This is a genomic window from Streptomyces sp. LMG1-1-1.1, from assembly GCF_040815545.1.
Classification (GTDB): domain Bacteria; phylum Actinomycetota; class Actinomycetes; order Streptomycetales; family Streptomycetaceae; genus Streptomyces.
In genome coordinates this window covers 225573-280056 of sequence record NZ_JBFPNH010000001.1, presented here as the reverse complement: position 1 = coordinate 280056, position 54484 = coordinate 225573, and the positions used below count along the sequence as shown (strand labels likewise).

The following is a 54484-nucleotide window of genomic DNA, read 5'->3' as shown; positions in this document are numbered from 1 at the left end:
CGACCCTCACCGCGATCGAAGCTAGGTCCGCCCCCGGCGCGCCGCCACCGGGCTCCGCCGAACGGGGCACGGCGGCGCGGGCGGGCGCGGGGGCGCCGGAGGAGTGACCGGGGCCCGCGCTACGGGACGCGGACGACCTGGCCCGCGTACGACAGGTTGCCGCCGAAGCCGAAGAGCAGGACCGGGGCGCCGGAGGGCAGTTCGCCGCGCTCGACCAGCTTGGCCAGGGCGAGCGGGATGGAGGCGGCCGACGTGTTGCCGGAGTCGACGACGTCGCGGGCGACGATCGCGTTGACGGCGCCGATCTTCGCGGCGAGCGGTTCGATGATCCGCAGGTTGGCCTGGTGGAGGACGACGCCGGCGAGGTCCTCGGGGGCGATGCCGGAGCGCTCGCAGGTCTTGCGGGCGAGCGCGGGCAGCGACTGGGTGGCCCAGCGGTAGACGGACTGCCCCTCCTGCGCGAAGACGGGCGGGGTGCCCTCGATGCGGACGGCGTGGCCCATCTCGGGGACCGAGCCCCACAGCACCGGTCCGATGCCGGGCTCGTCGCCGGCGTCGGCGTCGTCGACGGCCTCGACGATCGCGGCACCCGCGCCGTCACCGGTGAGGACGCAGGTGGTGCGGTCGGTCCAGTCCGTCACGGCGGTCATCTTGTCGGCGCCGATCACCAGGACCCGGCGGGCCCCGCCGGCCCGTACGGCGTGGTCGGCGGTGGCGAGGGCGTGCGTGAAGCCGGCGCAGACCACGTTGAGGTCCATGGTCGCGGGCGACGTCATGCCGAGGCGGGCGGCGACGCGGGCGGCCGTGTTCGGCGAGCGGTCGATCGCGGTGGAGGTGGCGACGAGGACGAGGTCGATGTCGTCGGGGGTGAGGCCGGCCGTGGCGAGGGCCTTGCCGGCGGCGTGCGCGGCGAGCTCGTCGACCGGCTCGTCGGGCCCGGCGACGTGCCGCGTGCGGATGCCGACCCGACTGGTGATCCACGCGTCGTCGGTGTCGACGAGTTCGGCGAGGTCGTGGTTGGTGAGGACCTTGGCGGGCTGGTAGTGCCCGAGTGCGGCGATGCGAGTGCCCGTCATACCCGGGACCCCCTAGGTGGTTCGTTCGTCCGGCAGGATCCCCCAGTCTTGCCAGCGACTGATGGGTAACAGGTGACGTAAACCACCAAGATTCACCCGTACCGCTTGGCCGACCGTGACAAGGCCCCTGGCGGGGCGGGGCTCCGGCGCCGCCGCGGACCCGGATGTCGTCCCCGCACCCGTGGAGGAGAATGGCCCGGGCCGGGACCTCCCGGCCTTCCCCGCGCAGAGAAACGAGAACGGTCACGATGGGTCGGGTCACCGAGCGACGGCGTGTCCTGCGGATCCGTGGCGGTGCGGTCAACGCACGGCCCGACACCCTGGTGGCCGAGGAGCCGCTGGAGATCCGTCTGAACGGGCGCCCGATCGCGATCACCATGCGCACCCCGGGTGACGACTTCGCGCTCGCGGCCGGTTTCCTGGTGAGCGAGGGGGTCCTCGCGGCCGCCTCCGACGTGCGCAACATCGTGTACTGCGCGGGTGCCAAGGACGACGGCACCAACACGTACAACGTCGTGGACGTGCAGCTCGCACCCGGTGTCGTGGTCCCGGACATCAGCCTGGAGCGGAACGTCTACACGACCTCGTCCTGCGGCCTGTGCGGCAAGGCCAGCCTCGACGCCGTCCGCACCACGGCCCGCTTCCCGATCGCCGACACTCCCCCGCTCCGGCTCACGCCCGCCCTGCTCTCCACGCTGCCCGACCGGCTGCGGGCCGCGCAGCGGGTCTTCGACACCACCGGCGGGCTGCACGCGGCCGCCCTCTTCACCGAGGACGGCGAGCTGCTCGACGTACGGGAGGACGTGGGCCGGCACAACGCCGTGGACAAGCTCGTCGGGCGGGCCCTCACAGAGGGGCTGCTGCCGCTGGAGCGGGCCGTGCTGCTCGTGTCCGGGCGCGCCTCGTTCGAGCTCGCGCAGAAGGCCGTCATGGCCGGCATCCCGGTCCTCGCGGCCGTCTCCGCTCCGTCCTCGCTCGCCGTCGACCTGGCCGCGGAGACCGGCCTGACGCTGGTGGGCTTCCTGCGCGGACCGGACATGAACGTGTACGCGGGAGAGCACCGGATCGTCGTCTGACAGGGCCACTGGTCGGGCCGGATCGCCGTCCGGCTCGGCCCGGGTCCCGGCGGATCGGTGTCCGGCGGGACCCGGGCTCCGGCGGATCGGCGTCCGGCGGGACCCGGGCTCCGGCGGGACCCGGATCCGGCCGGGGTCAGTTCTTGGGCGGGTCGATCATCTGGAGGGCGAGGGTGGCCGGGGGCGGGGCGATGCCGGGGCCGCCGGCCGCGGTCCAGGCGAGTATGTCGTCGAGGCAGTCCTCGTCCAGGGTGAAGCCGACCCAGGCGGCCCGGCCGCCGCGCCGCCGGCCCTCGGTGGAGGGCTGGACGACGACGATGTTGGCCTGGGCGCAGGGGCCGAGGCAGTCGCTGGTACGGACGGCGAGCCGGCCGCCGGAGGCCGCGGCGGCCTCGCGGAGGCGGGCGAGCTGGCCCGCGTGGTCGGTGCCGGGGTTCTTGCCGCCGTCGCCGCAGCAGCAGCCGCGGCAGACGACGAGCGAGCAGGGGCGGGCCCCGTAACGTATCGGTACGGGGGTCACCGCGGTCCGTCCAGCGTGATGGCGGCGACCGGTGCGACCGTGCCGAGGCGGGGGAAGTCGAGGTCGACGGAGGCGCGGTGCTCGTCGGCGGTGAGGGCCGACATGGCGTCCTCCGCGAAGACGAGGTCGTAGCCGAGGTCGCCGGCGGCGCGGGCGGTCGACTCGACGCCGAGGTTGGTGGCGATGCCGCCGAAGACCAGGGTGGTCGCGCCGAACCCCGAGAGCAGCTCGTGCAGGCCGGTGTCCTGGAAACCGCCGACGGTCCGCTTCACGACGACGGGCTCGCCGTCCCTGACCAGGTCGGGGACGAGCTCGCTGCCGGGCGGCTGGTTCGCGACGTTCGGCCGCTCGACGCGGATGTGGACGACGGGCGCGCCGGCGTCCCGGAAGGTGTCGGCGAGCCGGGCGGACGCGGCGAGGACGTCGGTGCCGGGGCGGGGGGCGAGGGGCAGCGCGACGATGCGTTCCATCAGGTCGACGAGGACGAGCGCGGTGCGGCCGGGATCGAGTGCGGGCATGGGAGCACCGTAGCGGCCCGGATGATCATCCCGGCGCCGCCGGGGGTGTGATCCGGCCGCCGGAGGGTGCGCCCGGGGTCACGACCGCGTCACCGCGGTCTCCGCGGTCTCCGCGGTCTCCGCGGTCTCTACGGCCGGATCCTTCGGGCCGTCCGCCTCCGCGTCGCGTGAGCGGCGCTTGGCGATGACCGCGCAGACCATCAGCTGCGTCTGGTGGAAGAGCATGAGCGGGAGCACGGCGAGGGAGGCGTGGGGGCCGAAGAGGACGCTCGCCATGGGCAGTCCGGCGGCCAGGCTCTTCTTGGAGCCGGCGAACTGGACGGCGATCCGGTCGGCCCGGTCGAAGCCGAGGCGGCCGGCCCCGTACCAGGTCAGGGCCAGCATCGCGGCGAGGAGGACGGCTTCGACGGCGAGCAGCAGGCCGAGCCGGGCCGGGGTCACGAGGTGCCAGACGCCGGCGGTCATGCCCTGGCTGAAGGCGGTGTAGACGACGAGGAGGATCGAGCCCCGGTCGACGTACCCGAGGGCCTTCTTGCGGCGGACGAGGAATCCCCCGACCCAGCGGCGCAGGAACTGGCCGGCGAGGAACGGCACGAGCAGCTGGAGCACGATCCTCAGGAGACCGTCGGCGGAGAGGCCGCCCGTGCCGCCGCCGAGGAGCAGGGCCGCGAGGAGCGGGGTGAGGACGATGCCGGCGAGCGAGGAGAACGAGCCGGCGCAGATCGCGGCGGGCACGTTGCCGCGGGCGATCGAGGTGAACGCGATGGAGGACTGGATGGTGGACGGCACCAGGCAGAGGAAGAGGAGTCCGCTGTACAGCTCAGGGGTGAGGACGGTCGGCACGAGGCCCCGCGCGGCGAGTCCGAGCAGCGGGAAGAGCATGAAGGTGCAGCCGAGGACGGTGAGGTGGAGCCGCCAGTGCTTGAGGCCGTCGAGGGCCTCGCGGGTGGAGAGCCGGGCGCCGTAGAGGAAGAAGAGCAGGGCCACGGCGCCCGTCGACGCGCCTTCGGCGACGTCCGCGGCCGCCCCGGAGGCGGGCAGGAGCGCGGCGAGGCCGACCGTGCCGAGCAGCGCGAGGACGTACGCGTCGACGGGCGGCCGGGACGGCAGGCGAAGGGCACGGCGGGGGGTGTGGCGGGTCATGGGCTCCAGCTCTGCACTGCGGGGGCGCGCGGCCCGCGCGGGTACGGGGCGCGCCCGTACGGCAATCGGGGTGGCGCGCGGGTCCATCCTGCTCCAGCGCCCGGTGATCGGGAATCCCGTACAGCGCTCTGACTGTCATCACCTTTCGTGATGGCGGGACCCGCGATAGCGTCGTGCCGTGTACGAGCCCTCCCAGTTGCGCACGTTCCTCGCCGTTGCCCAGACGCTGAGCTTCACGCGCGCGGCCGACCGGCTCGGGCTGCGCCAGTCGACCGTCAGCCAGCACGTGCGGCGCCTCGAGGAGGCGACGGGCAGGCCGCTGTTCAGCCGGGACACGCACCGGGTGGAGCTGACGGAGGACGGCGAGGCGATGCTCGGGTTCGCGCGCACGATCCTCCAGGCCCACGAGCGGGCGGCGGCGTTCTTCGGCGGGACCCGGCTGCGGGGGCGGCTGCGGTTCGGCGCGTCGGAGGACTTCGTGACGACGCGGCTGCCGGAGATCCTCGAGTCGTTCCGGCGCGAGCATCCGGAGGTCGACCTGGAGCTGACGGTCGAGCTGTCCGGGACGCTCCAGGCCCGGCTGGCGGCCGGCCGGCTCGATCTGATCCTGGCCAAGCGGCGCGGGGCGGAGAGCGGCGGCCGGCTCGTCTGGGAGGACTCCCTGATCTGGATCGGGGCGCCGGGGCTGCGGCTCGATCCGGACCGGCCGGTGCCGCTCATCCTCTACCCGCCGCCGGGGATCACGCGCGCGCGGGCCCTGGAGGCGCTGGAGGCGCAGGGCAGGGCCTGGCGGATCGCGTGTACGAGTTCCAGCCTCAGCGCGAACGTCGCGGCGGCCCGCGCCGGCCTCGGCGTGATGGCGCACACCCGGGGCCTGGTGCCGCCGGGCCTCGTGCCGGTGCCGGCCCGCGCCGGGCTCCCGGAGCTCGGCGAGGTGGGCTTCGTCCTGCGGTCGGGGCGCCGGGGCGGGGCGGTGCAGGAGGCGGCCGACGCGCTGGCGGACGCGATCCTCGCGGGCGGTGACCGGTTGCACCGGCCCCGCTGAGGCGGGCGGCACGAGGCCGCACGGCGACCCCCGGAAGGTCTCCGCGTGAGCGGTCGGTACAGATTCGGTGGAGATTCGCCCCCGGGGGACGTACCGTCCGGTCGGTAACAGCGCCGGGGCGACCGTGACTTGACCACCTCACCAGCCCTGACCTGTGGGAACACGGAATGTCCCGGCTTGGTGAAGGCCCTCCCGCCGGGCAGGCGGGTGGGGTACCGTCACCCGCGCCGAACGGAGTGCGACAAGAGGCTTTCCAGCCATCGAGCCGTCGAGGAGCAGGTCAGTGCGCGAGTTCACCGTGCCGCCCGTCGAGGCGGCGCCTCAGGTCGGCGGTCTGGCGGACGCCGTGTTCGAACGTGCCGCGACCGAGCCCGGCCGGATCTCGCTCGGCCGCAAGGGACCGGACGGCGAGTGGCGGGACGTGACCGCCGCCGGCTTCCGGGACGAGGTGCTCGGCCTCGCGAAGGGCCTGATCGCGGAGGGGGTGCGGTTCGGCGACCGGGTCGCGATCATGGCCCGCACCCGCTACGAGTGGACGCTGTTCGACTTCGCGCTGTGGGCCGTGGGCGCCCAGCCCGTCCCCGTCTATCCGACCTCCTCCGCCGAGCAGGTCTTCTGGATGCTGTACGACTCCGAGGTCACGGCGTGCGTGGTGGAGCACGAGGACCACGCGATGACGATCGGCTCGGTCATCGACCGGCTGCCCCGGCTCCAGCGGCTCTGGCAGCTGGACTCGGGCGCGGTGGCCGAGCTGACGGCGGCCGGCACGGACATCGACGAGGAGGTTGTCCACCGGCACCGGCGGGCGGTGACCCCCGAGACGGTGGCGACGATCATCTACACGTCGGGGACGACCGGCCGCCCGAAGGGCTGTGTGATCACCCACGCGAACCTCATGTTCGAGACGGACATGCTGATGGGCCGCTGGGAGCCGGTGTTCCGTTCCCAGCCGGGGGAACAGGCGTCGACCCTGCTGTTCCTGCCGCTCGCGCACGTCTTCGGACGGATGGTGGAGGTCGCGGCGGTCCGGGGCGGGGTGAAGCTGGGACACCAGCCGGTGATGGCCGCCGCCGAGCTGCTCCCGGATCTTGCGGCGTTCCGGCCGAGTTTCGTGCTGGCCGTTCCGTACGTCTTCGAGAAGGTCTTCCACGCGGCCCGGCGCAAGGCGGAGAGCGAGGGGAAGGCCGGCCCGTTCGACAAGGCCGTGGAGGTGGCCGTCGGGTACGCGGAGGCCTTGGAGCAGAAGGTGTTCGGGACCGGCCCCGGGCCGTCCGCGGCGCTGCGGGTGCAGCACCAGTTCTTCGAGAAGACGGTGTACGGGAAGGTCCGGGCCGCCCTGGGCGGGCGGGTCCGGCACGCGATGTCCGGCGGTTCGGCGATGGACCGCCGGCAGGGCCTGTTCTTCGCGGGCGCCGGGATCACGGTCTTCGAGGGGTACGGGCTGACCGAGTCGTCGGCGGCCGCCACCGCGAACCCGCCCGACCGGACCAAGTACGGCACGGTCGGACAGCCGGTGCCCGGCACGACGGTGCACATCGCGGAGGACGGCGAGATCTGGCTGCACGGCGGCCAGGTCTTCTCGGGCTACCTCAACGACCCGGAGGCGACCGCCGCCGTCCTCAACGACGGCTGGCTGGCCACCGGGGACCTCGGCGCCCTCGACGACGACGGCTATCTGACCATCACGGGGCGGAAGAAGGAGATCCTCGTGACGTCGGGCGGCAAGAGCGTCGCGCCCGCCGGACTCGAGGAGCGGGTGCGCGCGCACCCGCTGATCGCCCAGTGCATCGTCGTCGGCAACGACCGGCCGTACGTCGCCGCCCTCGTCACCGTCGACCAGGAGGCGGTGGAGCACTGGCTCGCGATGCAGGGCCGGGCGCCGCTCGCGCCGGCGGAGCTGGTGCGCGATCCCTCGCTGGAGACGGAGATCCGGCGGGGGGTGGTGGCGGCGAACACGCTGGTCTCGCAGGCCGAGTCGATCCGCACGTTCCGGATCCTGGCGCATCCCTTCAGCGAGGAACACGGGCTGCTCACCCCGTCGCTGAAGCTGAAGCGGAAGGCGATCGAGCGGGCGTACGCGGCGGAGGTCGAGGCGCTCTACGGCTGACCGGCGGGCCGGAATGCGGAACGTTCCGTGATCGTTGACGCTGGGAGTACCTCCGTACAGCCAGCGACGACGACGTAAGGATTCATCCCACGTGAGCACGGACAGCAACGTTCCCTCGGTCACCCTCAACAACGGCGTCCTGATGCCGCAGCTGGGCTACGGCGTCTGGCAGGTGCCGGACGACGAGGCGGCGACGGCCGTGGCGACCGCCCTGGAGGCCGGCTACCGCTCGATCGACACCGCCGCGATCTACCAGAACGAGGTGGGCACGGGGCAGGCCGTCGCCGCCTCGGGGATCCCCCGCGAGGAACTGTTCGTCACCACCAAGCTGTGGAACAGCGAGCAGGGCTACGACACGACGCTGAAGGCCTTCGACGCCTCGCTCGACAAGCTGGGCCTCGACTACGTCGACCTGTACCTGATCCACTGGCCGGTGCCGACGAAGGACGCGTACGTGGACACGTACCGCGCGTTCGAGAAGATCCTCGCGGACGGGCGCGCCAAGGCGATCGGCGTCTCCAACTTCCTTCCGGAGCACCTGGAGCGGCTGATCGGCGAGACCTCGGTCGTGCCCGCCGTCAACCAGATCGAGCTCCACCCGCAGCTCCCGCAGCAGGCGTCCCGCGAGGAGCACGCCCGGCTCGGCATCGCCACCGAGGCCTGGTCGCCGCTCGGCCAGGGCCGCGGCCTCCTGGAGGTCCCGGCCATCGTCGCCATCGCCCAGAAGCACGGCCGGACGCCGGCCCAGGTGGTGCTGCGCTGGCACCTCCAGCTGGGGAACGTGGTGATCCCGAAGTCGGTCACCCCGTCGCGCATCCGGGAGAACATCGACGTCTTCGGCTTCGAGCTGGACGCCGAGGACCTGGCCGCCGTCGACGCCCTCGACGAGAACCGCCGTCTCGGCCCGAACCCGGCCGAGTTCAACGTCGGCGCCTGAAGGACACGGAAGAGCCTGCCGCACCGCGCCGCCTCGGCGGTGCGGCGGCGCCTCGGGAACGGACGGAGGGCCCGGTGACCGCGAGTGCCGGGCCGGGTGACCGGCGATGGCGGGACCGGTGATCGTGAGTGTCGGGCCGGGTGACCGCCGACGGCGGGGCCGGTGGCCCTGCCCCGGGCTCAGTAGCCGTCGACGCCCAATTCGGTGATCGAGGCGAAGAGGTGCTCCCACACCTCCGCGCCGGGCGCTCCCTCGGCCAGCGCCACGGCGTCCACCTCCGCCATGGCACGGAGGAACGCCTTCACGCCGTCCTCGCCTTCGTACGGATCCCAGCACGCGCCCATGTACCGGCGGACCCCCTCCAGGAACCGGACGAAGGAGTCCAGGTCGCGGACGAGCGGGAACACGGCGTCGCCGCCGGGGCCGTGGCTGCCGTCCGGCTGCCGCATGCCGACCGCGCCGGTCACCGGGTCCAGGAACACCTCGCCGGGGTCGCAGTAGCCGAGGTCGAACGAGCCGACGCGGAGCAGGCCCTCCGGGCCGGGTTCCAGGAAGGCGGCCGCCGCCGCGAACGACGTGACGCCCGCCGCCCAGTGGCGCGGCAGACCGGCCTCGGCGAGCAGGACGCGGGTGGGCGCGTGGACGAGAGCCGCGGGCAGATCGTCCGCCGCGACCCGGACGACCCCGGCGGCTCCGAACACCGCGTCGAGCCGGGCCGCGGTGAGAGGACCCGCGGTGTCCCTCGTGCCGGGGCGGAACCACGGTCCGCCGTCCGCCGGTGTCCGCTCCGAGGCGTCGGCGCCGCCCGTCGGCCAGTCGGCGAGGGCCGCGTCGTTCCGCTCGACGACGACCACCCCGCGCGCGTCCAAGAAGACCGAGCGGCCGCCCTCCAGCGGGATCGGCTCCTCCCAGCCGTCGGGGGCGCGCAGGGCCCAGGACTCCTCGTCGGCGTCGAACAGCCAGGGCCCGTCCGGCTCCACGTCGTCCCGGGGCTCGGCGCCGTCGGCGGGGGCGGGGAGGACCCGTCCGGACGCCGGGTCGAGCCAGGTGTCCGGGCACCACAGCGCCCAGATCCTGAGCAGCGGCCGCCCGTCGGCCTCGTACATCTCGGCGGAGCGGTCGCCGCTGAGGTTCGGCTCGGCCTCGTACGCGCCGACCGGACGCCACCACGCCCACACCGTCCGCCACGGAAGCCCGGGTTCGGCGGCGGCCACCTGCTCGGCGTACGCGCGGTGGCCGAGGACGGTCGCCGCGAAGTGCAGCCACGAGGCGAACTCGGCGGAGGTCACGGGAGCGGCACCGAAGACGGCCTCGGCCTGGGTGAACACCTCGCGGCCCACCCCGCCGTCGCCCCCCGGCAGGGCGTCGAGGAGGGTGCGGAGCTCGGCGCGGTCGTGGCGCAGGACCCGGGCGGGGTCGTCGAGCAGGGAACGGAGATCGGGATCGGTCACCGGCCCCATGGTGTCAGGCCCGGCCCGCTGTCGTACCCGCGACGTAGAGTCGTCGACGCCCGGCGGGGCCGCCCCGCGGCCCGCGCGCCGCGCGTCCAACAGCCTGGCGAAGTGAAGGAGTCGGTGTGGTGAGCGGTTCTCCGGGGCCCGTGGAGGAGGGCCTCTACCGGGTGCGGAACGTGGCGAGCGGCTTGCTGCTCGAGGTGTACCAGGGGTCGAAGCGCAGCGGCGCCAACGTGCAGCAGGGCACCGAGAACGGAACTCCCGGGCAGCACTGGCACATCAGGCCCGTGCCGAACGGCGGCGGGCTGTACCACCTGGTGAACGCGGCGAGCGGGAAGCGCCTCGACGTCGCGAACGCGTCCACGGAGAACGGCGCCAACATCCAGCAGTGGACGGCGAACAACTTCGGCGCGCAGGAATGGATCATCGAGCAGGACCTCCAGTCGCCGGGGACGGTGGCCCTGGTGAGCTTCGTCAGCGGGCTGCTCCTGGAGGTCGCGGCCGGATCGACGGATGACGGCGGCGACGTCCGGCAGTGGGAGGACACCGACTCCCCGTTCCAGTGGTGGCGGTTGGAGTCGGTGTCCTGACGCGTCGCGCCCGGTCCGTCAGCCCTTGCGGGCGGTGTGGACCGTGCGGGCCGTGAGGTGGAACAGGTCGCCGCGGTGGTGCAGCGACGCCCGGTCGGCGGGGTCAAGGAGCCGGTCGAGCGTCGCCTTGTCGTCCGCGTCGAGCCGGGCGGCGACGCCGTCCCGCAGACGCGTGTAGTGGGAGACCGCCAGCTCCCGTACGACCGGGGACACCGGCGCGGGGATGTCGGTGAGGAAGGTGCGGGTGCCGGCCGGGGTCAGTCCGGCGCCGGCGAGGAGGGCCCGCCAGTCGTCCGGCTCGTCCTTGGCGCCGGGGAGATCGGCGCGCATCTCGCCGAACCAGTCCGCCTGGGCGGCGTCGAGCCGGGCCTCCAGGCCCGGCCGGCCGATCCCGATGTGCCAGGGCAGGTGGCGGAGGGGCAGCCCGCCCTCGACGAGGACCATCAGGCCGCCGGGGTGGAGCAGTTCGGCGAACGCCGCGAGCGCGGCCCCCTGGTCGCCCATGTGGTGCATGGAGTTGCCCGCCCAGATGATGTCGGCGCTCCCCAAGGAGCCGATGGCCTCGGGGAGTTCGGCGTGCAGGGTCGAGACCCGGGCGCCGAGCCCGCGGGCTTCGGCGTAGGTCCGGGCGCGGGCGAGGAGTGCGGGGCTGCCGTCGACGGCCACCGCCTCGGCACCCGGGAACGCCTCCGCGAGCAGGCTCGTGACGACGCCCGGGCCGCTGCCGACGTCGAGGATCCGGCGGACGCCCGGCACCGGGGCGAGCGTGCCGAGCCAGGCGGCCGCGTCCGCGTACGCGGAGCCCGCGACCTCGGCCTGCCGCTCCAGGAGCGGGCCCAGCTCGGCCCAGTCCAGGTGGGTGCCGTCGTGGTGGTGACCGCCGTGGCCGTGCCGGTGACCGCCGGAGTGCCCGTCGCCGTGCGGGTCGACGGCGTCGGTGTGCGCCTCGGTGTGCTGGGTGCCGTGGCCCTCGCCGTGCGAGTGGCCGGGGTGGGATCCGTGATGCTGGCTCATGCGACCAGGGTGCGTCGGGGCCGCGCGGAGCGCGAGAAATGTTGCCGGTCCGGCAAACGGTGCCGGGGCGGCGTCCGTCACTCCCTGGCGGTCCGGTGCTCCTGCGGGCTGATCCCCCGTACCCGCTTGAAGGCGGCGCTCAGGGCGAACGCGCCGCTGTAGCCGACCCGCCGGGCGACGGCCTCGACCGTGGCGTCCGGCTCGCGCAGCAGGTCGGCGGCGAGGGCGATCCGCCAGCCGGTGAGGTACGCCATCGGGGGCTCGCCGACGAGCGTCGTGAAGCGGCGGGCGAGCGCGGCCCGGGACACGCCCGCCTTCGCGGCGAGCGAGGCGACGGTCCACGGGTGGGCGGGATCGTTCTGGAGGAGCCGGAGCGCCCGGCCGACGACCGGATCGCCCATGGCGCGGTACCAGGCGGGCGCCTCGGCGCCGGGCCGGGCGAACCAGGCGCGGACGGCGGCGATGAGCAGCAGGTCGAGGACCCGGTCGAGGACGACGGACTGGCCGGGCTCGTCGCGGGAGATCTCCTCGTCGAGGAAGGGCATGAGCGGGCAGTTCCACACGTCCGCGGGCAGGTGCACGAGTCCCGGCAGGGCGTCGAGGAGCCGGCGGCCGACCTCGCCGTCCATCAGGTACGTGCCGACGAGGACCGTCGTGCCGCCGTCCGGCGCGTTGCCCCACGTGCGGACGCCGAGCCGCATGCTCTGCGAGAGGGGCTCGCCGCTGAGGGTGGTGCAGGTGCCGTCGGGTCCGATGCGGGCGCGCGGCGGCGCGTCGGGGGTGTCGGCGACCGTGTACGGCTCCGGGCCGCAGGCGATGGCGATGTCCCCGGGGCGCAGGAGGACGGGAGCGCCGGTGTCGGGGACGATCCACGCCTCGCCGTCGGTGACGCACATGAGGCAGATCGGGGCCTCGTCCTCGATGCGCACGGACCACGGCGGTTCCATGATCATGCGCAGCAGGAAGGCGCCCTTGGCGCGTGGACCGTCGAGGAGTCCGGCGAGTGCGTCCATGGTGGGCAAGGGTAGAGCGTGCGCGCGGGTGAGACGGAGGCGTAGGCCCGTGAGACGGCGGAGCATGGGCGGCGGGGGCCGCCGGCGGGAGTCTTGAGCCATGACGACGAACACGCAGCAGACGCAGCCCGCATCGACCACCCGCGCCACGACGGTCCTGGTGACCAGTGCCACCGGCAAGACCGGTCGGCGCGTGGCCGAACGCCTCACGGCACTCGGCGCCACGGTCCGCGCCGGGTCCCGCAGCGGGGCGACCCCCTTCGACTGGGAGGCCCCGGAGACCTGGGCCGCCGCGCTCCGGGGCGCGGACGCCGCCTACGTGGCCTACTACCCGGACCTGGCCGCCCCCGGCGCGGTCGAGGCGATGGAGACCTTCGGCCGGCTGGCCGTGGAGAACGGCGTACGACGGCTCACGCTCCTCTCCGGGCGCGGGGAGCCGGAGGCGGTCCTGGCGGAGGAGTCCCTCCGCGCCGCGGCCTCCGGGGCCGAACTGACCGTCGTACGGGCCTCGTTCTTCGCGCAGAACTTCTCGGAGGGACTGCTCGCGGAGGGCGTCGCCGAAGGCGCGGTCGTCTTCCCCGCGGGGGACACCGCCGAGCCCTTCATCGACGCGGACGACCTCGCGGACGTCGTCGTCGAGACCCTGACGGCGGACGGTCACGCCGGGCGGGTGCACGAGGTGACCGGCCCCCGGCCGCTGTCCTTCGCCGAGGTCGCCGCGGAGATCTCCCGCGCCTCGGGCCGCCCGGTGGTCTACGCGCCGGTGTCCGAGGCCGACTACGCCGGACTGCTCGCCGGATTCGGCCTCCCGGCGCCCGAGGCGGAGTGGCTCGCCGCCCTGTTCGCGACGCTCCTCGACGGCCACAACGCCTCCGCGACGGACGGCGTGAAGCGCATCCTGGGCCGCGAGCCGCGCTCCTTCGCCGACTTCGCGACGGAGACGTGGGGCGGACCGGTCGCCTGAGGCGGGGGCCGGGGGTCGGGGGCGGGGGCAGGGGCAGGGCCGGGGGCGAAGCCGGGGGCGCGGTCGGTGACGACCGGACCACGGTGACGCGGTCGGTGACGGCCGGTGACGGGGTCGGTGACGGCCGGGGGCGTGGTGCTCCCCTCAGCCGTATCGCTCCGCCAGCGTCCGTACGGTCGCGGCGATGCGGTCGCGGAGGTCCTCGGGAGCGAGGACCTCGACGTCCGCGCCGAGTCCCAGGAAGGTGTCGTGGGCGTGCCGCGGCGATTCCACGGGGAGGGTGGCGCGGGTCCAGCCGTCCGGTTCGGGCGTGCCGGTGGCGGCGAGGGCCCGGGCGGCGGCTCCGGTGAGCCGGGCGGCGCCGCGCGCGGAGATCCGTACGACGGCCTCGCCCTGGTGGAGCCGCCGGTGGAAGTCGGTCCCGCTCGCCCGCCAGTGCGCGGCGAGCTCGAAGTCCGCCGGGATCACGGCCTCGTCGTCGGTGACGGTGAGCGCGAGGATCTGGTCCACGCGGTAGGTGCGCGGTCCGGGCCCGGCGATCAGGTACCAGCGGCCGGCCTTCAGCACGAGACCGTACGGCTCCAGGCGCCGGTCGACGTCGGTCGGCTCCTTCCAGCGCCGGTAGCGGACCTCGACGACGCGGCCGGTGCGGACGGCGTCGGCGACCTCCGGCAGGAACGGGGCCTCGTCGCCCTCGTCGTACCAGCCGGGGGCGTCGATGAGGAAGCGGGCCCGCAGCCGGTCGACGTGCTCGCGCAGGGCCGCCGGGAGCGCCGCGCGCAGCTTCAGCTGGGCGTCGGCGAAGTGCGGTCCGAGCCCGAGTCCTTCGGCGGCCCCGGGCATGCCGGCCAGGACCAGCGCCTCCGCCTCGGGGGCGAAGAGGCCGGTGAGGCGGGTGCGGTGTCCCGGCAGGAGCCGGTAGCCGCCGCGGTGCCCGGCGTCCCCGTACAGCGGGACCCCGGCGGCGTGCAGCGCCTCGACGTCCCGGTAGACGGTGCGGACGGACACCCCGAGCTCCTCGGCGAGCCGGCCGGCGGTCATCCGGCCGCCGGTCTGGAGCAGCAGGAGGATCGAGAGGAGACGACTGGACTTCACTGACACAAGGTGTCAGTGAAGGGCTCGTACGGTCCAGCCATGGCTTTCGCAGAGAAGAACCTCCTCGCCCTGCCGCCGGTCGAGATCGCCGGGCGGCACCTCAAGCGCTACCACGTCACCTCCGATCCCGCGGGCATCGAACCCGAGGTGGAGCGGGCCGCGTACGCCCTCCTGCCGGAGCTGCTCCCCGAGCCGGACGGCACTCCGGCCGCGGGCTTCGTGGTGCTCCACCGCGGCGGCGACACCGGCGCCTACCTCAACACGTACAGCTGGGTCTGGGACAACGTGCTCCACTTCCGCGGCGCGGCCGCCGGCCAGCCCGCCCTCGACTGCCCCGACACCGATCCGGCGCACTTCGTCCGGACCGAACGCCCCTGGATCGGCTGCGTGTGGGAGCTGGCGCCGCTCGGACACGAACGGAGCGCCTGGATACGGCACATGCTCGCGCCGGAGACTCCGGATCTGGCCGCCTACCTCGGCGACGCGCTCCCCTCCGGTACCACGGCCACGGGGGCGAGCGCGTGACGCACCACGGCTTCGACTTCCTCGACGGCGCGTGGACGGTCCGCAACCGGCGCCTCGCCGACTTCCTCGACCCGGCCGGCGGCTGGGAGGAGTTCGACGGGCACACGACGGGACGGCTCTTCTGGGACGGGCGCGCCCATGTCGACGAGATCGTGTTCCCGTCGAAGGGGTTCAGCGGGCTGACGCTGCGGCTGTACGAGCCGGAGACCGGCGAGTGGACCCTGAACTGGTCCGACAGCCGTACGGGAACGCTCTGCCCGCCGGTCAGGGGCCGGTTCGCCGAGGACGGGTCGGGCGTCTTCGAAGGGACCGACAGCTACCGGGGACGTCCGGTCCTGGTGCGGTTCCGCTGGTCCGGGATCGGTCCGGACACGGCCCGCTGGGAGCAGGCGTTCGCGCCGGACGATCACGGGGCCGGGGCGCGGTGGGTGACGAACTGGGTGATGGAGTTCAGCCGCGCCGACGGGTGAGGCTCGGCCGCGCCGGGGGGTGGGGGCTCGGCCGCGCCGACGCGTGAGGGCTCAGGCGCGCCGACGGGTGAGGGCTCAGGCGCACCGACGCGTGAGGGCTCAGGCGCACCGGCAGGTGAGGGGTCAGCCGCGCCTGACGAAGCTCGCCAGCCGGTAGCGGGGGTCGGCGCGGCGGCGGTCCTGGTCCGGGAGGGTGCCGAGGGCGGCGGCGAGGGTCTCGGTGGTCGCGGGGTCTCCGCTGAACCAGGAGGCGAAGTAGCCGGCGCGCAGTTTGCGCACGGTGTCGCGCGGGGTGGCGCCCTGGCCGTGGCCGGTGAAGAGGGCGCCGGGGGCGGGGTCGAGGCCGTGGGCGGCGGCGTGCGCGGTGACGAGGTCGGCGCGGTCGGAGGCCGGTGCGGCCGAGCGGAGCGGGCGGAGGACCTCGTCGATGTCGCTGCCGACGTCGTGGGCGGCGTCCTTGTCGACGGTGGCGACGAGGACGCCGCCGGGCCGCAGCACTCGGGCCGCCTCGGCGACGATCTCCGGCGCGAAGGGGACGAGGTGCAGCAGCCAGACGGCCGAGACCGCGTCCACCGAGGCGTCGGGCAGCGGCAGCCGCCGGGCGTCGGCCCGCACGGTCCGGCCGGGGACGCGTCCGGCGGCCGTCCGCAGCATCGCGTGGGCGGCGTCGGCTCCGTACACGCCGAGGCCCGGCCTGGTGAGCCGCTCGGTGACGAGGCCGGTGCCGCAGGCCAGGTCGAGCAGGGTGCGGGCACCGGGCGGCACCAGGGACAGGACGGCCCGCGCCGCGGCCTCGGCCCGGGGCACGCCGCCCCGGGTCCGGTCGTAGTGCGCTGCCTCTGCCTCGTAGTCGAGCACGGTCTCAGCCATGCGGATGATCTTACGAGCGCCGGGGCACGAGGGGTCAGTTCGCGCCGTGGCCCGGGGCGATCCCCTCGACGCGCTCGGCGAGTTCGAAGTCCTTCTCGGTGACGGCACCGCCCGCGGAATGGGTGTTCACGGAGAGGGCGACCGTGTTGTAGCCGAGGGTGAGGTCGGAGTGGTGGTCCAGCTCCTGCTGGATCTGCGCCACGTGCACGACGAGGGCCGTCGCGGCGAAGTGGTCGCCGAGCCGGTAGGTCCGGGAGAGCCGGTCCTCGTCGACGGACCAGCCGGGGAGCTCCCGCAGTCGGTCCTCGATCTCCTTCTGCGACAGCGGCTGTGTGGCCACGGCGGTGCTCCCTCCGGTCGGGCGGTGCGGGTGACGGGGTGACGGACAGGGGCCCCGGGAGAAACCTACCCGGGTCCCCCTCTGGGATACCGTCTGGCCATGACAACTGTCGTGAGCGACACGGGGGTAGGGCCACTGCTGCGCGGATGGCGCGAGCAGCGCAGACTGAGCCAGCTGGAGCTGGCTCTGCGCGCCGACTCCTCGGCGCGGCACATCTCCTTCGTCGAGACGGGCCGCTCCCGGCCGAGCGAGGAGATGGTCCTCAGGCTCGCCGAGCACCTGGACGTGCCGATGCGGGAGCGCAACGCCCTGCTGCTCGCGGCCGGATACGCCCCCCGCTACACGGAGTCGCCGCTCGACGCCCCCCGCCTCGAAGCGCTGCGGGAAGGCATCGAGCGGCTGCTCCAGGGCTACGACCCGTATCCGGCGCTCGTGGTGGACGGCTCGTACACGGTCGTCGCGGCCAACCAGGGCATCGGCCTGCTCCTCGCCGGCCTCCCGGAGCACCTGCTCACTCCCCCGCTGAACGCCATGCGGATCACCCTCCACCCGGAGGGCCTCGCCCCCCGGATCCTCAACCTCCGCGAGTGGCGGCACCACCTGCTCGCCCAGATGGAGCGTCAGATCGGCCTGGCGCGCTCCGAGTCGCTGCGCGCCCTGTACGAGGAGGTGGCCGCCTACCCGCTACCGCCGGGCGCCGATGCCGACGAGACCCCGGAGGAGGAGCCGTACCCCTACTTCGCGCTGCCGATGCGCATCGCCCACGACGGTCAGGTCCTGTCCTTCGTCTCGTCGATCTCGACGTTCAACACCCCGATGGACGTGACCGTCGCCGAGCTGGCCATCGAGACCTTCCTCCCGGCCGACGCGGCGACGGTCGCGTACCTCCGGTCACTCAGCGGCTAGCCGCCCGCAGGGCCGCCCACTGCAGTCCGGCGAACCCTGCGACGGTCGCCGCCTGCATCGGCGTCCACAGCAGCCCCGCCGTCGTCGGCTCCAGCCAGGCCACCAGCGCGACGACGCTCAGCAGCGCCCACACCACGTTGGCGTCCACGACCGCCTTCACCGCGACCGCCGCCGGCCGCTGCCTGCTCGCCAGCCACGCCACCCCCGCGGCGAACGCCGTCAGAAACAACCCCAGTTCGAACAGCAGCCCCGCATCGACCCCCAGCACCTCCCCCAACGGACCCGACGCGGCCACGTACGCGATCCCGTTCGCCCCCGTCACCACCGCGTCGAGGGCCAGGAAGCGGCGCACCGCCACCTCGGGGCGCGTCGTGCGAGCGAGACCGGCGAGCAGAGTCTGGGACATGGCGAATCACCCTCCACGGGGGACGTTCGTGCTGGTAGTGGTCCCGAAGCCCGAGCGGAGTGCGCCGCCCGGGTTCCGGTGACCACGAGCATGCCGCCCGGCCGGGAAGGGGTCGATTACGCGGGAGGTAATGCCGAAGGTAGGGCGGAGGCGATGCGGGAGGCGATGCGCGAGGTAATGCCGTCAGCGGTGCCGGAGTTCGGACGGCGGGTCGGCGGGGCGTGGGCGTGGGTATTGTTCGCGCCGGGGTGGCCGAGAGCGGTCGCTTCGGAGGGGGAGACAGAGATGGCGTGGAACAGGGAACGGGCCCGGATGGTGGCCACCGCGGACGATCACAAGGTGACGCCGGCGGAGCTCTTCTTCGACCTGGTGTTCGTGTACGCGATCACGCAGGTCACGGCGCTCATGGCGGCGGCGCCGTCGCCGGTGCGGGTGGTCGGCGGGATGGTGGTGCTCGCGCTGCTGTGGTGGTGCTGGTGCTGCTTCGCGTGGCTGGGGAACGTCGTACGGGCCGACTCCGGGGCGCTGTTCGCGGTGCTCGTCACCGTGATGGCCGTCGTGCTGATCGTCTCGCTCGCCGTTCCCGAGGTCTTCGCCGACGCGCCCGGCGGGTTGTCGGCGCCGCTGCTCTTCGTGCTCTGCTACGGAGCCGTGCGGGTCCTGCATCTCGCCTCGTACTGGATCTCCAGCCCCGGGGACCGCGCGCTGCGCGCCACGCTTCGGCGTACGGCGCTGGTGTCGGTGGCTCCCCCGCTGGTGCTGCTGCTGATCGGGACCGCGTACAGCGGCCGGGTCCAACTCCTCCTGTGGCTCGGCGCGGTGGCCGTCGACTACGGCGGCGTCTACGTCACCGGCTCGTCCGGCTGGCGGGTCAACTCGCCCGGCCACTTCGCCGAGCGCCACGGCCTGATCGTCATCATCGCGCTCGGCGAGTCCATCGTCGCGATGGGCGTCGGCGTCGGCGGCTTCCCGCTCACCTACGCCGTGCTCGGCGCTTCGGCCGCCGGGCTGCTCCTCTCGGCCGGGCTGTGGCGGCTGTACTTCCGGCAGCTCGGCGAGGCCGCCGAACACCAGCTCACGTCCCTCGACGGCGACGACCGCACCCGCTTCGCCCGTGACGTGTACACCTTCCTCCACCTGCCCCTCGTCGCCGGTGTCGTGCTCTGCGCCCTCGGCATGAAGAAGGTCCTGCAGCAGGTCGCCGACACCGGCCACTACGGTCTCGCCGAGCCCCTCCACGGCGTCGTCGCCTGGTCCCTCACCGGCGGCGTCGGCGTCTTCCTCCTCGGCTCGGCCGCCATCGTCCTCCGCACCTCGGGCCGCCGCCCCACCGCCCTCGCCACCGGCGGCGTCTGCTGCCTGGCCGCCGGGCCCCTCGTCGGCCTCGTCCCCGCCCTCCTCGCCCTCACCGTCCTCGCCGTCGCCGCCGCGGGCCTCGTCGGCCTGCACGGCCGCCGGACGCCGACACCGGTCGGCGCGGCGGAACCGGCCTGAGACGCGAGCGAGGCCGGGCGACGTGAGGCCGCCCGGCCGGGCAGTGACCCGCAGGGTCAGCGGCCGCGCTCTTCCCGCGACGGGCGCGGCTCGGGCGCCGGGGCGGGTGTCCGAGTAGCGGCCTCGGGCGCCGAGCGGTCGGCGCGCTGGGCGCGGGAGGCCTCGGCGCGCAGCAGGGCCTTGAGGACGGCGTACGGATCGACGGGCATGGCAAAGCTCCTCGTGGTGCGGGGGTGATGTCAGGACGACTGCCGCGAGGCTCGGGCCTCTCAGCAGCGCATCACCACGCACCGGAGCGCGTCACCGCGCGGGGCGGGTACGGACGCGGGGGCGGGAGCGCGCGACGGCCGACGTGCTCCGCGAGGGCGCGGCCGGACGGGGATCGGACGCACTCCCCCGCGACGCCGTCGCGCCCGGCCGGGCAGCCAGACCTCGCCGACCGCCGGTTCGTACGTCTCCCCGCCCGCGTCGGACACCGGCGACGCCGCGGCGGGACGGAGTTCGCCACCGCCACCGAGCGCTCCCGCCGCCCCGGCACCGAACAGCGCCCCGAGGACGAGGACCAGCACGATCCACCGACGCCGGACCGACCCCGGACGCACCGGCCGGCCCGCCGTACGGGCGGTCCTGCGGGTCATCCGGCGCACGGGGCTCACGGTGAACCGTCCTGCCCCGCCGACACCTCCGAGAGGCGCACCCGACGCCAGATCCGCCCGAGCGGCGTAAGGACTGTTCCCTCAGGTCCCCGAATGACGTGTCCCCGGGAGACCATGTCCGCGGGGACCCGTCTCGCCGCGCCTCAGGCGATGGTCACCGTGTAGTGGGACTGGAAGAGCCCTTCGGTGTAGGGCTCGACGTAGACGCTGCCGGTGTTCATCGTGGCCAGGTCGGTGATGAGCTGTCCCGCCGCGTCCGTCGTGCGCGCCGCGTTGCCGGCCATCTTGTGTGACCAGTACCCCTCGGCGTGCCAGCGGTAGAAGTGGAAGTCCCGCAAGCCCTGCGGATGGGTGGATGTGGGCGGGAATCGGCCTGTGTACAGGGCCACGATGAGCCGCATGCTCCCGGAGCGGCAGGGGAAGCCGTACAGCGTGAGCCCGTCCTTGTAGAGTCCGACGGCGACCTGGTAGCCGTACACGGTCGTCTCGGGGATCTCGTAGTAGTGCGCGCGCCCCGGCCGCGCGAACCTGTCGACCCGAAGGCCGACCGCGTACGCGTAGCAGTTGTTGTACGGCTCGACCGCCGGATGGTTCCAGAACGCCGGGTCGAAGGGCGCGCTGTCATAGGGACAGGACACGGTTCTCTCACGGAGAGCGCTCAGTTGCTCCAGCATCTTCTCGCTCATGCCGGACTTCGTCGTCTCTCCGGGCGGCGCGTGCTGCGTCGCCGTGTCGGGCCCGTTCCCGACGGCTCGCGCGATCTCCGCCTGCGCGGTCTCCCGCACCTGTTCCGCGTACGCCGTCGATCCGACCGCGACCCCTCCCCCCTCACCGAGGTCGTACGGGATGGTCGCGAGGAGGCGATCGGCCAGTTCCGCGCCGGCGGACGCGTCCTTCGCCCCGCCGCCTCCCAGCTTGAAACTCTGGGGGAACTCAGCGAGTTCGACGCCCTCGCTCCCGAGGCCGTCGGTGAGGTCCACCCGCAGACCGCGGAAACCGAGGCCGGTGTAGCCGCTGTCCAGCTCCGCGACGGCGTCACGTCCCTGCCCCAGGAGGCTCACCAACTCGCGCACCTGATCCGGATCCGTGACCTCCCAGGTGGGATTGGGCCGCCCCGAGAACATGTCGACGGTCAATCGAAGACCCATGATGACGACTCCTTCGTCCTGACTATCCCGTAGCGGGGGTCAGGCAGAGGTTCTGCGTCGTACCCTCCATGGTCGATCTGACGAGCACGACGTACAGGTTGAGGTATCCCTCGCGCATGATGCGCACGCCGTACGCCTCCCACTCGCCGGGGACGACGGCGTTGAACTTGGCATCCCAGCCGAACAGGTAGGTGTAGGTCCCGTCGGTGATCCAGGACCATGGCAGCGGCGCCCCGCTGACGCAGTCGGTGAGACTGAGCGTGACGAGCCACGGGGCGAATCCGCCTTCTTCCCTCGCCGGCGCGGCCTTGCCACCGAGGATCGAGCCGTCGTCGAAGTACCCGACGCCGGTCTCGGAGCCGGCGACCCTGGCCGCCGTCCGGGCCAGGCTCGTGCGGACGGGACCGGCGGGGACCGTACCCCCGGGGCCGGGAGTCCCGGCCTCCCGCAGCGCCGTGCGTACGGCCGCCGTGACCTTGACGGCGAGATCGCGCTCGTCGGTCACGGGGAACAACTGCTCCGGTACGTAGGGCCTGAGGGAGCGCACTTCCAGGTACTCCCCACCGACGGTCAGCCGCTCACCGTTCAGCTTCTTCTCCAGGTCGTCGAGACTCTCCAGAGGCAACAACTCCCGGATCTGAAGGCCTATTTCGTGTGCCAGCGCGGCCTCGGGGTTGGCTTGCAGCAGGGACGCCTCGAAGGACGCGTAAGAGGTACGGGCTTCCTGGTCCACCGTCATCAGCTCCTGGGTTTGGTCACCGCGGGTGATGAACGCCGCGTGGCGCGAACGCAGAGTGCGTACGGGAGGAAGGTGGAAACGAGAGACCCGGAGGCGTGTCCTGGGCCCCCTGCCAGACGGCGCGTCGCGCCTACTTCACCAGTCTGTTCCCCGTGAACAGAGGTCGCAAGTTGCGGCGAACGGGCGTTCAGATCAGTGCTTTTCGTCCGGTACGAAGGGGAGGGCGGCTTCGGTTCGGGGGGTGGACGGGGAGGGGGTGAGGGGGATCTGGGGGCCTGAGGTTTCGCGGAGCCAGCGGCGGAGGACGCGGTGGACGTGTTCGGCGCCGACGAGTTCGGAGCCCGGGGGGACGGGTGGGGAGAGGTCGGGAGGGGACAGGAGGAAGGGGTGGGATTGTTCGCCGCCGAGGCCGCCGTGGGAGCCGATCTGTTCCTCGAAGGCGTGGACGGTGCCGGTCGCGGGGTCGTACATCGAGTTGACCATGATGTCGGCGACGTGGGGGAAGCCGTCGGTGCGTCGGACGGCGTCGGCCGCGCCGCGTCCGAAGACGGCCAGGGGGCCGGTGTCGGTGAGCTCGGCGAGGGGTACTTCGGCGCCGTCGCGGGAGAGGAGGACCGAACCGTGTTCGGCGCTGGCGACGAGGAGGAAGCCGACGCCGGGGTGGTGGGCGAGGGTGCGGAGGAGCGCGGGGTGGCGCCGGTCGATCTCCTCGCGGGTCATGCGGTGCGGCACGTCGGGGAAGGACACCAGGCCGAGGTTGCCGGAGGCGAGGACGAGCGGCTCGGAGAGCTTGGCGGGCAGTTCGCGGTCCGCCTCGCCGGACTCGTCGACGGGCCGGTGGAGCGCGCTCCGCAGCGCGTCCCTGGCGGCGTCCCGCGCCTCCGAACCGCTGCGGGTGCGGCGTACCCGGCGCGGCACCGGGAGCCCGCACCCGGCCCGTACGAGGTCCTTGAGGGTCAGCCCGTACGCGCCTTCGAAGGTCTCGCCGGGGCTCTGTCCGTGGTCGGAGAGGAGGACGATGCGGTACGGCCGCGGGGCGTGCTCGGCGACGGTGGCGATGAGCGCGATGGCGCGGTCGAGGCGGCGCAGGACCTGGTCGGTGTCGCGGCCGTGCGGGCCCGAGTGGTGCGCCACCTCGTCGTAGGCCACGAGGTCGGCGTAGACGGCGGTCCGCCCGGCCAGCATGTCGCCCATCACCGCGGACACGACGACGTCCCGCTCGACGACCGTCGCGAAGGCGCGGACGAAGGGGTAGGTGCCGCCGCGCGAGACGCGCGGCGCCTCGCGGCGCAGCCGGGCCCGGGTCGACTGGCCCATCTCGCGGAAGCACTCGGTGACGAGCGATCCGGCGGTGCGGACGGCGTTGGCCGGGTCGGCGAAGTACGCGAAGTAGCCCGCCCGGGAGCGGTTGCGACGCCCGCGCCGGGCGGCCATCGACAGGACGAGCGCGAGCTGGTCGGCGCCGCCGCTGAAGAGGTTGCCGCGGGACGCTCCGTCGACGGTGAGCAGCCCGCCGTCGCCGGTGCGGCGCACGGCCCGGCGCTGGAGCTCCACGGCGCCGGCCGGCCGGTTCGACACCATCACGCGGCCGGTGTCCTTCTCGTACCAGCGGAAGGCGGGCACGTCCTCGTTGCTGCCGTGCAGGATGCCGAGCTGGCTCGCGCCGGTCTGGCTCGACCAGTCGGTGCGCCAGGGGGTGAGCCGGTGGCCCGCGTCCAGCCAGCCCGCGACGGTCGGCATGAGGCCGTCGTCGACGGCGCCGCGCAGCACGTGGTGGCCGACGCCGTCGAGCTGCAGGAAGACCGTCCCGGGGACGGCCTCCGGGGCGTCGCCGGGGTCGCGGGGCCGGGTGCGCCCGGTGAGCCGGTACAGACGGCGGCGGTAGGCGTCGTCGTCGCGGACGGCAAGGGCCGTGGACGTGGCGGACGCCACGGCCGACATGACGGCCGCGACCACGACGGCGGTCTCGGGGTCGGCGGCGCCGCGCCCGTCGGGGATCAGCCAGAGCGCGACGATCAGCAGCGAGCCGTTGAGGAAGAAGACGAGCAGTCCGAGGACGAGCGCCGGGACGAGCAGCAGGGCCCTGACGAGCAGCGGCCAGACGAGCGCCCCCAGCAGACCGAAGGCGCCGGCGGCCGTGGCGGCGGTGAGGGCCGTCCTCGTGAAGGTGTCACCGTCGGCGGACTGGAGCTCGAAGGCCGGCAGCAGCCCGGCCAGGGCGAGCATCGTGAGCGTGGACACCGCCCACACCGCGACCACCCGCGTCACCGTCCTGCCCGCGGACCGCCAGCGGTCGGCGCCACCCCATCGCCCGTCACCCACGCCCGCTTCACCTTTCGCCCGTTTCCTGCCCCAAGCGTGGCACAACACCCACGGCCGGGTCGGCGAACGGGTGACGGCCGGCCGCCCGGGTGTGTCAGGTCGGCGCCCCGCGTGACGGCGAATGCCGCCGCCCCACCCGGTCGCCGGTCGGAAGGCGCCGTGCGCGGTCACCGGTCGTGAGGTGCCGTTCCTGACCGGGTCCCGTCCGGAGCCGCCGCACCGGGTCACCGGCCCGAAGGCGCCGTGCCCGAGCAGGCCCGCCGTCAGGTGCCGTCGTAGCCCGCGGTCGGCATGGAGAGGCGGCGGTGGACGACGGCCTTGGCGGCGGCGTCGTAGGCGGGTTCGTCGGGGCGGACGGTCTCGACCCGGACCCCGCGGCGCTCGCACTCGGCGCGGAAGCCGGGGACGGAGGTCAGGGCGCGGGCGAGGACGCGCTCGTTGGCGGCGACGAAGAGGTCGACCGCCCCCGCTTCCACGTCCACCCACAGCGCCTCGTGGTCGGGCCTGATGCCGTAGAACAGCAGCCGGCGGGCGATCACGTATCCCCTGTCGTCGGCCCAGCGGGCGCAGATCGCGTGCTGGGCGCGCGTGTCGACAAGGAAGGGGTCGCTGTCCAGCTCTTCGAGCGGGGTGAGGCTGGCGATCGCCGCCACCCGAACGTCGTCCATGGACCGACCCTACTGGGGAACGGCACGGCCGAACATCCTCCGGAGGACGCTCCGGACATTTACCCTCGTTACGGAGTTACGGAACGGCCGCGGACATGGGCGTCGCGGCCGGAGCCCCCGAGGACGGAAGGCGGCATGCCGGTGGAGGTCACCTGGTGGGGTCACGCGACCTGCACGGTCGAGGACTCCGGGGTCCGCTTCCTCACCGACCCGCTGTTCGCCCGGCGCCTCGCCCATCTGCGAAGGCGACGCGGCGCCCTGCCGCCGCCGGAGGCCGCCCGCGCCGAGGCCGTCCTGGTCTCGCACCTGCACGCCGACCACCTTCATCTGCCGTCGCTCGGCCTGCTGCCGCCCGGGACGCGGATCGTCGTGCCGCGCGGGGCGCCCGCCGCCGTGCCGGGCCTGCGCAGGCTCGACGGCAACGGGCTTCGGCTGACGGAGGTGGAGCCGGGCGACACGGTGACGGTGGAGGGCGTGACCGTACGGGCCGTGCCGGCGCTGCACGACGGGCGGCGCCTGCCGGTCGGGCCGCACCGGGCCCCCGCGCTGGGGTACGTCGTCGAGGGCGAGGCGCGGACGTACTTCGCCGGGGACACCGGTCTGTTCGACGGCATGGCGGAGGCGGTCGGGCCGGTGGACGTGGCCCTGCTGCCGGTCGGCGGCTGGGGTCCGTACCTGGGGCACGGTCACCTCGACGCGGGGCGGGCGGCCGAGGCGCTCGCCGCGCTCTCCCCGGCGGCGGCGGTGCCGGTGCACTACGGCACGTACTGGCCGATCGGGCTCGACGGGGTCCGGCCGCACGAGTTCCACGCCCCGGGTGACGAGTTCGTCCGGCACGCGGCGCGGCTCGCCCCGAAGGTGGCGGTGCACCTGCTGGGCCACGGTGAGAGGGTGCGGCCGGAGGTCGCCCGGTGATCGGTGGGTTCACCGGGATGGTCTCGGCGGTGCGGGAGCTGCCGCCGGAGTCGACGCAGCAGGCCGTCGGCTATCCGTCGCTGTTCCTGCTCGTCGCGCTGGGTGCGCTGGTGCCGATCGTGCCGACGGGTGCGATCGTCAGCTCGGCGGCGGTGGTCGCCTTCCACCAGAGTTCGCCGACGGCCCTGCTCTTCGTCTTCCTGGTGGCGGCCTTCGCCGCGTGGCTCGGGGACACGGCGCTGTACTGGCTGGGGCAGCGCGGGGTCCGTTCCCGCAACGGTTCGCGGTGGCTCGCAGCGCTGCGCGGCCGGGTCACCCCCGAGCGGCTCTCCCAGGCGCAGGAGCGGCTGGAGACGCATCAGGTGTCGGTGCTCGTGCTGTCCCGTCTGGTGCCGGCGGGCCGGATCCCGGTGATGCTGGCCTGCCTGCTCGCCGGGATGCCGCTCCGCCGGTTCGTCCGGGGCGACCTGGCGGCCTGCCTGGCGTGGGCGGCGACGTACCAGCTGATCGGCATCCTGGGCGGTTCGCTCTTCCCGGAGCCCTGGCAGGGTGTCGTGGCGGCGGTGGGCCTCACGGTGCTCTTCAGCGCGGTTCCCGGACTGTGGCGGCGGCTGCGCGGAGGGCGGCGGACCGGAGGGGGCGGCGCGTCCGGGGACGGTGCGTCCGGAAGCGGCGGCGTGGCCGGGAACGGCGTGCCAGGGAACGGCGGCATGTCCGGGAACGGCGTGTCAGGGCACGAGCACCCGTGAGCCGCCGACCGGCAGGTCCCAGAGCTCCTCGCGGGGAAGCCCGGCCTTCTCCCAGGCGGCCCTGACCCGGGTGAGGGGTTCGAGGACGGGCTCGGAGGAGAGGACGAAGGTCGCCCAGTGCATGGGGGCCATCCGGCGTGCCCCGAGGTCCTGGTGGGCGCGGACCGCTTCCTCGGGGTCGGTGTGGACGTCGCTGAGCCACCAGCGCGGGTCGTACGCGCCGATGGGGAGCAGCGCCAGGTCGATCCCGGGGTAGCGGCGGCCGATCTCGGCGAACCAGTGGCCGTATCCGGTGTCCCCGGCGAAGTGGACGCGGCGCCCGGAGCGGTCGGTGAGCACCCAGCCGCCCCACAGGGAGCGGCAGGTGTCCAGGAGGGTGCGCTTGGACCAGTGGTGGGCCGGGACGAAGTCGAAGCGCACGCCGTCGAGTTCGGCCGCCTCCCACCAGTCGAGCTCGGTGACGCGGTGGAACCCCCGGCGGGCGAACCAGCGGCCGAGTCCGGCGGGGACGAAGACCGGCGTGTGGCGGGGCAGTCGTCTGAGGGTGGGGGCGTCGAGGTGGTCGAAGTGGTTGTGGCTGATGACGACGGCGTCGACGGCCGGCAGGTCCTCCCAGCGGACCCCGACGGGGGTGAGCCGGGCCGGGGTGCCGAAGATGCGCCGGGACCAGACCGGGTCGGTGAGGACGGTGAGGCCGCCGATGCGCAGGACCCAACTGGCGTGCCCCGCCCAGGTGACGGCGAGCGTGTCGGGCCCGGCGGGCGGCAGCGGGCCGGGTTCGAAGGGCAGGAGGGGGGTGTCGCGGAGGCCTTCGGGACGGGGGCGTAGGGCGCCTTCGCGGGCGAGGCGCGCGAGGGCGCGGACGCCGGGGAGGGGCGCGGTGAGCCGGTCGACGAAGGTGCGGGGCCAGTCGTGGCGCAGCCGGCCGACGGGCTGGAGCACCGGGGTGGGCGCCGAAGTGGGGGCGGGGGCGGGAGCCTTGGCGGCATCGGGGTGGGGCGCGGCCTGTGCGGCCCGGGCGGGATGTGCCGTGCGCTCGGTCATCTGCGGGCTCCGTTCTGCGCGGCTCGGGCGGGGCGTCGCCGGTGCGGGGGGCGGTCGGCGGGGTTCCGGCGGTGCGGGGTGCGGGGTGCCACGTACCAGTGCGGGGTGCGCGGTTCGAGGTCCGGTCGGGCGCCGCTCGGGCACGCCGTCACCGGAGTTCCTCCAGGGCTCCTGCGAACTCGGCGAGTTTCCTGGCCACATGGGGAAGGTCGAGGGGGTCCCGCGCGTCGAGGGTCTCGGCGCGTTCCGCCTCGGTGGTGCCCAGGAACATGACGGTGCCGAACCTGACGCGGAGCGCGCCGAGTTCGTCGCCGAAGCGGTGGCCGCCGGGGGCGGGTGCGCCGAGCCGTGCGGTGAGGTGGCTCTCCAGCTCCAGGGAGTCGGTGACACCGCGGGCGGCGAGGCCGGAGCGGAGCGGGCCGAGGTCGGCGTAGAGGTGGCGGCCGGCCTGCGGGGGCCTGGCGAGGGCTCCGGCGGCGAGGACGGCGCGGTGCGCGGCCGCGGCGAGGCGTCCGTGGACGGCGGCGGCGTGCCGGGCCCGTACGGTGACGTCCTCGGGTTCGTCGAGGGCGTGCGCGGCGGCGGGGGCCACCGGGCCGGGGACGACGGCTCCGAGGGCGGTGAGCACGTCGAGGACGCGGGCCCTGCGGTCGGTCCAGCGGTCGGCGCGCGAGGGGTCCGTGGGCGGGAAGCGGGCGGCGGCGCAGGGCCAGGCGGTCGGGGCGAGGGCGCCGCCGAGGTCGCTGAGGACGGTGACGTCGTCGGGGCACATCTCGGCGGGGCTGAGGAGCACGGTGTCGTGGGGGTGGTGGAGGGTGTCGCGCCAGGTCTCGTCGCTGATGACGTGCAGTCCCTCGGCGACGGCGGCTTCGCAGGCCTCGCGGACGATCTCGGGCGGGGCGACGGTGGCGGTGGGGTCGTCGGCGACCGAGAGCAGCAGGACCCGGGGGTCGCCGCCTTCGGCGCGGACGCGCCGGACGGTCTCCAGGAGGGCGTACGGGTCGGGGACGCCGCCGCACTCGGCGGGGGTGGGCACGTGGTAGGCCGGGCGGCCGAGGAGCCGGGCCTGCGGGGTCCACCAGGCGGGGCAGGGCCGGGGCAGCAGGAGGTCGCCGCCGTGGGCGGCGATCAGGGCGAGGAGGAGGGCGGGGGCGCCGGGGGCGGCGACCACGTCCTCGGGGTGGGTGCGCAGGCCGCGGCGCCACCAGTAGCCGGCGGCGGCCTCCCGGAGGACGGGCCCGCCGCCGGGCGGCTCGGCGACCGTCCGCGCGGCGGCCGCGGCGAGGAGGGCGGCGAGTCCGGGCAGGACCGGCAGGCCGGTGTCGGGCGCGGGGGGGCCGTAGCGCACCGGGCCGCGGCCTTCCGGAGCCGTCTGCCGCATGTCCCGTCCCTCCTGAGCGCACGGGGGCGCCGGGCAGGCACCCCCGTGCCCTTTATACGAAGGTTCGGGCGGTTCCGCCGCTTCAGACGACGGTGATCGGGTGACGTACGACCGCGTTGAAGAGGTATCCCTGGGTGTTGTGGACGGCCCGATCGGGCTGGGTGTTGCCGGCGGCGTCGGTGGTACGGGACAGCAGGGTGACGGGTCCGGTGGTGTGCGGGCGCCACGGCACGGTCCAGCGGACCCAGCCGTCCTTGCGGGGGGTGTCGAGGAGCCGGGCGTGGCGCCAGTGGGCGCCGCCGTCGGTGGAGACCTCGACGGTCCGCACGGGAGCGAGGGCGGACCAGGCGCGTCCGGTGAGCCGGTGGACGCGGCCGGACTCCAGGGTGGCGCCGAAGGGCAGCTGGTAGGCGGACTTGAGGGTCTGGCGGCTGATCGGGGCGCTGCCGCCGGCCGGGTGCGCGGCGCCGAAGAGGCGGTACCAGTCGGTGGACCAGGGCGAGCTGAGCGGGCGGGTGGAGACCTCGATGTCGCCGAGCCACTTGACGGACGCGATGCCCACCCAGCCGGGGACGACGAGCCGGACCGGGTAGCCGTGGTCGTACGGGAGCGGTTCGCCGTTCATCTCGTACGCGAGGATCACGTCGTCGAAGGCCTTGGCGACCGGCAGCGGGCGCCGCACCCGGCCGTAGTCGACGCCGCCGGAGACGTACGGGTCGTCGAGGCCGCGCGGCTGGAGGTCGACGGCGTCGCGGGCGATCCCGGCGCGCAGCAGCACGTCGGAGAGGCGGACGCCGCGCCAGCGGGCGGCTCCGACGGCGCCGAGGGTCCAGGAGGTGCCCGTGACCGGCTCGCCCTGCTGGCTCGTGTAGAGGCTGCGGCCGTTTCCGGCGCACTCGATCAGGGCCGTCCGGGTGACGGAGGGCAGGTCGCGCAGTTGGCCGTAGGTGAAGTGGACGGGGTTCCGGCCGTGGAGGCCGTCGCCCCAGAGCGTCAGCCGCCAGTCGTCGGCGTCGAGCACGGGGGTGCTGGTGTGGTTGCGGACGAAGAAGCGGTCGGCGGGGGTGAGGAGGCCGGTGTCCCCGAGGGCGTCGTACCGCGCCTCGGCGTTGGTGCCCCGGACGGTGAAGTACTCGGCCGGGAGCGCCTTGACTATCCCGGGCGCGGCGGCGGCCGTCGTGGCGGGCGCGGGTGCGGCGGGAGCCGGCACGGTCACGCCGAGCGCGGGTGCGGCGGGAGCCGGCACCGTCACGGCGTGCGCGGGTGCGGCGGCGGCGAGCCCGCCGACGGCGGAGACCGCCGGGCCCGCTGCGATCAGCTTCAGCAGGGAGCGGCGGGCGGGCGCGGGCGAGTACGGCACGGGACTCCTCGACACGTGGGAGGGGCGGACCGCCGGGCGGCGACGCGCCGATCCTAGGGGCGCGGGCCGGGCCCGCACGGCCCGTTCACAGTCCTGTCATACACGGGTTCGTCAGGTCGGGCCGCCCGTCGGCCCGCGCCGGAAACCGTGAGCGGCCGGCCCGCGGCCGGGCCGACAATGCCGCATGCCGATACGCGAAGCACTTCCCGAGGACGCGGCCGCGCTCGCCGCCGTGCACATCCGGTCCTGGCGGGCCGCCTACCGCGACCTGCTCCCCGCCGCGTACCTGGACGCCCTCGACGTCGAGGAGCGTTCCGCCGTCTGGCACGCCCGGCTGACGGCTCCGGACCGGCCCGCGGTGCTGCTGAGCACGGGCACCGACGGCCGGCCGGTCGCCTTCGCGTGCTTCCGGGCCTGGCCGGACGAGGACCTGCCCGCCGGGACGACGGCGGAGCTCGCGGCGCTGTACGCCCTGCCGGAGGTGTGGGGCAGGGGCGTCGGACGGGCGCTGCTCTCGGCTTCGGTCGACGCGCTCGTGGCGGGCGGGTTCCGCGAGGCGGCCCTGTGGGTGTTCGCGGGGAACGCACGGGGGCGGAGGTTCTACGAGGCGGCGGGCTGGCGGCCGGACGGCGAGGTGGTGCGCGAGGAGACCGGCGGCGTGACGCTCGACGAACTCCGGTACCGGCGGGCCCTGTTCATCTGAGGCGCGTCCACATCCCAAGACGCCCATCTCAATATACGGCCGCCGCGCGTACGGTGGTGACACGCACCCATACCGAGGGAGTCGCTTCCATGACGCACGCCTCCACACCGTCCACGGCCCACGAGACCGCGGTCTACACCCACGGCCACCACGAGTCCGTCCTGCGCTCGCACACCTGGCGTACCGCCGCCAACTCGGCGGCCTACCTGCTGCCGGAGCTGCGTTCGGGCCTGGACGTCCTGGACGTGGGCTGCGGCCCCGGCACCATCACCGCCGACCTGGCCGCACTGGTGGCGCCCGGCCGGGTGACGGCGGTCGACGCGGCCGACGACGTCCTGGACAAGGCGCGCGCCGTGGCCGCCGAACGCGGCCTGGAGAACGTCGAGTTCGCCGTGGCCGACGTCCACGCGCTGGACTTCCCCGACGACTCCTTCGACGTCGTCCACGCCCATCAGGTGCTGCAGCACGTCGGCGACCCGGTCCAGGCGCTGCGCGAGATGCGGCGGGTGTGCCGGCCCGGCGGCGTCGTCGCCGCCCGCGACAGCGACTACGGGGCCTTCGCCTGGTATCCCGAACGGCCCGCGCTGGACGGGTGGCTGGACCTGTACCACCGGGTCGCGCGCGCCAACGGCGGTGAACCGGACGCGGGGCGGCGGCTGTTCGCCTGGGCCCGGCAGGCCGGCTTCACCGACGTCACGACGACGGCCGGCACCTGGTGCTACGCCACCCCGGAGGAGCGGGCCTGGTGGAGCGGCCTGTGGGCGGACCGTACGACCGCGTCCGTCTACGCCGAACTGGCCGTGTCCGGCGGCCACGCGACCGCCGCCGACCTGGCGGCGATCGGCGAGGCGTGGCGGGAGTGGGGCGAGCAGGAGGACGCCTGGTTCATGGTCCCGCACGGCGAGATCCTGTGCCGGGTCTCCTGACGCCCCCGGGGGGGGCCGGGCCGCCTCGGTCCGTGCCAGGGGCCGGGCCCCCTCGGTCCGTGCCAGGGGCCGGACCGCCTCGGTCCGCCGTATCAGGGGCCGGACCGCCTCGCCCCCCGGAACGACCGGACCGCCCGGTCCGTCCCACAAGGTCCGGAACCCCTCGGTCCCTGAACGACCGGACCGCCTCAGTCCCGGAAGAAGTCGTGGAATCCGAGGCAGTCCGGGTCCTGGAGCGGGCAGCCCGGATGCGGGGTGCGGTCCGGCTCCGGCGGGGCGGGCACGGGGTCCGCCGAGCCGACCTCCGGCGGCGGCAGCTCGAACCCGCCGCACAGGCACGCGGCGCAGGCACCGGAGAACCTGGGTTCGCCATGGCGGAAGCGCGGGTGGCCGCACCGGCACCCGGTCGTCGCCCAGGACGCCATCTCCGGACCCCCGCCCCTCGGCGCGCTCGCCGCGCGGCCCCACGGTACCGCCGCCCGCGGCCCGTCCGTCAGCTCGGACGCATCCTGAACTCGTAGGCGTCCGGCAGGGGTTCGTCCGTGAGCTCCGCCCAGAGCTCGCCCAGGACCTCGGCGCCCTCACGCAGGTCGGCGACCTCGAAGCCCGCGTCGAAGACGGCGCGGGCCTCGCCGGTCCTGCCCTCCGCGAGCAGGATCCGCGCCTCCAGGAGACGGAACGCGCCCCTGGCCCGGACCTCCTCCGGGAGCCTCGTCCACACCTCCCCCGCCGTGCCGGGCCGGCCGGCGGCCAGCAGGGCGCCGATCGCCTCGCGCCCGAGCGCGGCGGCCACCGCGACCCCTCCGCCGGCCCGCGAAACGAGCCCGGCGCCCGAAAGACCGGCGCCCGAAAGACCGGCGCCCGAAGGCCCGGCGTCCGAGCGCCCGGGACCCGAGCGTCCGGGACCCGAAAGCCCGGCGTCCGAGGACCTCACGTCCACGGGCCGGGAGTACGGGGTCCGGGAGTACGGCGTCCGGCTGTCCACGAGCCAGGTCTCGACGTGGCCGGTCTCCACGTGGCCGGTCTCCACCGGGCCGGTGCCCGCACGGCCGGCGACCGCGGGCCCGGTCTCGGCACCGAAGGCCTCCGCGTGTTCCGCGAAGGCCTCCGTGAACCGGTCGGCGGCCCGCGCCGGGTGGCCGTCCTCGCGGTCGGCGACGGCCAGGCAGTACAGCAGGGGCCAGCGCACCTCGGCCTCCCGCAGTCCGCGCTCCCAGCTCCGTACCGCCTGGGCGCGGTCACCGGCGTGCCACTGGGCGATGCCGAGGTGGTACTCGGTGGACGGGTCGGCGGGGGCGGTCTCCAGCATGTCCCGCCACGGGGCGGCGACCAGCGGCGGTCCCGGAGCGGCGCCCTTCGCCGGGGCCGGCAGGACGCCGGTGCGCAGCAGCACGCGCCAGGGCTCCTGGTCCGGCCCGATCGTCGACTCGGGGAACGGGGTGCCCGGCAGGTCGTGGCGTCCGCGCAGCACTTCGAGCGCGCCCCAGCCGGAACCGGTGGCGAGGGGCGTGCCGGGCGCGGTGTCGGCGGCGCCTTCCCGCCAGGCCGTGTAGGCCGTGTCGACCGAGGCGCGTGGCAGCGCCGCGGCGAGGGCGCCCTCGACCTCGGCGCGGGCCGCCGCCCAGTCGTCGCCGAGCGCGGTGGCGGGATCGGCGGCCAGCGGCCCGTACGCCTCCAGCCAGCTGAACTCGGCGCCGCCCGCGAGCTCCAGGTGCTCCAGCTGGGTGCGGGCGAGTCCGGCCTGGATCTCGGCGTAGCCGGGGGTGCCGGGCTCGGTGAGCCACTCCTGCCAGCGCCGTCCGCCGCGCTCCGTACCCCAGAGGAAGAGCTTGCGGCCGCGCAGCGGGTCGGTGGAGGTGTGGACGAGGCCGGTGCCGTCGCCGTCGAGGGCCGCGATCCAGCGGCGCTGCCCGTCGGGCAGGTCGTAGAACCAGTCGGCGGCGTGCGCGCCGTTCAGCGGGTAGGAACGGTCGGTGCCGCCCTCGGTGACGGGTACGGGGAGCCGGCGCAGGCCGCGGTCGTGGCCGTGGTGCCAGGCGGCGTCGGCGGGGGCGAGGATCCGGCGGTCCTCGGGGACGGCGGTGTTCGACCACCAGTAGACGGGGGCGGTGTGCTCGTGGGGGTTGCGGACGCGGATCCCCGCGTACAGGAAGTCGGAGCCCTCCGGGAGCCACAGGTCGACCTGGAAAGGGAGGTCGCGCAGTCGTTCCCACTCCCAGAGGCGGAGCATCGGGCCGCCGTCGGGTGCGGGGACGGTCGCGGCGTGGAGGGGGGAGCAGGACAGGGTGGTGTGGCCGGTGGCGCCGATGTTCCACTCGACGCCGCCGGAGTACCAGGCGCCGTTGAGCGCGAAGGCCGCGGGCTGGAACACCGGGTTGCGGTAGAGGAGTTCGCGCCCGGTGGGCTTGTGGTGCAGGGAGTGGACGCGGCCGCCGAGGCCGGGCAGCACGGTCACCCGAAGCCGTTCGTTCTCGATCACGATCGCGTCGAGGTCCGTGGGGGTGCGCTCGCGGCCGTAGCCGTCGCGCAGCGGTGCGGGCAGCAGGCTGCGCAGGGGATCGCGCCCGATGCCCCGGGCCATGTCGCGCGGCAGGGACGCGAGGGTGTGCGCGTCGACCGCGTGCGTCCCGTCGTGGGGGCGCAGGGCGGGCAGCGGGTTGTCCGGGCCCAACGGGGCCGCGGGCAGCGTCAGTACGGCACGTCGTACGGTCGTCATCGCCCCATGGAACACGTCGGGGTCGGTCGTGACCAGGGGTTCTCCACGTCAGGCTTCGGTAAAGGAGCGGGGGCGCCGGCGGCCCGGATATTCCCGGCGGTCCGGCGCCCGCCGCCGTACTGTGGTGGGTCGGCGCCACCCCGGCGGCCGAGGGAACCGTGGCACAGGGAGTACGAGGAATGGGCACGCAGCACACCTACCGGGTCATCGTGCGCGGCACGTTCGACGGTCTGTCGGAGGAGAGCCGCACCCGGCTGCTCGCCGACGTGGACGCGCACGGGCTGACCGCGATGCAGTTCACGGAGGAGGGCTCGCTCGCCTACGACCGGACGCTGAAGCACTTCTCGTACCGTCTGGTCGTCGTCTCCGACGCGGCGGACGGCGACGAGATGGCGGGGGCGCTCGCCGAGGACCGGGTGGAGACCGCGCTCAAGGAGCTCGGCCACGCGCACGGCCCGCTGCGCTCCACGGTGACGGACCTCGACACGATGAAGATCAACTACAAGCGCTGAGCCGCGTCCTGGGGTTCCGGGGCCGTGATCGCCCAGCGTTCGTGGTCCCGCCAGGCGCCGTCGATGAACAGCATCGCCGGGGAGAACCCCTCCAGACGGAAGCCCGCGCGGCGGACGAGCGCGCGGGAGGCGGTGTTGCCCGGCTGGATGTTCGCCTCCAGGCGGTGCAGATCCAGCGGCCCGAAGGCGTACGCCAGGAGCACCCCGAGCGCCTCGGTGAGCAGACCGCGCCCGGCGGCGTGCGCGAAGGCGCCGTAGCCGAGCGCCCCGCTGCGGAAGGCTCCGCGGACGATGTTGTTGATGTTGACGAATCCGGCGATCCGGCCGCCGTCCTCCCGCGCGCACACCAGGAACCCGACGCGCGCCGGGTCCCCCAGGAGCGCGCCCGCGTACGCCGCGTACGCCTCCGTCGTGCACGGCGGGAACAGCCAGGGGCGGTGCAGCTCCCGGCTCTCCCTGGCACGGGCGGTGAACTCCCCCGCGTCGTCGGACGAGAAGGCGCGCAGGCCCACGCGGGGCCCTGCCGCGAGGTACCGGCCGGGATCGTCGGACATGGGGCCAGGCTAGGGCCTGTCGTCACACTCCCGTCGTCGCCCGAAGGGCGGCCCTGCGGCGTCAGGTGCGTGCTCTCGGCGTGCCGGGCGCGAGTCCTCGTACTGGACGTACTCGGGCTTGCGCCCGGTGCGGCGAGAGCGCGTGCATGGCGTCGCGGGGCAGACGGGAGTGTGACGACAGGCCCTAGGGACGTACGGCGGATCAGGCCGGATCAGGGCCCCGCGAGCCGGCATGATCGGCAGGACGCCCCCTGGGGTGTCCAACGGGCCAGGGCCGAACCAGGATCGACAGGCTCGGACCAGGGCGCGGCGTCCCGGCTCAGCGGCGGGCGCTCTGCACGCGCGGGGGGCAGCTCTCGCCCTTGCGGACGACGCCGATCATGACCGTGGTGCGGCGGTCGAGGCCGGTGCCCGCCGACGGGTACTGGGTGCAGACCTGCCAGCTCGGCGGCCAGAGCACCCGCCGGTCGTGCCCGCTCACGTCGTGGACGTCCAGCCGGGTCCGGCGCGGAAGGCGGGTGAAGACGCGCCAGAGCCCGCGGCCCAGGAAGTCCGGCATCGGGCGCGTCCCCGCGTCGTCGCCGGGGGCGGCGGCCTCCCCGGCCGAGCTGACGGCGACGGCCGCGAGCGCGAGGACCGCTCCCGCGCCCACGACGGCGGCCCGCCTCACTTCCGCCTCCGGGCCGCGGCGTAGAAGCCGCAGGCGCCACCGAGGACGGCGGCCGTGAGCAGGGCCCCGTACAGCGGCATGGTCACCTCGGGGATCAGCAGTCGGATCTTGACCTCGCGGGTGTTCTCGAAGATGAAGACCAGGGTGAGGACCGCGAGCGCGATCATCGCGATCCGGCCCGGGGTGAACGCTCCGCTGAACCGGGACGTGCCCCCGTGCGATGCCCGTGGCGTCTCCTTGGGACTCATGCCCCGGCCCCTCTCCTCCGTCGTGCCGTCGGTCGTACGAGCCGACCCGCCGTGGGTCCAGAATGGGCCGAGCGGAGCCCCACTGGGCCGGTGGGGAGAGCCGGACGGGTGACTTGTCAGACAGCAAAGGCCGCTACCGTGGGTGCCGGACACCGGCGGGGACCAGGCGGCCGGGACGAGGCGAGGAGGGGCCGTGGCGGTCAGCGGACAGCGGCGGCGACCGGTCGTGGCGCTCTACGAGCGGATCGCGGACGCCGTCCACGACGGCACCTATCCGCCGGGGTCGACACTCCCCTCGGAACCGAAGCTCGCCGCCGAGCTGGGCGTGAGCCGGCCCGCCCTGCGCGAGGCGCTCCTGCTGCTCCAGGAGGACGGCGTCCTGACCGTACGCCGAGGGGTCGGCCGCACGGTCAACGACCGGCCGCCCCGCCGCGGCTTCGAGCACGTCCAGCCGCTGGAGGAGCTCATCGGCGCCGGCACGCCGCTGCGCGTACGGGCGCTGCTGCGCACCGTCGAGGAGCCGACCGACTTCACCACCCAGCACCTGCTCGCCCCGGCCCGCGCCGAGCTGCGCTTCTGGGAGTCGGTGCTGACCGGCGAGGGCACGGCGGCGGCCCTCAGCCACGAGTGGGCGGCGCCGGACGACCTGCTCGACCGGGTCCACCCCGACTTCGCCCGCGCCCTGCGGACGGCGGATCCCGAACCCCCCGGAGTGGCAGGGCCCGGCCCCGCCGTCTCCATGCTCTCGGTCCTCGTCGGCGCCTCCCGCGAGACGGCCCTCACCGCGCACAGCGGCATCACGGCCACCCTGCTCGGGCGGCGGCGCGGCGAGCAGCTCGGCCGCCCCGCGGACACCCCCGCGGTCCTGGTCACCCAGGTCGTGCGGGTCGGCGAGACGCCCGTCCTCGCCGCCAAGCACATGCTCCCCACGGGCGCGCCCGCGCTGCCGGTGCTCCAGTCCCACTGAGCCCCGGCCCGCGGGTCAGCGGCGACGCGGGTCGGGGCGGGCGGCCGGTGCGCTCCGGCGAGCTCTACGGACAGGTCGGCGACGACGCCCGGGCCACCAGGTCCCACCCGCCCGGTCCCCCGCCTCACACCATCCCCCGCCGGACCCGGGCAGCCCCCGCAAGGCCCGCGGAACGTCGCGCTCCGGTCGCCTGTCACGGCCGTCACAGCGCCCCTCCCGGGCGTGGCGTACACTTCCCGGCCATGCACTTGTCTGACAACTCCGCCACGCCTGCCGCCCCCGCCGTTTCCGAGTGGATCCGCCGGGCCCCCAAGGCCGTCCTCCACGACCACCTCGACGGCGGGCTGCGCCCCGCGACCATCGTCGAGCTGGCGCGGGAGTGCGGCTACACCGCGCTGCCGACCGAGGACCCGGCCGCGCTCGCGGTGTGGTTCCGGGACGCCGCCGACTCCGGTTCGCTGGAGCGGTACCTGGAGACGTTCGCCCACACCTGCGCGGTGATGCAGACCCGCGAGGCGCTGACGCGCATCGCGGCCGAGTGCGCCGAGGACCTGGCGGCGGACGGGGTCGTCTACGCCGAGATCCGCTACGCCCCCGAGCAGCACCTGGAGGGCGGGCTGACCCTCGACGAGGTCGTCGAGGCGGTCAACGACGGCTTCCGCGAGGGCGAGCGCCGCTCCGGCGGCCGGATCACCGTCCGTACGCTGCTCACCGGCATGCGCCACACGGACCGGTCGCTGGAGATCGCGCAGCTCACGGTCGCGCACCGGGACAACGGCGTGGCCGGCTTCGACATCGCCGGCGGCGAGATCGGCAACCCGCCGGCCCGCCACCTCCCCGCCTTCCAGCACCTGAAGCGGGAGAACTGCCACTTCACGATCCACGCGGGCGAGGCCGTCGGCGCGGAGTCGATCCACGAGGCGGTGCAGGTCTGCGGCACCGAGCGGATCGGCCACGGCGTCCGGATCACGGACGACATCGGCGAGGACGGCACCCTGGGCCGGCTGGCCTCGTACGTCCGCGACAACCGCATCGCCCTGGAGGTCTGCCCGACCTCCAACCTCCAGACGGGCGCGGCGAAGGACTACGCCTCGCACCCGATCGACGAGCTCCGCCGCCTCGGCTTCCGCATCACCCTGAACACCGACAACCGTCTGGTCTCCGGCACCACCATGAGCGAGGAGTTCCAGCACATGGTGGACGCCTTCGGGTACGGCCCCGAGGTCTTCGAGGAGTTCACCGTCGCCGCCCTCGATGCCGCGTTCCTCCCGCTGCCGGACCGTCAGCGCCTGATCGACGAGGTCGTTCGCCCGGGGTACGCCGCTCTCTAGGCGCGTCGCACCGGGGCCCGTCCCGCGCGGACCGACGGCTCGACCGACGGCTCGACCGGCCGCTCGACCGGGGCCGGCCCGCCGCTCAGCGCAGCGCCGGTACGTCCAGGGTCAGGGTGCCCGCCTCCGCGTCGAGGACCGCGGGCACGCCGAGGGGCACGGTGAGGGCCGTCGCACTGTGGCCGAAGCCCAGTTCCTCGACGACCGGGACGCCGAGGCCGCCGAGGCGGTCGGCGAGGACGGCCCGCACGTCCTCGTAGGGGCCGCAGTCCACCCAGGAGCCGAGGCCGATGCCCGCGACGCCGTCGAGCCAGTCGGAGCGGAGGAGTTGGGTGAGGACGCGGTCGAGCCGGTACGGATCCTCGCCCACGTCCTCCAGGAGCAGCAGCCCGCCACGCGCCGAGGGGCGGGCGTGCGGCGTGGCGAGGTCGGAGGCGAGGAGGCTGACGCAGCCGCCGAGGGTGACGCCGCGGGCGCGGCCGGGCACCAGGGCACGCGCCGTCTCCAGGCCGAGCGTCCGGACCGACTCCGGCTCGAACAGGGTGGCGCGCAGGGACTCCTGGGTCCGCGGGTCCGCGAGGAACGTGGCGGCGGCGACCATCGGGCCGTGCAGGGTGGCGAGGCCGGCGCGGACGGCGAAGGCCTCGTGGAGTGCGGTGGCGTCGCTGTAGCCGACGAACACCTTGGGCCCGGCCGCCCTGATCGCCTGCCAGTCGACGAGGTCGACCATGCGCTGGGCGCCGTAGCCGCCGCGCGCGCAGATCACTGCGGAGACGGAGGGGTCGCACCAGGCCTCGGTGAGGTCGCGGGCCCGCGCCCGGTCCTCGCCCGCGAGGTGTCCGAGGGTGGGGTGGGCGGCCAGGACGTGCGGGGCGACGACGGGGTCGAGGCCCCAGCCGCGCAGGATGTCGAGCCCCGCGTCGAGCCGTTCCTCGGGGATGGGCCCGCTGGGGGCGACGACGGCGACCCGGGCCCCGGGACGGAGCCGCTCGGCCCGGGCCGGGAGTTCGGCGGTGGCGTGCGGGGTCGCGGTGCTCATGTGCGGTACTCCAGGGCCGGCACGTCCGTGCGGTCGATGCCGAAGGTGCGTACGTACAGGTCGAGTTCGGCTTCCAGGGACCGGGTGATCGTATCGGCCCTGCGGAAGCCGTGCCCCTCTCCCTCGAAGGCGAGGTACGCGTGCGGGACGCCCCGGCCGGCCGCGCGGGCGAGGAAGCGCTCGGCCTGGGCGGGCGGACAGATGACGTCGTCGAGCCCCTGGAGCAGCAGGAAGGGGGCGGTGACCCGGTCGACGTGCTCGACGGGTGACCGTTCCTTGTAGCGGGCCGGCACCCGGTCGAGCGGTCCGACCAGGCCGTGGAGGTACCGGGACTCGAAGTCGTGGGTCTCGTCGGTCGCCCAGGCGCGCAGGTCGAGGACGGGGTAGATGATCGTTCCGCAGGCGTAGACGTCCGTGCCGACGAGGGAGGCCGCCGCCGTCCAGCCGCCGGCGCTGCCGCCCCGCACGGCGAGCCGGGCCGGGTCGGCCGTGCCCTCGGCGGCGAGCGCCGCCGCCACGGCGGCGCAGTCCTCGACGTCCACGACGCCCCACTGCTCGCGCAGCCGCTCCCGGTACTCCCGTCCGTAGCCCGTCGAACCGCCGTAGTTGACCTCGGCGACGCCGATGCCCCGCGAGGTGAAGTAGGCGATCTCCAGGTCGAGGACGAGCGGGGCGTGGCCGGTGGGCCCGCCGTGCGCCCAGATCACGTAGGGCGGCCGTTCGCCCGGGGGTCCGGTGAAGCCGGGGTGGCGGGGCGGGTAGACCTGCGCGTGGATCTCCCGCCCGCCGGGGCCGGTGAACGTGCGGAGGCGGGGCTCCGGGTAGTACGCGGGATCGACGGCGTCCGTGTGCGCGGCGCCGACCACCCGGGTGCGGCCGGTGCGGGTGTCCAGCTCGACGAGTTCGTAGGAGGTGTGCGGTCCGGCGGCGGCGCCGACCACCCGGCTCCCGTGCGCGGCGAGGGTCGAGGCCCACTCGGTCCAGGGCCCGGGGGCGTCGGCGAGGGTGCCGCTGCCGGGGTCGAGGATCCCGAGGGCGGTGGTGCCCCTGCCGTGGACGACGGCGATCAGCCCGTTGTCCAGGGGCGTGAACCAGCGGAGCCCGATCTTCCAGAGCGGGCCGCCGAACTCCTCGGCGCGGGGGCAGAGGGCGACGGGTTCGCCGAGGTCGCCGCCGGCGCCGAACTCCGCCCGGTAGAGGTTCCACCAGCCGGTGCGGTCGCTGACGAGGAGCAGCCGCCCGGCCGCGTCCCAGTCGACCTGCGGGATCGACTCGGCGGGCCCGCCCGCGACGGTCCTGGCGTCCCGGAGGGTGCCGTCTTGGGCGATCTCGGCGATCCGGACCTCGGTGCCGTCCCAGGGCATCCGGGGGTGGTCCCAGGCGATCCAGGTAACCCGGTTCCCGTCCGGCGAGACGCGGGGGCCGGTGACGAACCGGTGCCGGGCGTCGCAGAGTTCGCGTACGGCGGTGCGGTCGTCGGCGGCCGATCCGTCCAGCGGCACGGCGGCGAGGACCCTGCGCACGTCGGTGGGCGCGGGCCCGGTGAACTCCTCGAGGACGCACCACACCTCGCCGAGCTCCGGCCGGACGACCGGGTCCACCCAGCGCAGTCCGTCGCCGGTCGCCGAGACGGGGGTGAGGGGCCGCGGCTCCGCGACGGTCCCGGCGTCGGGCTCGTACGCGTACAGCCGCTGGTCGGGGAAGTGGGAGAAGACGACGAGCGGTCCGCCCGCGGGGCGCGCGACCGCGGCCCAGGGCTGGCCGCCGTACTCGATCACCCGGCTGCGGACGTTCCAGGGGGCGGGCAGCACACCGTCCTCGGTGCCGTCGGCGCGCCGCCGGACGAGGGCGCGGCGTCCGCCCTCGGCGGGGCGGGGCGCCGTCCACCACAGTTCGTCGCCGACGGCGCCGAGGTACTCGGGTCGGCCGTCGTGCGCGGCGGTGAGCGCCGCGTCGACGGGTGACGGCCAGCTGCCGTGGGCGGCCTCGGTCGGTTCCATCTCGACTCCCCCTGTCACAGGTCCTGCCCCTGTCCTACGCGGACTTCAGATAGTGGTCGAGCACCCGGACGCCGAAGTGCAGGGCGTCCACCGGCACGCGTTCGTCGACGCCGTGGAAGAGCGCGCCGTAGTCGAGGTCCGGGGGCAGCCTGAGCGGCGAGAAGCCGTAGCCGGTGATCCCGAGCCGGGAGAACTGCTTGGCGTCGGTGCCGCCGGACATCGTGTACGGCACGACGGTTCCGGCCGGGTCGAAGCGCTCGACGGCGGCCCTCAGCTTGGCGAAGGTCGGTGAGTCGAAGGGGGCCTCCAGGGGCACTTCGCGGTGGTGGAACCCCCACTCCACGTCGGGCCCGGTGAGGAGGTCCATCGTCGCGGCGAACTCCTCCTCCGTGCCCGGCAGCATCCGCCCGTCGATGTAGGCGACGGCTTGGCCGGGGATGACGTTGACCTTGTAACCGGCTTCGAGCATCGTCGGGTTGGCGCTGTTGCGGACGGTCGACTGGACGAGCGCGGCGGCGGGTCCGAGCTTGTCGAGGAGCAGGTCGACGTCGAGGTCGGGCGCGGCGGTGTCGACCTCGATGCCGTACAGCGCGGCCAGTTCGGTGAGGGCGGCGCGGACGGTCGCGGTGAGGCGGACCGGCCAGGTGTGCGCGCCGATCCGGGCGACGGCGGAGGCGAGGCGGGTGACGGCGTTGGCCGTGTTCACCTTGGAGCCGTGGCCGGCCCGGCCGTGGGCGGTCAGCTTGAGCCAGGCGGTGCCCCGCTCCCCCGCGGCGATCGGGTAGAGGGTGGTGCCGGGCGTGGGGTGGAAGCTGAACGCCCCCGATTCGCTGATGCCTTCGGTGCAGCCCTCGAAGAGTGGGGCGTGCCGGTCGGCGAGGAACCCGGAGCCGTCCTCGGCGCTGGCCTCCTCGTCCGCGGTGTACGCGAGGACGATGTCGCGGCGCGGCCGTACGCCCTGGCGGGCCCAGGAGCGGACGACGGCCAGGACCATCGCGTCCATGTTCTTCATGTCGACGGCTCCGCGCCCCCAGACGACGCCGTCGCGTACCTCGCCGGAGAAGGGGTGCACGGACCATTCGGCGGGGTCGGCGGGGACCACGTCCAGGTGGCCGTGGACGAGGAGCGCCTCGGCCGAGGGATCGGTGCCGGGGATGCGGGCCACGACGTTGGTGCGGCCGGGGGTGCGCTCCAGGAGCACGGGTTCGACGCCGGCGGCGGCGAGCCGCTCGGCGACGTATTCGGCGGCGGGTCGCTCCCGGCAGTCGCCGCCGCCGCGGTTGGTGGTGTCGATGCGGATGAGCTCGGAGGTGAAGGTGACCACCTCGTCGAGCGCCGTCGTGTCCGGGCCCCGGACCTCCTCAGCCATACTGCTCCTCCACCGCGGCCGAGACGATGGTCGTGACCGCCTTGAACGTACGGATTGCCTCGTACATGGTCCCGCTGGTGTACGCGACGCGCCTCTCGCCGCTCCGCGCCACGCCGGGAACCACCGTGGCGGCGGCGCCCAGGTGCTCGGCGTCGAACTCCAGCTCCACCGTGAAGGGTCCGCCCCTGACCGGTTCGTGCCGGACGGCGAGGGCGGCGCCGGACTTCGCCGCCGCCCGGATGTCGGCGGCGGTCCTGGCCGGCGTGCGGCACACCGCCGCGTACCGGGAGACGTGGTCCTTGACGGCGACCTTGGGCGCCTCGGGCGCGTACCCGAGGGCGTCCTCGCAGGTGAGGTCGTCACCGGTGACGAGGACGACCGGGACGCCGTACTCCGCGACCACATTTGCGTTGAGCAGGCCCTCGCTGGCCCGCTCGCCGTCGAGCCAGACGCCCGTGATCGAGTTGGCGAGGTAGGTGTGGGCGAGGACGCCCTCGGTGCCGGCGCCCGTGTGATAGCCCACGAACGCGATGCCGTCGACGTCCCCGTGCTGCACGCCCTCGACCATGGAGAGGGACTTGTGCCGGCCGGTGAGCATCTCGGCCCGCTCGTCGAGCCGCTCGAGCAGCAGGTTCCGCATGGACCAGTGCGCTTCGTTGATCAGGACCTCGTCGGCGCCGCCGTCGAAGAAGCCGAGCACGGCCGCGTTCACGTCGGAGGTGAACAGCGCGCGGCACCGCTCCCACTGGGGCGTGCCGGGCAGCACGTCGGCGGGCCAGGTCACACCGGTCGCGCCCTCCATGTCGGCGCTGATGAGGATCTTCATGCCTGGCACCGTACGCGTCGCCCCGCGGCCCTACCACCCCTGTGGATAACCGCCGTTGGAGTGGACCAGTGGCACCCGCCGAACGGCGGTACGGCCCACCCCTCCGGTACCGTGGACGTCCTGGGGTCCGCCTCCCCCAGGCGGCGCAGCGCGGCGGCGGCCCAGCTCGTGGGCGCGGTGGCATGCAGCCCCGGGGCGCGCGTCCCACCAGGGATTCAGCGCGGTTCCGAATAGGGCGAAACTTCGCCAACAGGTACGTATAGGCTGTCCGCCGCAGTTGTCGCACCCGACCTTCCGGAGAGCTCTCGGTGACCATCGCCTTCACCCCGTCCGAAACCACGCCCGTCGAGTCCGTCGAGTCCGTCGAGTCGATCGGGTCTGTCGGGTCCGTCGCGTCCGTCGCGTCCGTCGCGTCCGAGTCGCTGGTGCCCGCCGGGCGGGCCGAATCCGCCGAGCCCACCGAGGCCGCCGAGCCCGCCGAGTCGGACGTGCCCGTCATGGCGGAGGAGCCGGAGTTCTGGGAGCCGTCGGCGCCCGAGCCGCAGGCCGGCGGGGACGCCGACGCCGGCGGGCACGGGCCGGAACAGGACGAGGCGGCGGACGCGGACGGCGGCGGCGAGGAGCACGACCCCGTCGTGGTGCGTGACGCCCACGACTTCGGTGTGTACGCGCGGACCGGGGGCTGGGCGTTCGCGCTCAAGGTGGCCCGGAGCGTGCGGCCCGGCGGCCAGGCCGCCGAGGGGACGGCGCGGACGAAGGTCTCGGCGAAGGCGTTCGCCCGGCTCGCGGGGTGCTCGCCGGAGCGGGTCATGCGGTACTACAAGGCCTGGGACATGGCGGCCGACGACGGTCTGGTCCCGCAGTTCGAGGTCCTGGTCCCCGGCGCGGACATCGAGCTGCCCGACGCGGACGTCTGGCTGTCGTACTACACCTCCCGCAACAGCGCGTCCTCGGTCCGCGGCCAGGCGATCACCGCCGCGGCCGAGGCGGAGGGCATCCGGCCGACGAAGGCCCTGGAGGTCGCGGAGAACCCGACGGCGCTGCGGGCCGCGATCCTCGCCGACCCGGGCACGGCCGAGGCCGCGCGCGGCGCGCTGCTCGACCGGATGAAGGAGGACCCGGCCCTCCAGACCGAGATGGCCCGTGCCATCGCGCGCACCGACGACCTGAAGAAGGCGGTGGCGAGCGAGGCGAAGGCGGCCGACCGCATCGGGTACGTGCGCCAGATCGTCGAGAACGGCCAGATCAAGACGCCCGCCGGGCAGACCGTGGAGGCGCCCGCCGAGCTGCGCGCCGAGGCCGAGCGGCACCTGTCGCTCCTCGACGAGCTCGACGACTCGGAGGAGGCGGGCGAGTGGGCCGGTGAGGCGTACGACACGGTGAAGGGCCTGGTCGCCAAGGCCGTCGAGGAGGATCCGGCCCTGCGCGTCCAGGAGCGCCGGACGAAGTTCTACAACAGCCTGCAGAAGGCGACGAAGGTCTTCGAGGAGCTGACCCTGGACGAGGTGATGGAGGAGGACATCTACGAGGCCGACATGCTCCAGCGCCTCGAAGCCCTCCAGGAGGCGATCGGCACCTGCATCAGCGCACTGCGCAAGGCGACGACCACCTCCTGAGGCCGGTCGTCAGTCCTGGTGGCCGAGCTGGAGGTCGCGCTCGGTGCGGCCCCCGCCGGCCATCTGCAGGACGGTGGCGACGGGCGGGTAGCCGGCGGCGATGACCGTGTACTCGCCGGAGGACAGGTCCACGAAGCGGAACGTGCCGTCGGCGCCGGTGGTGAGGGTGTCGACGACGTTCCCCGCGGCGTCGAGCAGGGTGACCCGGGCGTCCTCGACGGGCCGCCCGCCGCCGGCCCGCACCGTGCCGCGGAGCACCGCGCCGCCGGCCAGTTCGATGTCCTGGCGGGTCTCGCGGGAGGCCTGGACGCTCACCGGGAGCGCGGCGGGGCGGAAGGCGGGGGCGCTGGCGGCGAGCGTGTACTCGCCCGCGACGAGCTCGCCGATGACGTACCCGCCCTCGCGCCCGCTGCGGGTGGAGGCGACGACCTCGCCGCGTACGTCGGTCAGGGTGACGGCCGCGTCCCGTACCGGGCTGCCGTCGGCGGTGACGACGCTGCCCGCGAGGCGCCCGGCGCCGCCGAGGACGACGTCGAGCTCGACGGGCCGGTCGCCGACGGTGACGGACACGGCCTGGGGCTGGTGCCCGCCGGCCGCCGCGATCAGGACGTACGCGCCGCCGCCGGGGACGCTCAGCGCGTACCGGCCGTCCTCGCCGCTCGCGCCGCGGCCCACCTGCCGCCCCTGGACGTCGATGAGGGTGAGGGCGGCCCGGGGCACCCTGCTGCCGTCGTGGTGCTGGACGGTGCCGCAGACCGGGACCCCCGAGTGCGGCGGCGCCGCGGCGGCCCGGGTGGGTGCGGCGTGGGCGGCGTGGCGGGCGTGCGGGACCGCCTGGACTCCGCCGAGGTCGTCGGCGCGCGTGGCCTCGGTGGCCTCGGTGAGGGGGCTGTGGTGGGACACCAGCGGTTTCTCCTTGAGGAAGAAGGCGAGGACGAGGCCGAGCACGAGGACCGGCACGAGGTAGAGGAAGATCCGCGGCATCGCGTCCGCGTACGCCTGGACGTACGCGTCGCGGAGGGCCGGCGGCAGGGTGTGGACGCTCTGCGGGGTGATCGACTCGGCGGGCGGCGGTGACACGGGGCCGCCCTGCGACAGGAGGCCGGCGAGCCGGTCGCCGAGCGCGTCGTCGAGCCGGGAGGCGAAGAGGGTGCCGAAGACCGCGGCGCCGACGCTGCCGCCGATCTGGCGGAAGTAGTTGTGGGCGCTGGTGGCGGTGCCGAGGTCGGCCGGGCGCACCGAGTTCTGCACGGCGAGCACGAGGACCGGCATGACCAGGCCGATGCCGGTGCCGAGGACGGCCTGCCAGAGGCTGTACTGGAGGCGCGGGGTGTCGGCGTCCAGGTGGGAGAGCAGCCACATGCCGAGGACGGAGACGGCGCCGCCGACCACCGGATAGATCTTGTAGTGGCCGGTGCGGCTGATGAGCTGGCCGGAGACGACGGAGGCGATGACGATGCCGCCCATCAGGGGCAGCATCAGGAGGCCGGACTCGGTGGCGCTGGCGCCCTCGACCATCTGCAGGAAGCTGGGGAGGTAGCTGGCGGCGCCGAAGAGCGCGATGCCGACGACCGCGCCGACGAGGGCGGTGACGGTGAAGACGGAGTCGCGGAACAGCCGGAGCGGGATGAGGGGTTCGGGCGCGAAGTGCTCGACGACCAGGAACAGCACGGTGGTGACGGCGGCCCCGCCGGCGAGGGCGAGGACGACCCGGGAGTCCCAGGCGTACTCGGTGCCGCCCCAACTGGTCAGCAGGACCAGGCAGGTGGAGGCGGCGGCGAGGAGCAGGGCGCCGAGGACGTCGAAGCGCGCGCGTGCCGTGGGTTTGGGGAGCTTGAGGACGGCGACGACGACGGCGAGGGTGACGAGCCCGAAGGGCACGTTGAAGTAGAAGCACCAGCGCCAGGAGACGTGGTCGGTGAAGAAGCCGCCGAGGAGGGGTCCGGCGACGGAGGCGAGGCCGAAGGCGGCGCCGATCAGGCCCATGTACCGGCCGCGCTCGCGGGCGGGGACGATGTCGGCGATGATCGCCTGGACGCCGATCATGAGGCCGCCCGCGCCGGCGCCCTGGAGGGCGCGGAAGGCGATGAGCTCGTCCATGGACCGTGACCAGCCGGCCAGGCCCGAGCCGATGACGAAGACGACGATGGCGAAGACGAAGACGCTCTTGCGGCCGAGGAGGTCGCCCAGCTTCCCGTACACCGGCAGGCCGATGGTGGAGGTCAGCAGGTAGGCGGTGATCGCCCAGGACATCCGGTCCAGGCCCTGGAGTTCACCGACGATCTTCGGCAGGGCGGTGGCGACGATCATCTGTTCGAGGGCCGCGAGGAGCAGCGCGAGCATCAGGCCGCAGAAGACGAGCCGGACGCGGCGGGGGTCGAGGGCGGCGGCCGGGCCGGGGCCGGGCGGCGGCGCGAGGCCGTCGGGCGGGCCGTCCGCGACGAGCGGTTCCGCACCTTCCCCGACGTCCTTCACTGTGGTGATCGCACCCACGTACCTGCTCCCCTCGTCACGGCGTCTGCGCCGCGCCATTCTTCGCATTGCGCGCGAAGGGGGAGCAAGTCGGGCGGTACGGGAGGTCAGTGGCGTTCCGGAGGGCGAACGTCCCTGCGTGACGGCGCACTTGGGTCGCTCATCAGCGCGTTTACGAGGGGGCCCGCGCCCCCTCGGTGCGCTGGGGCTCCGGTACGGGGGCGCGGGCGATCCACTCGAATCGGTGAACGCTCAGGGCGTTACTTCTCGACCTCGTCCGCCAGCTTGGCGAGGACGGCGTCGTAGATGCGGCCGAGGCCCTTGGGCGCGAAGGTCCTCTCGAAGAAGCCGCCGATGCCGCCGGCGCCGTTCCAGACGGTGGTGACGACGGCGCGGGACTTGCCCTCGCTGGCGGGGGTCACGGTCCAGGTGGTGACCATGGAGGAGTTGCGGTCCTTCTCGACGAGCTGACCGTCGGTGGGCTCGGTGACCTCCAGGAGGCAGTCGCGGACGCGCTTGCTGGTGGCCTGGAGCTTCCAGTGGACGAGGGTGCCCTCGCCGTCGCCGCCCTCGCGCACCTCGTACTCGCTGAAGTGCTCGGGGAGCAGCTTCGCGCGCGTACCGCTGTAGTCGGCCAGCGCGTCGAACACCGTCTCCGCGTCCGCGGCGATGATCCGTTCGGTAGTGGCCTCGACCTGCGCCATCGACTTCCTCCAGCTCGTGGTTCCTCGGGGGTGTGGGCCAAGCGAACCACGTGGGGTCCGGGGGGCGAAATCCGGGTTGCGATGATCAAGGGAACAGGTGTTCTATTCTGGGCGCACGGTCGAGAACGGCAACCGAGGAGGCGTCCATGCGCTGGGACAATCTGGGCGACACCCCGGGCGGCCCGGCCGCACCCGCCGACATCGCCCTGTTCGGTACGGACGCGGTCACCACCCGCACCTTCGACACCCCGGAGTTCCGCGGCATCACCTTCCACGAGGTGCGGGCCCGCTCGATCCTCAACCGGGTGCCGGGCGCCTCCCGGATGCCGTTCGAATGGACGGTCAACCCGTACCGCGGTTGCACACACGCGTGCGTGTACTGCTTCGCGCGCAAGACCCACAGCTATCTCGACCTCGACACCGGGCTCGGCTTCGACTCCCAGATCGTCGTCAAGGTCAACGCCCCGGAGCTGCTGGCGCGCCAGCTCGCCTCCGCACGCTGGCAGGGCGCGCACATCGCCATGGGTACCAACGTCGACTGCTACCAGCGCGCGGAGGGCCGCTACCGCCTCATGCCGGGCATCCTCACCGCCCTGCGGGACCGGGCCAACCCGTTCTCGATCCTCACCAAGGGCACCCTGATCCTGCGCGACCTGGACCTCCTCACCCAGGCCGCCCGGGTCACCGAGGTCGGCATCTCCGTCTCCGTCGGCTTCACCGACCGGGAGCTGTGGCGGACGGTCGAACCCGGCACGCCCTCGCCGCAGAGCCGTCTCGACGTCGTCCGCGCCCTCGGCGAGCGGGGCATCGACTGCGGGGTCCTGATGGCCCCGGTGGTGCCGTTCCTCGGCGACCGGCCCGAGCAGCTGCGCGAGACGGTCCGCGCCATCGCCGAGGCCGGGGCGAGTTCGGTCACCCCGCTCGTGCTGCACCTGCGGCCCGGGGCCCGCGAGTGGTTCATGGGGTGGCTGCGCGAGCACCACCCCGGCCTGGTGCGGCGGTACGAGCGGATGTACGCGGCCGGGGCCTACGCGCCGACGTGGTACCAGCGCCGGATCACCCGTCAGGTGCACGAACTGGCCGCCGAGTTCGGCATCGGGCCCGCGCACCGGGGCGCGGCGCGACGGATTCCCGTACCGGAGGAACCGGCCGTCGCGGCCGCTCCCGAACAGCTCACCTTCCTCTGAACCCGCCCGGCGGCCCGCTCCGATCATCCGACCGGTCACCTGACACGCCGTCGGATCCTCCTCTGTTCGGGTCAACTCTGGCCGAATCGGGTCCTGCCGGGGTCCGCACGGGACACAAAGGCCCTATGACCCCACGCGCAGGAATGCTGATCGCCGCTGGAGCGCTGGTCGCCGGGACGGTCACCGTCCTGCCCGCCGCTCCCGCCGACGCCGGAGAACCGACCCCCCGCCCGCTGCCGTCGCTCGCCTGGACCGGCTGCGCCACGAAGGCGTACCCGAAGCTCGAGTGCGCCACCCTGAAGGTGCCGCTCAACCACGACGACCCGGCCGGACGGAGCATCACGCTCGCCCTGACCCGGGTCCGGCACACCGCGAAGGCCTTCCAGGGCCCGCTGCTCGTCAACCCGGGCGGGCCCGGCGGCAGCGGGCGCGCGATGGCCGGCTTCGTGGCGGCCTCGCTGCCCGCGAAGGTGGCCGCCGAGTACGACGTGGTCGGCTTCGACCCGCGCGGCGTCGGCAAGAGCGAGCCCGCGCTCGACTGCCGGCCCGGCCACTTCGCGCCGGTGCGCCCCGACTCGGTGCCCACCGGCGCCGCCGCCGAGCGGGCGGCGGTCGAGCGGGCCCGGTCCTTCGCCGATGCCTGCGGCGAGAAGTACGCCGACGTCCTGCCGTACGTCGACACGGTGAGCACCGCGCGGGACCTGGACTCCATCCGCGCCGCGCTCGGGGCCCCGCAGCTCAACTACCTCGGCTACTCGTACGGCACGTACCTGGGCGCGGTGTACGCCCGGCTCCACCCGGACCGGGTGCGCCGCATGGCCCTCGACTCCGTCGTCAACCCGCACGGCGTCTGGTACGAGGACAACATCGCCCAGGACTACGCCTTCGACACCCGCCACAAGGACTTCATGGCCTGGGTGGCACGGCAGGACGCCGTCTACGAGCTGGGCACCGACCCAGCCGCGGTCGAGGCCGCCTGGTACCGGATGCGCGACGCGCTGCGCGCGGCCCCGGCCGGCGGGAAGGTCGGCCCGGGCGAGCTGGAGGACACCTTCCTGCCCGGCGGGTACTACAACGGCTACTGGCCCCGCCTCGCCGAAGCGTTCTCCGCGTACGTCAACGACGCCGACCCGGCGCCGCTGACGGCGGCCTACGAGCGGTACGGGGAGGCCGACGCGGCCGCGGACAACGGCTACTCGGTCTACACGAGCGTGCAGTGCCGGGACGCGGGCTGGCCCCGGGACTGGAACGTCTGGCGCAAGGACAGCTGGGACGTGCACGCCAAGGCGCCCTTCTCGACCTGGAACAACGCCTGGTACAACGCGCCGTGCGCGTTCTGGCCGGTCCCGTCGCTGACCCCGCCGGACGTCACGAACGACCAGGTGCCTCCGGTCCTCATCCTCCAGGCGACCGACGACGCGGCCACGCCGTACGAGGGCGGGGTCGCCCTGCACCGGCTCGTCCGCGGCTCCAGCCTGGTCGTCGAGCAGGGCGGCGGGAACCACGGGGTGACCCTCGGCGGCAACGACTGCCTCGACGACCACCTGGCCGCCTACCTCGCCACCGGCGAGGTCCCGCGCGCCGAGGGCGACTCCGAGGTGGACGCGGTCTGCGAGGCGCTCCCGGAGCCGGAGCCCGAGCCGGTGGCCCCGGCCGCGAAGAAGGCTCCGGAGGCGCGCGGCGGCGAGCGGGCCGCGGCGCCCCGCGCGGAGCCGGTCGGCGTGGCCCTGCACGGGCTGCTCGGCCACGTGCGCTGACCCGCCGACCCACCGCCGACGGTGCCCGCGGCCCCAGGGGTCGCGGGCATTGTCAGTGCCGTGCGCGAGGATGTGCGACATGACAAGCCACCTCACCCACGTCCCCGCACCCGACGGCGTCGCGCCCAGCCCCCAGTACAGCCATGTCGTCTGGGGCACGGGCCGGTTCGTCGCGATATCCGGGCAGTGCGCGTTCGACGCCTCGGGGGCGGTCGTCGGGGAGGGCGACGCCGCGGCCCAGGCCCACCAGGTCTTCGCGAACCTGGAGCGGTGCCTCGCCGCCGCCGGCGCGGGCTTCGGCGACGTGGTGAAGCTGACCTACTTCGTCACGGACGTCGCCCACCTCCCGGCGATACGGGACGCCAGGGACGCCCACTTCGCGGGGGCGCCGCTGCCGGCGAGCTCGGCGGTGCAGGTGTCGGCGCTCGTCCGGCCGGAGCTGCTCGTGGAGATCGAGGCGTTCGCGCTCGTCCCCGAGGGCGCCGGGGCGGCCTCGGGTGACACCGGCCCGGAGCTCCGCTTGCTCCGTTGACCTCGTGGGGCTTCGGCCCCTCCGCCGGTCAGCCCGCGGGGCCGAGCAGGTGCAGTGACCGTTCGGCGGCGGCGCCGAGCCGGGGGTGCGGGAGGGCCGCCTCCAGGGCGGGGCGGGCCGTGGGGTCGCCGAGCGCGCCGAGGCCCTCGACGCAGGCGAGACCGACCCGCCAGTGGGGGTCGTCGGCGGGAAGTCGCCGTTCGAGGACGGTGATCAGGGCCGGTACGGACTCGGGGGCGCGGAGCGAGGCGAGCAGCCGGACCGGCAGGAGGGCGTAGGCGGCGCGGAGTTCGTTGGTGGCGAGGGCGGCGGCCGCGCGGGCGGTGCGCGGGTCGCCGAGCCGGGTCAGGGCGTGGGCGGCGGTGACGCAGCGCTCGGGGTCGCGGTGGTTGAGGAGGAGGACGAGGGCCTCGAAGGCGCGGGGGTCGCCGGCGACTCCGAGCGCGTAGGCGGCGATCTCGCGGGCCCAGAGCGGTTGTCCGTGCGCCGTGAGGACGTGGTGCAGTTCCTCGGGGTCGCCGGTCGATGCGAGATGACGGAATGTCTCGGGGACCTCTCCGATGTCATTCTCGATCTCGTCGCGCAATCGATCGATCATCGAGCAGAATTCCGGATCCTCGGCGTAATCCATGAATCGGAGCCTATCCGCGATCCAGATCACATTGTCCTCAACTTCCCGGGACTGGCGCGCTCGTTACCGGCCGGTTAGTCTCAGGTGAGCGGGCCACCACCCGCACTTCCCACAACGGCCTGGTGACGCAGCCGTTGTGTCGTACGTCGGTTCGGCAGTTTCGATGTGACTCCGGGACAGAGTCCGTCGGCCCCTTTTCCGAGGGCATCGCCCTCATTCCCGGGCAGCGCCCTCTTTTCGTGGCATCGCCTTCGTGTTCTCCCGCGCCCTTTCGCGCGCTCACTGCCCTCAGTCGTCACTCTTCCTCCCTGGAGTCCCCTGATGGACACCCCTCTCTCCACCATCGCCGTCGTCGGTCTCGGCACCATGGGCGCGGGTATCGCAGACGTCCTCGCCCGGGCCGGCCGCGAGGTCATCGGCATCGACATCAGCGACACCGCCGCCGCCCGGGCCGTCGCCGCCCTGGAGGCCTCCACCGCCCGCGCGGTGGCCCGCGAGCGGATCACCGAGGAGGAGCGGCAGGACGTCCTGGCCCGCTTCCGTACCTTCTCCGACCTCCAGGCGGCCGCCGAGGCCGACCTCGTGATCGAGGTCGTGCCCGAGTCGTACGAGGCGAAGCAGGAGGTCTTCCGGGCCCTCGACGCGATCGTCCGCCCCGACGCGATCCTGGCCACCGGCACCAACGCGCTCTCCGTCACCCGGCTCGCCGCCGACTCGGCCCACCCCGAGCGGGTCCTCGGCCTGCACTTCTTCGCGCCGGTCCAGGCCATGAAGCTGGTCGAGGTGGTCTCCTCCGTCCTCACCGACCCGCGGGCCGTCGACGCCGTCACCCGGCTCGCCCAGGACCTCGGCAAGGAGCCGGTCGCGGTCGGCGACCGGGCCGGATTCATCGCGGACGGCCTGCTCTTCGGCTACCTGAACCAGGCCGCCGCCATGTACGAGGCGAAGTACGCCTCCCGCGAGGACATCGACGCGGCGATGAGGCTGGGCTGCGGCCTGCCGATGGGCCCGCTGGCGCTGCTCGACCTGATCGGCGTCGACACGGCCCGTACGGTCCTGGAGGCCATGTACGCCTCCTCGCACGACCGCCTGCACGCCCCCGCCCCGATCCTCAAGCAGCTCAGCGAGGCCGGCCTGACCGGCCGCAAGGCGGGCCGCGGCTTCTACACGTACGAGGCG

Annotated in this window: 53 protein-coding genes (1 of these 53 running past the window's edge); 22 read left to right on the top strand and 31 right to left on the bottom strand. The window is 74.3% G+C overall.

The genetic code is table 11. The features are described from left to right. Positions 1-119: 119 nt before the first annotated feature. Complete coding sequence (locus MRBLMG1_RS01100; protein WP_367819749.1) at positions 120-1076, bottom strand: beta-ketoacyl-ACP synthase III; 957 nt, start codon at positions 1074-1076, stop codon at positions 120-122. A gap of 248 nt (positions 1077-1324) precedes the next feature. On the opposite strand from MRBLMG1_RS01100, the gene fdhD reads away from it, so the two are divergent. After that, complete coding sequence (gene fdhD, locus MRBLMG1_RS01095; RefSeq protein WP_367819747.1) at positions 1325-2152, top strand: formate dehydrogenase accessory sulfurtransferase FdhD; 828 nt, start codon at positions 1325-1327, stop codon at positions 2150-2152. A gap of 136 nt (positions 2153-2288) precedes the next feature. Here the strand turns inward: fdhD and MRBLMG1_RS01090 are convergent, their stop codons facing one another. The 3 genes from MRBLMG1_RS01090 to MRBLMG1_RS01080 all read right to left on the bottom strand — a co-directional run bounded on the left by MRBLMG1_RS01090 (position 2289) and on the right by MRBLMG1_RS01080 (position 4333). Next, on the bottom strand, positions 2289-2672 hold the full coding sequence (locus MRBLMG1_RS01090) for a (2Fe-2S) ferredoxin domain-containing protein (protein ID WP_367819745.1): 384 nt from the start codon (positions 2670-2672) through the stop codon (positions 2289-2291). Continuing rightward, positions 2669-3190, bottom strand: coding sequence for an isochorismatase family protein (locus tag MRBLMG1_RS01085; RefSeq protein WP_367819743.1), 522 nt, complete (start codon positions 3188-3190; stop codon positions 2669-2671). Before MRBLMG1_RS01085 ends, MRBLMG1_RS01090 begins: the two co-directional genes overlap by 4 nt. Before the next feature lie 78 nt (positions 3191-3268). Then, positions 3269-4333: a bile acid:sodium symporter family protein gene (locus tag MRBLMG1_RS01080; RefSeq protein ID WP_367819741.1), complete on the bottom strand. Its 1065-nt coding sequence runs from the start codon at positions 4331-4333 to the stop codon at positions 3269-3271. A gap of 178 nt (positions 4334-4511) precedes the next feature. On the opposite strand from MRBLMG1_RS01080, the gene MRBLMG1_RS01075 reads away from it, so the two are divergent. The 3 genes from MRBLMG1_RS01075 (at position 4512) to MRBLMG1_RS01065 (ending at position 8422) form a co-directional block, all read left to right on the top strand. After that, positions 4512-5378: a LysR substrate-binding domain-containing protein gene (locus MRBLMG1_RS01075; RefSeq protein ID WP_367819739.1), complete on the top strand. Its 867-nt coding sequence runs from the start codon at positions 4512-4514 to the stop codon at positions 5376-5378. A gap of 283 nt (positions 5379-5661) precedes the next feature. Continuing rightward, complete coding sequence (locus tag MRBLMG1_RS01070) at positions 5662-7485, top strand: AMP-dependent synthetase/ligase (RefSeq protein ID WP_367819737.1); 1824 nt, start codon at positions 5662-5664, stop codon at positions 7483-7485. A gap of 142 nt (positions 7486-7627) precedes the next feature. Then, entirely contained in the window at positions 7628-8422 is a 795-nt protein-coding gene (locus MRBLMG1_RS01065; RefSeq protein ID WP_367820286.1) for an aldo/keto reductase, read from the top strand. A gap of 179 nt (positions 8423-8601) precedes the next feature. Here MRBLMG1_RS01065 and MRBLMG1_RS01060 read toward each other — a convergent pair whose 3' ends face one another. Continuing rightward, positions 8602-9873: an SUKH-4 family immunity protein gene (locus MRBLMG1_RS01060; RefSeq protein ID WP_367819736.1), complete on the bottom strand. Its 1272-nt coding sequence runs from the start codon at positions 9871-9873 to the stop codon at positions 8602-8604. Between the two features lie 128 nt (positions 9874-10001). On the opposite strand from MRBLMG1_RS01060, the gene MRBLMG1_RS01055 reads away from it, so the two are divergent. Next, positions 10002-10466 (top strand): RICIN domain-containing protein, encoded by a 465-nt coding sequence (locus tag MRBLMG1_RS01055; protein ID WP_367819734.1) that lies wholly within the window; start codon positions 10002-10004, stop codon positions 10464-10466. A gap of 18 nt (positions 10467-10484) precedes the next feature. Here the strand turns inward: MRBLMG1_RS01055 and MRBLMG1_RS01050 are convergent, their stop codons facing one another. Together MRBLMG1_RS01050 and MRBLMG1_RS01045 are read right to left on the bottom strand one after the other, a co-directional pair. Beyond that, positions 10485-11480 carry a class I SAM-dependent methyltransferase gene (locus MRBLMG1_RS01050; protein WP_367819733.1) on the bottom strand — a complete coding sequence of 332 codons (996 nt, stop codon included), beginning with the start codon at positions 11478-11480 and terminating at the stop codon, positions 10485-10487. Positions 11481-11557: 77 nt separating this feature from the next. Continuing rightward, on the bottom strand, positions 11558-12493 hold the full coding sequence (locus tag MRBLMG1_RS01045) for an AraC family transcriptional regulator (RefSeq protein ID WP_367819731.1): 936 nt from the start codon (positions 12491-12493) through the stop codon (positions 11558-11560). Between the two features lie 100 nt (positions 12494-12593). Between MRBLMG1_RS01045 and MRBLMG1_RS01040 the strand changes: the two genes are divergently transcribed. Further along, positions 12594-13457 (top strand): NmrA family transcriptional regulator, encoded by an 864-nt coding sequence (locus MRBLMG1_RS01040; RefSeq protein ID WP_367819729.1) that lies wholly within the window; start codon positions 12594-12596, stop codon positions 13455-13457. A 144-nt stretch (positions 13458-13601) separates the two neighbouring features. On the opposite strand, the gene MRBLMG1_RS01035 is transcribed toward MRBLMG1_RS01040, so the two are convergent. Further along, positions 13602-14552, bottom strand: coding sequence for a helix-turn-helix transcriptional regulator (locus MRBLMG1_RS01035; RefSeq protein ID WP_367819727.1), 951 nt, complete (start codon positions 14550-14552; stop codon positions 13602-13604). Positions 14553-14591: 39 nt separating this feature from the next. Here MRBLMG1_RS01035 and MRBLMG1_RS01030 point away from each other — a divergent pair, with 39 nt between their 5' ends. Further along, positions 14592-15077 (top strand): hypothetical protein, encoded by a 486-nt coding sequence (locus tag MRBLMG1_RS01030; RefSeq protein WP_367819725.1) that lies wholly within the window; start codon positions 14592-14594, stop codon positions 15075-15077. Next, entirely contained in the window at positions 15074-15547 is a 474-nt protein-coding gene (locus tag MRBLMG1_RS01025) for a hypothetical protein (RefSeq protein WP_367819724.1), read from the top strand. Before MRBLMG1_RS01030 ends, MRBLMG1_RS01025 begins: the two co-directional genes overlap by 4 nt. A 123-nt stretch (positions 15548-15670) precedes the next feature. On the opposite strand, the gene MRBLMG1_RS01020 is transcribed toward MRBLMG1_RS01025, so the two are convergent. Both MRBLMG1_RS01020 and MRBLMG1_RS01015 read right to left on the bottom strand, forming a co-directional pair. Next, positions 15671-16417: a class I SAM-dependent methyltransferase gene (locus tag MRBLMG1_RS01020; protein WP_367819722.1), complete on the bottom strand. Its 747-nt coding sequence runs from the start codon at positions 16415-16417 to the stop codon at positions 15671-15673. Between the two features lie 34 nt (positions 16418-16451). Beyond that, positions 16452-16757, bottom strand: a complete 306-nt coding sequence (locus tag MRBLMG1_RS01015) for a 4a-hydroxytetrahydrobiopterin dehydratase (RefSeq protein WP_367819720.1) — start codon at positions 16755-16757, stop codon at positions 16452-16454. Positions 16758-16856: 99 nt separating this feature from the next. On the opposite strand from MRBLMG1_RS01015, the gene MRBLMG1_RS01010 reads away from it, so the two are divergent. Continuing rightward, positions 16857-17663 (top strand): helix-turn-helix domain-containing protein, encoded by an 807-nt coding sequence (locus MRBLMG1_RS01010; RefSeq protein WP_367819719.1) that lies wholly within the window; start codon positions 16857-16859, stop codon positions 17661-17663. Here MRBLMG1_RS01010 and MRBLMG1_RS01005 read toward each other — a convergent pair. Then, on the bottom strand, positions 17653-18069 hold the full coding sequence (locus MRBLMG1_RS01005) for a hypothetical protein (protein WP_367819717.1): 417 nt from the start codon (positions 18067-18069) through the stop codon (positions 17653-17655). The genes MRBLMG1_RS01010 and MRBLMG1_RS01005 overlap by 11 nt on opposite strands. Positions 18070-18354: 285 nt before the next feature. Between MRBLMG1_RS01005 and MRBLMG1_RS01000 the strand changes: the two genes are divergently transcribed. Beyond that, positions 18355-19563 carry a low temperature requirement protein A gene (locus MRBLMG1_RS01000; protein WP_367819715.1) on the top strand — a complete coding sequence of 403 codons (1209 nt, stop codon included), beginning with the start codon at positions 18355-18357 and terminating at the stop codon, positions 19561-19563. Between the two features lie 56 nt (positions 19564-19619). Here MRBLMG1_RS01000 and MRBLMG1_RS00995 read toward each other — a convergent pair whose 3' ends face one another. The 5 genes from MRBLMG1_RS00995 to MRBLMG1_RS00975 form a co-directional block, all read right to left on the bottom strand. Continuing rightward, positions 19620-19772: a hypothetical protein gene (locus MRBLMG1_RS00995; protein ID WP_367819714.1), complete on the bottom strand. Its 153-nt coding sequence runs from the start codon at positions 19770-19772 to the stop codon at positions 19620-19622. Between the two features lie 590 nt (positions 19773-20362). Then, on the bottom strand, positions 20363-21367 hold the full coding sequence (locus MRBLMG1_RS00990) for a hypothetical protein (RefSeq protein ID WP_367819713.1): 1005 nt from the start codon (positions 21365-21367) through the stop codon (positions 20363-20365). Positions 21368-21389: 22 nt separating this feature from the next. Then, a complete protein-coding gene (locus MRBLMG1_RS00985; protein WP_367819712.1) occupies positions 21390-22106 on the bottom strand; it encodes a hypothetical protein in 717 nt (238 codons plus the stop codon). 192 nt (positions 22107-22298) lie between these two features. Continuing rightward, positions 22299-24428: a phage holin family protein gene (locus MRBLMG1_RS00980; protein WP_367819710.1), complete on the bottom strand. Its 2130-nt coding sequence runs from the start codon at positions 24426-24428 to the stop codon at positions 22299-22301. Positions 24429-24691: 263 nt separating this feature from the next. Further along, positions 24692-25096 carry a hypothetical protein gene (locus tag MRBLMG1_RS00975; RefSeq protein WP_367819709.1) on the bottom strand — a complete coding sequence of 135 codons (405 nt, stop codon included), beginning with the start codon at positions 25094-25096 and terminating at the stop codon, positions 24692-24694. A 135-nt stretch (positions 25097-25231) separates the two neighbouring features. Here MRBLMG1_RS00975 and MRBLMG1_RS00970 point away from each other — a divergent pair, with 135 nt between their 5' ends. Both MRBLMG1_RS00970 and MRBLMG1_RS00965 read left to right on the top strand, forming a co-directional pair. After that, positions 25232-26011, top strand: coding sequence for an MBL fold metallo-hydrolase (locus tag MRBLMG1_RS00970; RefSeq protein ID WP_367819707.1), 780 nt, complete (start codon positions 25232-25234; stop codon positions 26009-26011). Next, a complete protein-coding gene (locus MRBLMG1_RS00965) occupies positions 26008-26760 on the top strand; it encodes a DedA family protein (protein WP_414721451.1) in 753 nt (250 codons plus the stop codon). Before MRBLMG1_RS00970 ends, MRBLMG1_RS00965 begins: the two co-directional genes overlap by 4 nt. Here MRBLMG1_RS00965 and MRBLMG1_RS00960 read toward each other — a convergent pair. The 3 genes from MRBLMG1_RS00960 to MRBLMG1_RS00950 form a co-directional block, all read right to left on the bottom strand. Further along, on the bottom strand, positions 26740-27804 hold the full coding sequence (locus tag MRBLMG1_RS00960) for an MBL fold metallo-hydrolase (protein ID WP_367819705.1): 1065 nt from the start codon (positions 27802-27804) through the stop codon (positions 26740-26742). The two genes, MRBLMG1_RS00965 and MRBLMG1_RS00960, sit on opposite strands and share 21 nt — an antisense overlap. Positions 27805-27952: 148 nt before the next feature. Continuing rightward, the gene (locus tag MRBLMG1_RS00955; protein ID WP_367819703.1) at positions 27953-29185 is read right to left on the bottom strand and encodes an aminotransferase class I/II-fold pyridoxal phosphate-dependent enzyme; all 1233 of its coding nucleotides are present in this window, start codon (positions 29183-29185) and stop codon (positions 27953-27955) included. Positions 29186-29267: 82 nt separating this feature from the next. After that, a complete protein-coding gene (locus MRBLMG1_RS00950) occupies positions 29268-30545 on the bottom strand; it encodes a sulfite oxidase (protein WP_367819701.1) in 1278 nt (425 codons plus the stop codon). 184 nt (positions 30546-30729) lie between these two features. Between MRBLMG1_RS00950 and MRBLMG1_RS00945 the strand changes: the two genes are divergently transcribed. Both MRBLMG1_RS00945 and MRBLMG1_RS00940 read left to right on the top strand, forming a co-directional pair. Beyond that, complete coding sequence (locus MRBLMG1_RS00945) at positions 30730-31248, top strand: GNAT family N-acetyltransferase (RefSeq protein ID WP_367819699.1); 519 nt, start codon at positions 30730-30732, stop codon at positions 31246-31248. 89 nt (positions 31249-31337) lie between these two features. Beyond that, positions 31338-32174 carry a methyltransferase domain-containing protein gene (locus tag MRBLMG1_RS00940; protein WP_367819697.1) on the top strand — a complete coding sequence of 279 codons (837 nt, stop codon included), beginning with the start codon at positions 31338-31340 and terminating at the stop codon, positions 32172-32174. 188 nt (positions 32175-32362) lie between these two features. Here the strand turns inward: MRBLMG1_RS00940 and MRBLMG1_RS00935 are convergent, their stop codons facing one another. After that, positions 32363-32599, bottom strand: a complete 237-nt coding sequence (locus MRBLMG1_RS00935) for a hypothetical protein (RefSeq protein ID WP_367819696.1) — start codon at positions 32597-32599, stop codon at positions 32363-32365. 68 nt (positions 32600-32667) lie between these two features. Continuing rightward, positions 32668-34890 carry a DUF5107 domain-containing protein gene (locus MRBLMG1_RS00930; protein WP_367819695.1) on the bottom strand — a complete coding sequence of 741 codons (2223 nt, stop codon included), beginning with the start codon at positions 34888-34890 and terminating at the stop codon, positions 32668-32670. 179 nt (positions 34891-35069) lie between these two features. On the opposite strand from MRBLMG1_RS00930, the gene MRBLMG1_RS00925 reads away from it, so the two are divergent. Further along, positions 35070-35402, top strand: a complete 333-nt coding sequence (locus tag MRBLMG1_RS00925) for a DUF6204 family protein (protein ID WP_367819693.1) — start codon at positions 35070-35072, stop codon at positions 35400-35402. Here MRBLMG1_RS00925 and MRBLMG1_RS00920 read toward each other — a convergent pair. The 3 genes from MRBLMG1_RS00920 to MRBLMG1_RS00910 all read right to left on the bottom strand — a co-directional run bounded on the left by MRBLMG1_RS00920 (position 35390) and on the right by MRBLMG1_RS00910 (position 36874). Further along, entirely contained in the window at positions 35390-35956 is a 567-nt protein-coding gene (locus MRBLMG1_RS00920) for a GNAT family N-acetyltransferase (protein WP_367819691.1), read from the bottom strand. The two genes, MRBLMG1_RS00925 and MRBLMG1_RS00920, sit on opposite strands and share 13 nt — an antisense overlap. Positions 35957-36275: 319 nt before the next feature. Continuing rightward, entirely contained in the window at positions 36276-36626 is a 351-nt protein-coding gene (locus tag MRBLMG1_RS00915; RefSeq protein ID WP_367819689.1) for a hypothetical protein, read from the bottom strand. After that, a complete protein-coding gene (locus MRBLMG1_RS00910) occupies positions 36623-36874 on the bottom strand; it encodes a DUF1049 domain-containing protein (protein WP_367819687.1) in 252 nt (83 codons plus the stop codon). Before MRBLMG1_RS00910 ends, MRBLMG1_RS00915 begins: the two co-directional genes overlap by 4 nt. Positions 36875-37067: 193 nt before the next feature. Between MRBLMG1_RS00910 and MRBLMG1_RS00905 the strand changes: the two genes are divergently transcribed. Together MRBLMG1_RS00905 and MRBLMG1_RS00900 are read left to right on the top strand one after the other, a co-directional pair. Then, a complete protein-coding gene (locus MRBLMG1_RS00905) occupies positions 37068-37841 on the top strand; it encodes a GntR family transcriptional regulator (protein ID WP_367819685.1) in 774 nt (257 codons plus the stop codon). A 242-nt stretch (positions 37842-38083) separates the two neighbouring features. Beyond that, positions 38084-39172, top strand: coding sequence for an adenosine deaminase (locus MRBLMG1_RS00900; RefSeq protein ID WP_367819683.1), 1089 nt, complete (start codon positions 38084-38086; stop codon positions 39170-39172). Positions 39173-39257: 85 nt separating this feature from the next. Here the strand turns inward: MRBLMG1_RS00900 and MRBLMG1_RS00895 are convergent, their stop codons facing one another. Genes MRBLMG1_RS00895 through MRBLMG1_RS00880 form a run of 4 tightly spaced genes read right to left on the bottom strand, consistent with a single transcriptional unit; the run spans position 39258 to position 44406 of the window. Then, positions 39258-40211, bottom strand: coding sequence for a S66 peptidase family protein (locus MRBLMG1_RS00895; protein ID WP_367819682.1), 954 nt, complete (start codon positions 40209-40211; stop codon positions 39258-39260). After that, the gene (locus MRBLMG1_RS00890; protein WP_367819681.1) at positions 40208-42211 is read right to left on the bottom strand and encodes a prolyl oligopeptidase family serine peptidase; all 2004 of its coding nucleotides are present in this window, start codon (positions 42209-42211) and stop codon (positions 40208-40210) included. Before MRBLMG1_RS00890 ends, MRBLMG1_RS00895 begins: the two co-directional genes overlap by 4 nt. Positions 42212-42245: 34 nt before the next feature. After that, positions 42246-43580, bottom strand: a complete 1335-nt coding sequence (locus tag MRBLMG1_RS00885) for a M20/M25/M40 family metallo-hydrolase (RefSeq protein WP_367819679.1) — start codon at positions 43578-43580, stop codon at positions 42246-42248. After that, the gene (locus tag MRBLMG1_RS00880; protein WP_367819677.1) at positions 43573-44406 is read right to left on the bottom strand and encodes a M55 family metallopeptidase; all 834 of its coding nucleotides are present in this window, start codon (positions 44404-44406) and stop codon (positions 43573-43575) included. Before MRBLMG1_RS00880 ends, MRBLMG1_RS00885 begins: the two co-directional genes overlap by 8 nt. Positions 44407-44714: 308 nt before the next feature. Here MRBLMG1_RS00880 and MRBLMG1_RS00875 point away from each other — a divergent pair, with 308 nt between their 5' ends. Continuing rightward, positions 44715-46022 carry a hypothetical protein gene (locus MRBLMG1_RS00875; protein WP_367819676.1) on the top strand — a complete coding sequence of 436 codons (1308 nt, stop codon included), beginning with the start codon at positions 44715-44717 and terminating at the stop codon, positions 46020-46022. 9 nt (positions 46023-46031) lie between these two features. Here MRBLMG1_RS00875 and MRBLMG1_RS00870 read toward each other — a convergent pair whose 3' ends face one another. Together MRBLMG1_RS00870 and MRBLMG1_RS00865 are read right to left on the bottom strand one after the other, a co-directional pair. Continuing rightward, positions 46032-48515: an MFS transporter gene (locus tag MRBLMG1_RS00870; protein ID WP_367819675.1), complete on the bottom strand. Its 2484-nt coding sequence runs from the start codon at positions 48513-48515 to the stop codon at positions 46032-46034. Between the two features lie 239 nt (positions 48516-48754). Next, positions 48755-49198: an SRPBCC family protein gene (locus tag MRBLMG1_RS00865; RefSeq protein ID WP_367819673.1), complete on the bottom strand. Its 444-nt coding sequence runs from the start codon at positions 49196-49198 to the stop codon at positions 48755-48757. A gap of 146 nt (positions 49199-49344) precedes the next feature. On the opposite strand from MRBLMG1_RS00865, the gene MRBLMG1_RS00860 reads away from it, so the two are divergent. From MRBLMG1_RS00860 to MRBLMG1_RS00850, 3 genes are all read left to right on the top strand, one after another. Beyond that, entirely contained in the window at positions 49345-50385 is a 1041-nt protein-coding gene (locus MRBLMG1_RS00860) for an Rv2578c family radical SAM protein (protein WP_367819671.1), read from the top strand. A 125-nt stretch (positions 50386-50510) separates the two neighbouring features. Next, positions 50511-52142, top strand: coding sequence for an alpha/beta hydrolase (locus MRBLMG1_RS00855; RefSeq protein ID WP_367819670.1), 1632 nt, complete (start codon positions 50511-50513; stop codon positions 52140-52142). Positions 52143-52221: 79 nt separating this feature from the next. Then, on the top strand, positions 52222-52674 hold the full coding sequence (locus MRBLMG1_RS00850) for a RidA family protein (RefSeq protein WP_367819669.1): 453 nt from the start codon (positions 52222-52224) through the stop codon (positions 52672-52674). A 28-nt stretch (positions 52675-52702) separates the two neighbouring features. On the opposite strand, the gene MRBLMG1_RS00845 is transcribed toward MRBLMG1_RS00850, so the two are convergent. Continuing rightward, positions 52703-53305: a HEAT repeat domain-containing protein gene (locus MRBLMG1_RS00845; RefSeq protein ID WP_367819667.1), complete on the bottom strand. Its 603-nt coding sequence runs from the start codon at positions 53303-53305 to the stop codon at positions 52703-52705. A 321-nt stretch (positions 53306-53626) separates the two neighbouring features. On the opposite strand from MRBLMG1_RS00845, the gene MRBLMG1_RS00840 reads away from it, so the two are divergent. Further along, a protein-coding gene (locus tag MRBLMG1_RS00840) for a 3-hydroxyacyl-CoA dehydrogenase family protein (RefSeq protein WP_367819665.1) crosses the window boundary here: on the top strand, positions 53627-54484 show its beginning. 924 nt of this gene lie beyond the right edge of the window; 858 of the gene's 1782 nt are visible here — the first part of the coding sequence; its start codon is at positions 53627-53629; its stop codon lies beyond the right edge, outside the window.

Excerpts from the sequence above, each read along its gene's own strand:
- MRBLMG1_RS01100 (WP_367819749.1), bottom strand. The coding sequence starts at position 1,076 with ATGACGGGCACTCGCATCGCCGCACTCGGGCACTACCAGCCCGCCAAG.
- fdhD (WP_367819747.1), top strand. The coding sequence starts at position 1,325 with ATGGGTCGGGTCACCGAGCGACGGCGTGTCCTGCGGATCCGTGGCGGT.
- MRBLMG1_RS01085 (WP_367819743.1), bottom strand. The coding sequence starts at position 3,190 with ATGCCCGCACTCGATCCCGGCCGCACCGCGCTCGTCCTCGTCGACCTG.
- MRBLMG1_RS01080 (WP_367819741.1), bottom strand. The coding sequence starts at position 4,333 with ATGACCCGCCACACCCCCCGCCGTGCCCTTCGCCTGCCGTCCCGGCCG.
- MRBLMG1_RS01065 (WP_367820286.1), top strand. The coding sequence starts at position 7,628 with ATGCCGCAGCTGGGCTACGGCGTCTGGCAGGTGCCGGACGACGAGGCG.
- MRBLMG1_RS01050 (WP_367819733.1), bottom strand. The coding sequence starts at position 11,480 with ATGAGCCAGCATCACGGATCCCACCCCGGCCACTCGCACGGCGAGGGC.
- MRBLMG1_RS01045 (WP_367819731.1), bottom strand. The coding sequence starts at position 12,493 with ATGGACGCACTCGCCGGACTCCTCGACGGTCCACGCGCCAAGGGCGCC.
- MRBLMG1_RS01040 (WP_367819729.1), top strand. The coding sequence starts at position 12,594 with ATGACGACGAACACGCAGCAGACGCAGCCCGCATCGACCACCCGCGCC.
- MRBLMG1_RS01030 (WP_367819725.1), top strand. The coding sequence starts at position 14,592 with ATGGCTTTCGCAGAGAAGAACCTCCTCGCCCTGCCGCCGGTCGAGATC.
- MRBLMG1_RS01020 (WP_367819722.1), bottom strand. The coding sequence starts at position 16,417 with ATGGCTGAGACCGTGCTCGACTACGAGGCAGAGGCAGCGCACTACGAC.
- MRBLMG1_RS01010 (WP_367819719.1), top strand. The coding sequence starts at position 16,857 with ATGACAACTGTCGTGAGCGACACGGGGGTAGGGCCACTGCTGCGCGGA.
- MRBLMG1_RS01005 (WP_367819717.1), bottom strand. The coding sequence starts at position 18,069 with ATGTCCCAGACTCTGCTCGCCGGTCTCGCTCGCACGACGCGCCCCGAG.
- MRBLMG1_RS01000 (WP_367819715.1), top strand. The coding sequence starts at position 18,355 with ATGGCGTGGAACAGGGAACGGGCCCGGATGGTGGCCACCGCGGACGAT.
- MRBLMG1_RS00995 (WP_367819714.1), bottom strand. The coding sequence starts at position 19,772 with ATGCCCGTCGATCCGTACGCCGTCCTCAAGGCCCTGCTGCGCGCCGAG.
- MRBLMG1_RS00990 (WP_367819713.1), bottom strand. The coding sequence starts at position 21,367 with ATGGGTCTTCGATTGACCGTCGACATGTTCTCGGGGCGGCCCAATCCC.
- MRBLMG1_RS00985 (WP_367819712.1), bottom strand. The coding sequence starts at position 22,106 with ATGACGGTGGACCAGGAAGCCCGTACCTCTTACGCGTCCTTCGAGGCG.
- MRBLMG1_RS00975 (WP_367819709.1), bottom strand. The coding sequence starts at position 25,096 with ATGGACGACGTTCGGGTGGCGGCGATCGCCAGCCTCACCCCGCTCGAA.
- MRBLMG1_RS00970 (WP_367819707.1), top strand. The coding sequence starts at position 25,232 with ATGCCGGTGGAGGTCACCTGGTGGGGTCACGCGACCTGCACGGTCGAG.
- MRBLMG1_RS00960 (WP_367819705.1), bottom strand. The coding sequence starts at position 27,804 with ATGACCGAGCGCACGGCACATCCCGCCCGGGCCGCACAGGCCGCGCCC.
- MRBLMG1_RS00955 (WP_367819703.1), bottom strand. The coding sequence starts at position 29,185 with ATGCGGCAGACGGCTCCGGAAGGCCGCGGCCCGGTGCGCTACGGCCCC.
- MRBLMG1_RS00945 (WP_367819699.1), top strand. The coding sequence starts at position 30,730 with ATGCCGATACGCGAAGCACTTCCCGAGGACGCGGCCGCGCTCGCCGCC.
- MRBLMG1_RS00940 (WP_367819697.1), top strand. The coding sequence starts at position 31,338 with ATGACGCACGCCTCCACACCGTCCACGGCCCACGAGACCGCGGTCTAC.
- MRBLMG1_RS00935 (WP_367819696.1), bottom strand. The coding sequence starts at position 32,599 with ATGGCGTCCTGGGCGACGACCGGGTGCCGGTGCGGCCACCCGCGCTTC.
- MRBLMG1_RS00930 (WP_367819695.1), bottom strand. The coding sequence starts at position 34,890 with ATGACGACCGTACGACGTGCCGTACTGACGCTGCCCGCGGCCCCGTTG.
- MRBLMG1_RS00925 (WP_367819693.1), top strand. The coding sequence starts at position 35,070 with ATGGGCACGCAGCACACCTACCGGGTCATCGTGCGCGGCACGTTCGAC.
- MRBLMG1_RS00920 (WP_367819691.1), bottom strand. The coding sequence starts at position 35,956 with ATGTCCGACGATCCCGGCCGGTACCTCGCGGCAGGGCCCCGCGTGGGC.
- MRBLMG1_RS00910 (WP_367819687.1), bottom strand. The coding sequence starts at position 36,874 with ATGAGTCCCAAGGAGACGCCACGGGCATCGCACGGGGGCACGTCCCGG.
- MRBLMG1_RS00900 (WP_367819683.1), top strand. The coding sequence starts at position 38,084 with ATGCACTTGTCTGACAACTCCGCCACGCCTGCCGCCCCCGCCGTTTCC.
- MRBLMG1_RS00895 (WP_367819682.1), bottom strand. The coding sequence starts at position 40,211 with ATGAGCACCGCGACCCCGCACGCCACCGCCGAACTCCCGGCCCGGGCC.
- MRBLMG1_RS00890 (WP_367819681.1), bottom strand. The coding sequence starts at position 42,211 with ATGGAACCGACCGAGGCCGCCCACGGCAGCTGGCCGTCACCCGTCGAC.
- MRBLMG1_RS00885 (WP_367819679.1), bottom strand. The coding sequence starts at position 43,580 with ATGGCTGAGGAGGTCCGGGGCCCGGACACGACGGCGCTCGACGAGGTG.
- MRBLMG1_RS00880 (WP_367819677.1), bottom strand. The coding sequence starts at position 44,406 with ATGAAGATCCTCATCAGCGCCGACATGGAGGGCGCGACCGGTGTGACC.
- MRBLMG1_RS00865 (WP_367819673.1), bottom strand. The coding sequence starts at position 49,198 with ATGGCGCAGGTCGAGGCCACTACCGAACGGATCATCGCCGCGGACGCG.
- MRBLMG1_RS00860 (WP_367819671.1), top strand. The coding sequence starts at position 49,345 with ATGCGCTGGGACAATCTGGGCGACACCCCGGGCGGCCCGGCCGCACCC.
- MRBLMG1_RS00855 (WP_367819670.1), top strand. The coding sequence starts at position 50,511 with ATGACCCCACGCGCAGGAATGCTGATCGCCGCTGGAGCGCTGGTCGCC.
- MRBLMG1_RS00850 (WP_367819669.1), top strand. The coding sequence starts at position 52,222 with ATGACAAGCCACCTCACCCACGTCCCCGCACCCGACGGCGTCGCGCCC.
- MRBLMG1_RS00845 (WP_367819667.1), bottom strand. The coding sequence starts at position 53,305 with ATGGATTACGCCGAGGATCCGGAATTCTGCTCGATGATCGATCGATTG.